At 42.6% G+C, this 57,671-nt stretch carries 56 protein-coding genes, 1 tRNA gene, 2 other RNA genes, 1 CRISPR repeat array and 1 other annotated feature (1 of these 61 running past the window's edge); of the genes, 45 read left to right on the top strand and 14 right to left on the bottom strand.

Annotation, left to right across the window (positions count from 1 at the left end):
* The 6 genes from P6N53_RS16135 to P6N53_RS16110 all read left to right on the top strand — a co-directional run.
* Window positions 1-247, top strand: partial view of a DegV family protein gene (locus P6N53_RS16135; protein ID WP_304545011.1) — the final stretch only. It extends 587 nt beyond the left edge of the window; only the last 247 of its 834 coding nucleotides appear in the window; its start codon lies beyond the left edge, outside the window; the stop codon is at window positions 245-247.
* A gap of 102 nt (window positions 248-349) precedes the next feature.
* Window positions 350-1,603 (top strand): MFS transporter, encoded by a 1,254-nt coding sequence (locus P6N53_RS16130; protein ID WP_304545009.1) that lies wholly within the window; start codon window positions 350-352, stop codon window positions 1,601-1,603.
* 82 nt (window positions 1,604-1,685) lie between these two features.
* Window positions 1,686-2,039 (top strand): CGGC domain-containing protein, encoded by a 354-nt coding sequence (locus P6N53_RS16125; RefSeq protein WP_304545007.1) that lies wholly within the window; start codon window positions 1,686-1,688, stop codon window positions 2,037-2,039.
* Between the two features lie 149 nt (window positions 2,040-2,188).
* Entirely contained in the window at window positions 2,189-2,470 is a 282-nt protein-coding gene (locus P6N53_RS16120) for a DUF503 domain-containing protein (RefSeq protein ID WP_304545005.1), read from the top strand.
* A 62-nt stretch (window positions 2,471-2,532) separates the two neighbouring features.
* Window positions 2,533-2,682 (top strand): hypothetical protein, encoded by a 150-nt coding sequence (locus P6N53_RS16115; RefSeq protein ID WP_304545003.1) that lies wholly within the window; start codon window positions 2,533-2,535, stop codon window positions 2,680-2,682.
* 21 nt (window positions 2,683-2,703) lie between these two features.
* Window positions 2,704-3,810 (top strand): DUF362 domain-containing protein, encoded by a 1,107-nt coding sequence (locus tag P6N53_RS16110; RefSeq protein WP_304545001.1) that lies wholly within the window; start codon window positions 2,704-2,706, stop codon window positions 3,808-3,810.
* Window positions 3,811-3,851: 41 nt separating this feature from the next.
* Here the strand turns inward: P6N53_RS16110 and P6N53_RS16105 are convergent, their stop codons facing one another.
* Window positions 3,852-4,043, bottom strand: coding sequence for a hypothetical protein (locus P6N53_RS16105; RefSeq protein WP_304545000.1), 192 nt, complete (start codon window positions 4,041-4,043; stop codon window positions 3,852-3,854).
* Window positions 4,044-4,264: 221 nt separating this feature from the next.
* On the opposite strand from P6N53_RS16105, the gene P6N53_RS16100 reads away from it, so the two are divergent.
* The 7 genes from P6N53_RS16100 (at window position 4,265) to P6N53_RS16070 (ending at window position 12,128) form a co-directional block, all read left to right on the top strand.
* The gene (locus P6N53_RS16100; protein WP_304544998.1) at window positions 4,265-5,416 is read left to right on the top strand and encodes a double-cubane-cluster-containing anaerobic reductase; all 1,152 of its coding nucleotides are present in this window, start codon (window positions 4,265-4,267) and stop codon (window positions 5,414-5,416) included.
* Window positions 5,417-5,421: 5 nt separating this feature from the next.
* Window positions 5,422-6,192 (top strand): acyl-CoA dehydratase activase, encoded by a 771-nt coding sequence (locus tag P6N53_RS16095; protein ID WP_304544996.1) that lies wholly within the window; start codon window positions 5,422-5,424, stop codon window positions 6,190-6,192.
* 197 nt (window positions 6,193-6,389) lie between these two features.
* Window positions 6,390-7,685: an asparagine--tRNA ligase gene (gene asnS, locus P6N53_RS16090; RefSeq protein WP_304545031.1), complete on the top strand. Its 1,296-nt coding sequence runs from the start codon at window positions 6,390-6,392 to the stop codon at window positions 7,683-7,685.
* Window positions 7,686-7,793: 108 nt separating this feature from the next.
* On the top strand, window positions 7,794-8,210 hold the full coding sequence (locus tag P6N53_RS16085) for a 4Fe-4S dicluster domain-containing protein (protein WP_304544994.1): 417 nt from the start codon (window positions 7,794-7,796) through the stop codon (window positions 8,208-8,210).
* Window positions 8,200-9,933 carry an aldehyde ferredoxin oxidoreductase C-terminal domain-containing protein gene (locus P6N53_RS16080; RefSeq protein ID WP_304544992.1) on the top strand — a complete coding sequence of 578 codons (1,734 nt, stop codon included), beginning with the start codon at window positions 8,200-8,202 and terminating at the stop codon, window positions 9,931-9,933. Before P6N53_RS16085 ends, P6N53_RS16080 begins: the two co-directional genes overlap by 11 nt.
* A gap of 162 nt (window positions 9,934-10,095) precedes the next feature.
* A complete protein-coding gene (locus tag P6N53_RS16075; protein WP_304544990.1) occupies window positions 10,096-11,391 on the top strand; it encodes a putative DNA modification/repair radical SAM protein in 1,296 nt (431 codons plus the stop codon).
* Window positions 11,392-11,393: 2 nt separating this feature from the next.
* Entirely contained in the window at window positions 11,394-12,128 is a 735-nt protein-coding gene (locus P6N53_RS16070) for a TIGR03915 family putative DNA repair protein (RefSeq protein ID WP_304544988.1), read from the top strand.
* Window positions 12,129-12,197: 69 nt separating this feature from the next.
* On the opposite strand, the gene P6N53_RS16065 is transcribed toward P6N53_RS16070, so the two are convergent.
* Entirely contained in the window at window positions 12,198-12,419 is a 222-nt protein-coding gene (locus P6N53_RS16065) for a hypothetical protein (RefSeq protein WP_304544986.1), read from the bottom strand.
* Window positions 12,420-12,754: 335 nt separating this feature from the next.
* Here P6N53_RS16065 and rnpB point away from each other — a divergent pair.
* The 3 genes from rnpB (at window position 12,755) to P6N53_RS16050 (ending at window position 14,795) form a co-directional block, all read left to right on the top strand.
* Window positions 12,755-13,087, top strand: an RNA gene (rnpB, locus tag P6N53_RS16060) — RNase P RNA component class B.
* 107 nt (window positions 13,088-13,194) lie between these two features.
* A tRNA-Ala gene (locus tag P6N53_RS16055) sits at window positions 13,195-13,270 on the top strand.
* 436 nt (window positions 13,271-13,706) lie between these two features.
* Window positions 13,707-14,795 carry a copper amine oxidase N-terminal domain-containing protein gene (locus tag P6N53_RS16050; RefSeq protein WP_304544984.1) on the top strand — a complete coding sequence of 363 codons (1,089 nt, stop codon included), beginning with the start codon at window positions 13,707-13,709 and terminating at the stop codon, window positions 14,793-14,795.
* A gap of 163 nt (window positions 14,796-14,958) precedes the next feature.
* Here P6N53_RS16050 and P6N53_RS16045 read toward each other — a convergent pair whose 3' ends face one another.
* The 4 genes from P6N53_RS16045 to P6N53_RS16030 form a co-directional block, all read right to left on the bottom strand.
* The gene (locus tag P6N53_RS16045) at window positions 14,959-15,288 is read right to left on the bottom strand and encodes a hypothetical protein (RefSeq protein WP_304544982.1); all 330 of its coding nucleotides are present in this window, start codon (window positions 15,286-15,288) and stop codon (window positions 14,959-14,961) included.
* A 251-nt stretch (window positions 15,289-15,539) separates the two neighbouring features.
* Window positions 15,540-16,304, bottom strand: coding sequence for a thermonuclease family protein (locus P6N53_RS16040; RefSeq protein ID WP_304544981.1), 765 nt, complete (start codon window positions 16,302-16,304; stop codon window positions 15,540-15,542).
* Window positions 16,305-16,367: 63 nt separating this feature from the next.
* Window positions 16,368-16,712 (bottom strand): DUF4405 domain-containing protein, encoded by a 345-nt coding sequence (locus P6N53_RS16035; protein WP_304544979.1) that lies wholly within the window; start codon window positions 16,710-16,712, stop codon window positions 16,368-16,370.
* Window positions 16,691-16,972 (bottom strand): hypothetical protein, encoded by a 282-nt coding sequence (locus tag P6N53_RS16030; RefSeq protein WP_304544977.1) that lies wholly within the window; start codon window positions 16,970-16,972, stop codon window positions 16,691-16,693. Before P6N53_RS16030 ends, P6N53_RS16035 begins: the two co-directional genes overlap by 22 nt.
* 223 nt (window positions 16,973-17,195) lie before the next feature.
* On the opposite strand from P6N53_RS16030, the gene ssrS reads away from it, so the two are divergent.
* The 6 genes from ssrS (at window position 17,196) to P6N53_RS16000 (ending at window position 21,195) form a co-directional block, all read left to right on the top strand.
* A non-coding RNA gene (gene ssrS, locus P6N53_RS16025) (6S RNA) lies at window positions 17,196-17,373 on the top strand.
* 108 nt (window positions 17,374-17,481) lie between these two features.
* Window positions 17,482-18,405, top strand: coding sequence for a DUF362 domain-containing protein (locus P6N53_RS16020; RefSeq protein WP_304544975.1), 924 nt, complete (start codon window positions 17,482-17,484; stop codon window positions 18,403-18,405).
* Window positions 18,406-18,458: 53 nt separating this feature from the next.
* Window positions 18,459-18,980 (top strand): BON domain-containing protein, encoded by a 522-nt coding sequence (locus P6N53_RS16015; protein WP_304544973.1) that lies wholly within the window; start codon window positions 18,459-18,461, stop codon window positions 18,978-18,980.
* A 135-nt stretch (window positions 18,981-19,115) separates the two neighbouring features.
* Window positions 19,116-19,535, top strand: a complete 420-nt coding sequence (locus P6N53_RS16010; protein WP_304544971.1) for a Fur family transcriptional regulator — start codon at window positions 19,116-19,118, stop codon at window positions 19,533-19,535.
* A gap of 51 nt (window positions 19,536-19,586) precedes the next feature.
* A complete protein-coding gene (locus P6N53_RS16005; protein WP_304544969.1) occupies window positions 19,587-20,330 on the top strand; it encodes a metal ABC transporter ATP-binding protein in 744 nt (247 codons plus the stop codon).
* 13 nt (window positions 20,331-20,343) lie between these two features.
* Entirely contained in the window at window positions 20,344-21,195 is an 852-nt protein-coding gene (locus tag P6N53_RS16000; protein ID WP_304544967.1) for a metal ABC transporter permease, read from the top strand.
* 113 nt (window positions 21,196-21,308) lie between these two features.
* Here the strand turns inward: P6N53_RS16000 and P6N53_RS15995 are convergent, their stop codons facing one another.
* Window positions 21,309-21,530, bottom strand: coding sequence for a hypothetical protein (locus P6N53_RS15995; RefSeq protein ID WP_304544965.1), 222 nt, complete (start codon window positions 21,528-21,530; stop codon window positions 21,309-21,311).
* 131 nt (window positions 21,531-21,661) lie between these two features.
* Between P6N53_RS15995 and atoS the strand changes: the two genes are divergently transcribed.
* The 4 genes from atoS to P6N53_RS15975 all read left to right on the top strand — a co-directional run bounded on the left by atoS (window position 21,662) and on the right by P6N53_RS15975 (window position 26,864).
* Window positions 21,662-23,500, top strand: coding sequence for a two-component system sensor histidine kinase AtoS (atoS, locus tag P6N53_RS15990; RefSeq protein ID WP_304544963.1), 1,839 nt, complete (start codon window positions 21,662-21,664; stop codon window positions 23,498-23,500).
* Window positions 23,501-23,528: 28 nt separating this feature from the next.
* Complete coding sequence (locus tag P6N53_RS15985; RefSeq protein WP_304544961.1) at window positions 23,529-24,890, top strand: sigma-54-dependent transcriptional regulator; 1,362 nt, start codon at window positions 23,529-23,531, stop codon at window positions 24,888-24,890.
* A gap of 247 nt (window positions 24,891-25,137) precedes the next feature.
* Window positions 25,138-26,064, top strand: a complete 927-nt coding sequence (locus P6N53_RS15980; protein WP_304544959.1) for a sulfite exporter TauE/SafE family protein — start codon at window positions 25,138-25,140, stop codon at window positions 26,062-26,064.
* Window positions 26,061-26,864, top strand: a complete 804-nt coding sequence (locus P6N53_RS15975; protein WP_304544957.1) for a TIGR02186 family protein — start codon at window positions 26,061-26,063, stop codon at window positions 26,862-26,864. The genes P6N53_RS15980 and P6N53_RS15975 overlap by 4 nt, the downstream gene beginning before the upstream one ends.
* Window positions 26,865-26,938: 74 nt before the next feature.
* Here P6N53_RS15975 and P6N53_RS15970 read toward each other — a convergent pair whose 3' ends face one another.
* On the bottom strand, window positions 26,939-28,264 hold the full coding sequence (locus tag P6N53_RS15970) for an acetyl-CoA hydrolase/transferase family protein (RefSeq protein ID WP_308447275.1): 1,326 nt from the start codon (window positions 28,262-28,264) through the stop codon (window positions 26,939-26,941).
* 388 nt (window positions 28,265-28,652) lie between these two features.
* Between P6N53_RS15970 and P6N53_RS15965 the strand changes: the two genes are divergently transcribed.
* Complete coding sequence (locus P6N53_RS15965; RefSeq protein WP_304544954.1) at window positions 28,653-28,811, top strand: MFS transporter; 159 nt, start codon at window positions 28,653-28,655, stop codon at window positions 28,809-28,811.
* A gap of 24 nt (window positions 28,812-28,835) precedes the next feature.
* Window positions 28,836-29,861 (top strand): sulfite exporter TauE/SafE family protein, encoded by a 1,026-nt coding sequence (locus P6N53_RS15960; RefSeq protein WP_304544952.1) that lies wholly within the window; start codon window positions 28,836-28,838, stop codon window positions 29,859-29,861.
* 46 nt (window positions 29,862-29,907) lie between these two features.
* On the opposite strand, the gene uraA is transcribed toward P6N53_RS15960, so the two are convergent.
* The 3 genes from uraA to P6N53_RS15945 form a co-directional block, all read right to left on the bottom strand.
* Window positions 29,908-31,182 carry a uracil permease gene (gene uraA / locus P6N53_RS15955; protein WP_304544950.1) on the bottom strand — a complete coding sequence of 425 codons (1,275 nt, stop codon included), beginning with the start codon at window positions 31,180-31,182 and terminating at the stop codon, window positions 29,908-29,910.
* 167 nt (window positions 31,183-31,349) lie between these two features.
* Window positions 31,350-31,988, bottom strand: a complete 639-nt coding sequence (upp, locus tag P6N53_RS15950) for a uracil phosphoribosyltransferase (protein WP_304544948.1) — start codon at window positions 31,986-31,988, stop codon at window positions 31,350-31,352.
* A 169-nt stretch (window positions 31,989-32,157) separates the two neighbouring features.
* Window positions 32,158-32,415, bottom strand: a complete 258-nt coding sequence (locus tag P6N53_RS15945; RefSeq protein WP_304544946.1) for a thioredoxin domain-containing protein — start codon at window positions 32,413-32,415, stop codon at window positions 32,158-32,160.
* 182 nt (window positions 32,416-32,597) lie between these two features.
* Between P6N53_RS15945 and P6N53_RS15940 the strand changes: the two genes are divergently transcribed.
* The gene (locus tag P6N53_RS15940; protein ID WP_304544944.1) at window positions 32,598-33,080 is read left to right on the top strand and encodes a cell division protein SepF; all 483 of its coding nucleotides are present in this window, start codon (window positions 32,598-32,600) and stop codon (window positions 33,078-33,080) included.
* Window positions 33,081-33,102: 22 nt separating this feature from the next.
* On the opposite strand, the gene P6N53_RS15935 is transcribed toward P6N53_RS15940, so the two are convergent.
* On the bottom strand, window positions 33,103-33,861 hold the full coding sequence (locus P6N53_RS15935; protein WP_304544942.1) for a tRNA lysidine(34) synthetase: 759 nt from the start codon (window positions 33,859-33,861) through the stop codon (window positions 33,103-33,105).
* Between the two features lie 136 nt (window positions 33,862-33,997).
* Here P6N53_RS15935 and P6N53_RS15930 point away from each other — a divergent pair, with 136 nt between their 5' ends.
* A complete protein-coding gene (locus P6N53_RS15930) occupies window positions 33,998-34,156 on the top strand; it encodes a small, acid-soluble spore protein, alpha/beta type (protein ID WP_304544940.1) in 159 nt (52 codons plus the stop codon).
* A gap of 118 nt (window positions 34,157-34,274) precedes the next feature.
* On the opposite strand, the gene P6N53_RS15925 is transcribed toward P6N53_RS15930, so the two are convergent.
* Window positions 34,275-35,855 carry a sodium:solute symporter family protein gene (locus tag P6N53_RS15925; RefSeq protein WP_304544938.1) on the bottom strand — a complete coding sequence of 527 codons (1,581 nt, stop codon included), beginning with the start codon at window positions 35,853-35,855 and terminating at the stop codon, window positions 34,275-34,277.
* A 37-nt stretch (window positions 35,856-35,892) separates the two neighbouring features.
* Window positions 35,893-36,000 carry a symporter small accessory protein gene (locus P6N53_RS18785; RefSeq protein WP_373323065.1) on the bottom strand — a complete coding sequence of 36 codons (108 nt, stop codon included), beginning with the start codon at window positions 35,998-36,000 and terminating at the stop codon, window positions 35,893-35,895.
* Window positions 36,001-36,152: 152 nt separating this feature from the next.
* Window positions 36,153-36,401 (bottom strand) — a binding site (T-box leader).
* Between the two features lie 298 nt (window positions 36,402-36,699).
* Here P6N53_RS18785 and P6N53_RS15920 point away from each other — a divergent pair.
* The 15 genes from P6N53_RS15920 to P6N53_RS15850 all read left to right on the top strand — a co-directional run.
* On the top strand, window positions 36,700-36,837 hold the full coding sequence (locus P6N53_RS15920) for a hypothetical protein (RefSeq protein ID WP_304544936.1): 138 nt from the start codon (window positions 36,700-36,702) through the stop codon (window positions 36,835-36,837).
* Between the two features lie 544 nt (window positions 36,838-37,381).
* On the top strand, window positions 37,382-37,939 hold the full coding sequence (locus P6N53_RS15915; protein ID WP_304544934.1) for a 4Fe-4S dicluster domain-containing protein: 558 nt from the start codon (window positions 37,382-37,384) through the stop codon (window positions 37,937-37,939).
* Window positions 37,940-37,992: 53 nt separating this feature from the next.
* Window positions 37,993-38,841 carry a CoB--CoM heterodisulfide reductase iron-sulfur subunit B family protein gene (locus tag P6N53_RS15910; RefSeq protein ID WP_304544932.1) on the top strand — a complete coding sequence of 283 codons (849 nt, stop codon included), beginning with the start codon at window positions 37,993-37,995 and terminating at the stop codon, window positions 38,839-38,841.
* A gap of 28 nt (window positions 38,842-38,869) precedes the next feature.
* The gene (locus P6N53_RS15905; RefSeq protein WP_304544930.1) at window positions 38,870-43,321 is read left to right on the top strand and encodes an FAD-dependent oxidoreductase; all 4,452 of its coding nucleotides are present in this window, start codon (window positions 38,870-38,872) and stop codon (window positions 43,319-43,321) included.
* 15 nt (window positions 43,322-43,336) lie between these two features.
* Entirely contained in the window at window positions 43,337-46,360 is a 3,024-nt protein-coding gene (locus tag P6N53_RS15900) for a CoB--CoM heterodisulfide reductase iron-sulfur subunit A family protein (protein WP_304544928.1), read from the top strand.
* Window positions 46,361-46,381: 21 nt separating this feature from the next.
* Window positions 46,382-46,828 carry a hydrogenase iron-sulfur subunit gene (locus P6N53_RS15895; protein WP_304544926.1) on the top strand — a complete coding sequence of 149 codons (447 nt, stop codon included), beginning with the start codon at window positions 46,382-46,384 and terminating at the stop codon, window positions 46,826-46,828.
* 18 nt (window positions 46,829-46,846) lie between these two features.
* Window positions 46,847-47,962 (top strand): 4Fe-4S dicluster domain-containing protein, encoded by a 1,116-nt coding sequence (locus tag P6N53_RS15890; protein WP_304544924.1) that lies wholly within the window; start codon window positions 46,847-46,849, stop codon window positions 47,960-47,962.
* 211 nt (window positions 47,963-48,173) lie between these two features.
* The gene (gene cas3, locus P6N53_RS15885) at window positions 48,174-50,375 is read left to right on the top strand and encodes a CRISPR-associated helicase Cas3' (RefSeq protein WP_304544921.1); all 2,202 of its coding nucleotides are present in this window, start codon (window positions 48,174-48,176) and stop codon (window positions 50,373-50,375) included.
* A gap of 19 nt (window positions 50,376-50,394) precedes the next feature.
* Window positions 50,395-51,051, top strand: coding sequence for a type I-C CRISPR-associated protein Cas5c (cas5c, locus tag P6N53_RS15880; RefSeq protein WP_304544919.1), 657 nt, complete (start codon window positions 50,395-50,397; stop codon window positions 51,049-51,051).
* A 3-nt stretch (window positions 51,052-51,054) separates the two neighbouring features.
* On the top strand, window positions 51,055-52,854 hold the full coding sequence (gene cas8c / locus P6N53_RS15875; protein ID WP_304544917.1) for a type I-C CRISPR-associated protein Cas8c/Csd1: 1,800 nt from the start codon (window positions 51,055-51,057) through the stop codon (window positions 52,852-52,854).
* Between the two features lie 3 nt (window positions 52,855-52,857).
* On the top strand, window positions 52,858-53,724 hold the full coding sequence (gene cas7c / locus P6N53_RS15870; protein WP_304544915.1) for a type I-C CRISPR-associated protein Cas7/Csd2: 867 nt from the start codon (window positions 52,858-52,860) through the stop codon (window positions 53,722-53,724).
* Window positions 53,725-53,727: 3 nt separating this feature from the next.
* Window positions 53,728-54,426: a CRISPR-associated protein Cas4 gene (gene cas4, locus P6N53_RS15865; protein ID WP_304544913.1), complete on the top strand. Its 699-nt coding sequence runs from the start codon at window positions 53,728-53,730 to the stop codon at window positions 54,424-54,426.
* Window positions 54,426-55,457: a type I-C CRISPR-associated endonuclease Cas1c gene (cas1c, locus tag P6N53_RS15860; protein ID WP_304544911.1), complete on the top strand. Its 1,032-nt coding sequence runs from the start codon at window positions 54,426-54,428 to the stop codon at window positions 55,455-55,457. Before cas4 ends, cas1c begins: the two co-directional genes overlap by 1 nt.
* A gap of 15 nt (window positions 55,458-55,472) precedes the next feature.
* Entirely contained in the window at window positions 55,473-55,763 is a 291-nt protein-coding gene (cas2, locus tag P6N53_RS15855) for a CRISPR-associated endonuclease Cas2 (RefSeq protein ID WP_304544909.1), read from the top strand.
* 168 nt (window positions 55,764-55,931) lie between these two features.
* A CRISPR array of direct repeats spans window positions 55,932-57,230; the repeat unit is 32 nt; unit sequence GTCGCCCCTTGCACGGGGGCGTGGATTGAAAC.
* A gap of 115 nt (window positions 57,231-57,345) precedes the next feature.
* A partial coding sequence (locus P6N53_RS15850; RefSeq protein WP_304544907.1) for a transposase occupies window positions 57,346-57,671 on the top strand: 326 nt, incomplete at its 3' end.

Below are 57,671 nucleotides of genomic sequence, written 5' to 3'. Positions count from 1 at the left end.
CCCTTATGAGAAAATTAGGGGTAGGGATAAAGGGTTAGAACGTATGGTTCAAATAGTAGAACAGCAGACAAAGGGAGCTAAAATAAACTGTGCTATTATAAATGGCGGTGACCCAGAAGCTGGTGAAGCATTATATAAAAAAGTAATCAATAGATTAGAATGTCAAGAGGTTTGGCAAGGGGATATCGGATCGGTTATTGGTTCCCATGTGGGTCCGGTAAGTGGTATCATTTATTATTCTTTATAATATTTTTTAATAATTATAATGAAAGCAGCCCAGGGGCTGTTTTCTATTTGTAAACGTGGTAAACTAATTTAGTTGTTTTTCCTGGATACCGGAGGTTATAAAATGGGTAGCTTTGTAGCAAAATCATGGCAAAGGGTATTAGGATCACCGGCTTTAGCTGCTCTTAGGCATCGAAATTTTAGACTATTTTACTTTGGACAAATCGTATCCCTGATTGGATTTTGGATGCAAAATGTAGCCTTAGCGTGGGTTGTCTTGGAATTAACCAACTCTCCCTTTTTGCTGGGGGTGGTTACCTTTGTTCAATTTGTTCCTAACCTGTTGTTTTCACTAGTTGCAGGTGTAATTACTGATAGATGGCCTAGAAGGTCAATTGTTATAGGAACCCAAGTTTCCTTTATGTTACTTGCACTGGTCTTAACCCTGTTGAGTTTCAATGGTCTTCTCAATTACTGGCATATTATTGCCCTAAGTCTATTGATGGGGATATTTCATGCCATTGATATTCCGGCCCGGCAGTCCTTCCTTGTAGAGATGGTAGGGAGGGAAGATTTATCCAATGCCATTGCCTTAAACTCGTCCATGTTTAATTCTGCCAGGATCATTGGTCCTGCCTTGGGAGGAATAATCTTAGCCCACTATGGAGCATCAACTTGTTTTCTCATAAATACCGCTAGTTTCTTCTTTGTCATAGTTGGTCTTATGTTAATGAAACTTGAGAAGATTAAACGGGTTATAGATAGTAAGAATATAATCGATCAAATTAAGACTGGAATAAAATATATTTTATCTACACCTGGGGTATATATTCCCATGGGACTTCTAGCATCCCTTAGTATATCAGCCATGAATTTTGGAGTATTGATTCCTGTGTTTGCCAGGGATATATTATTTCAAGGTCCAGAAGGTTTTGGTGGCTTGGTTTCTGCTTTAGGGGCGGGTTCTTTGGCTGGGGCAATAGGTTTAGTTATCCTATCGGGAAAACAGTACCAATTAAAATTTCTTTGGTCTGGTGCGGTGGGTTTAGCAGTTTTTGAATTGTTTTTGGGGTTTACCAACTGGTATTGGCTGGCTGCCTTATTTCTAATAGGAGCCGGGTGGAGTATGGTTACCGTCTCCGCCTCTGTAAACAGCATCATACAAGCCCAAGTTCCTGACAACTTGAGGGGCAGGGTTATGAGTGTATATTCATTATCCTTTATCGGGTTGTCTTCCCTTGGAGGAATGCTGGCAGGGGCAGTGGCCAAATTATTTGGAGCCTCCTTAGCCTTCACGGTGAGTGGGACCTTAGCCCTGACAGCTACTCTAGTTATGGCCAGAAAGTGGCACCTATTAAAGGCACAGCAGGAAGTTTAGGGACGTGGTTTAACTTAAAACCAGAAGGTATTTTAAAGTTAGTAGAGAATACCTCCCTATAATTATTATATGGAGGTGTCATATGAAAAGGGTTGCTATTTTTACATGTAAAAAAATTAGAGACATTAGTTGTGTTGCCTGTTTGAAGTGCTTTAAAGCTGCGGAACAAAAGGATGGGGAATTCGCTCGCTATGATGATGAGGTGAAAATTGTGGCCATGACTAACTGTGGCGACTGTCCTGGGTTGATTATGCCAAGGGCTCAATTATTAACCGAGCAAGCAGATTACCTGGAGCGGGATATTGATGCTGTACATCTGGGTACCTGTATGGTAAAAGCTGTTCAAACTGCTGCCTGTCCCATTGATTTGGATGGCATTAAGAAAAAGTTAGAAAGCAAATTCAAAGAGGTTGTAATCGGTACTCACAATTACTAATAATATCACCTATAATAAATCAGGAGACCCTATCACTTAGTGTTAGGGTTTTTGCTTTTCCAAGGTTATAGTTTATAATCTTATTGTATTATCATTTATGCCAATGAAATTGGAATTTCATAAAGTTTACACACGAGGAGTGTTTAATATTGATCGTGGGACTAATGACGGTAGAGCTGTTTATTGGAGGCTCCAACACACTAAAGGATAAAAGGAGGGTGTTAAAAAGCATCATTGATAGGGTGCGTAGCAGATTTAATGTTTCCATAGCTGAAGTTGGCAACCAGGATCTCTGGCAAAGGGCAACCCTAGGGGTGGCAGTGGTAAGTAATGAAACCGCCCATGTAAACCAGATGCTAAATACCGTTATTAAGTCAATTGAAGCCAATGGAGAGGCCGAGTTAATTGATTTTTCCACTGAAATATTATAGATGTTGCAAATCTACCATAAATGAGATATTCTAGCAGGCGAAGGTAATGGGAGGGACATTGCATGACCAAGGTGGAGGAACTGGTCAAACAGATTGAGGAACTGCCTTTAAAACAACAAAAAGTTCTTTTTGATCTTCTTGCGGACAATCTGGATACCCTTGGTTGGTTTAAACTAAACGATATTGTTTTTTTCGGGGATGAAGACGATTAAATATACAAGGAGGGAACCATTTTGGCTTCAAAGGTATACTTTGCCGACACAAGGGCCAGTGTAAAACAAAACCTCATTGACAAATTACAAAAACTATATTTAGTATCAGGTATCAAAGATATCGTAACCCCCAAGGACTTGGTGGCAGTCAAGGTTCATTTTGGAGAGAGGGGCAATACTGCCTATATAAGGCCCCAATTTGTCAGGAGGCTAGTGGATAAAATTAAGGAGCGGGGGGGAAAACCATTTTTAACGGATGCTAATACACTATATGTGGGCAGTCGTTCAAATGCCGTTGATCACCTGCAAACTGCCATTGAAAACGGCTGGGGCTACTCTGTTGTCAATGCACCGCTGGTTATAGCTGACGGCTTGACGGGAAAAGAATATACCAATGTAGAAATAAATCTTAAACACTTTAAAGAAGTAAAAATAGGGGCCGGTGTGCTTCATGCGGATGCTTTTATCGCCATAAGCCACCTTAAAGGGCATGAACTGACCGGGTATGGCGGGTCATTAAAGAATATAGGTATGGGTTTAGGTTCTAGAAGTGGTAAACAAATGATGCATTCGGATGTCCGTCCATCCATTGATCTAGAAAAGTGTACAGGTTGCAGTAAATGCCATAAATGGTGCCCTGGTGAGGCAATAGCTGCCGGTGAAGGAAATAAATCTTTTATATTAGAGGAACATTGTATAGGCTGTGGTGAATGTACAGTCAGCTGTCCCTTTGGTGCCATTGCGGTTAACTGGAAAACCGAGCCAGACGTTATTCAAGAAAAGATTGCTGAGTATACCTTTGGCGTTTTGAAACAGTTTTCCGGCAAGTGCGGCTTTATAACCTTTGTAAATAACATTTCCCCTGAATGTGATTGCTGTGGTTGGAATGATGCTCCCATTGTGAGGGACATTGGCATACTGGCCTCTTTGGACCCTGTGGCCCTGGATCAGGCCTGTATTGATTTAATCAACCAAGAACACGGGTTGCCTGGATCACGTCTTGAGGGGCAACCAGGTGGCTCGGACAAATTTAAAGCACTGTGGCCCCATGTTAATTGTCAGCGCGGACTTGAGTACGCGGAAACCATTGGGCTGGGCACTAGGGAATATGAATTGATAAAAATATAAAATGTAAGAGGGACACCCTAGGGTGTCCCTTGAAAATTTGTTTAAAACTCAGTATCGTAATTTTCACTTATATATTTTCTTGCCTCTTCCTCGGATTTAAAACCAGAAACCCGATGAGTATCCAATACATTTTGCCAGGTTTCCACTACGTCTTCTAAAGAACTACCGGCTGGGCATATCTGGCATTGGTAATTCAGGTGACCTTTCAACCGATAACAAACAATATCAAACAACGCGCAGCCCCCCTCTCAGAAAATTATACCATAGGGAAGGGTTATTGTAATGTAATGGTTTTAGATAAATACATTATTTTACTTTCCTTCCACAAGGTATCTATAAAATAAGTTATATTATTCCTGAACAATATGAAAATACGTGATAAATCATATAAAGGAAATTTTGATTTTAACCCATAAATATATTATTAAGAATAAAATATTTGGGGGTATCTATTTTGCGACCAGAAAGCATGAAAATATTTGACGAGCTACGTAATCTAAATGTTCTTACAGTACAAAATGCTAAGCTGCAGGGAGAGAAGGTGGTAGGCTGTTACTGTACCTTTACACCCCAGGAGTTAATACTGGCTGCCGGTGCCCACGCAGTAACCCTATGTGGCACACGTCAGGAGCCGGTGGCTGCCGCAGAGAGGGATCTTCCCCGTAACCTTTGCCCGCTTATTAAGTCAAGCTACGGTTTTGCCATCACTGGAAAATGCCCTTACTTTGAGGCAGCAGATTTGTTGGTGGCAGAAACCACCTGTGATGGAAAGAAAAAGATGTATGAGTTAATGGGGAAAATTAAACCAATGCATGTAATGAATTTACCCCACAATAAATCAGAGGAAGCTATGGAAGCCTGGACCAGGGAAATGAGCCTGTTAAAGGATTGGTTAGCTGATAAATTTGGTGTAGAAATTACCGAAGAGGATATTCGCAAAGCAATTAAGCTCATGAACCGGGAAAGGGATGCCATGCGGAGGTTACATGAAGTAACCAAGGCAAAGCCTGCCCCTATTACCGGGGTGGATTTACTTGTGTCTGTTTGGACCAAAGGTTTTAATGTAAATAAGGAAGATGGCATTAAGCTGGTTGAGGACCTAATTGCAGAAACTGAGGAGCTGGCTGCCAAGGGTATTAGCCCATTTGCCTCCAATGCTCCACGGATTTTACTAACAGGCTGTCCGGTTGGCTTTGGGTCAGAAAAAGTAGTCAAGCTATTAGAGGAAAGTGGGGCATCTGTGGTTGCCTTTGAAAATTGCTCTGGTTATAAGGCCCTTGATAGATTGGTGGATGAAGATGAAAGTAAGGATGTCATGGTGGCCCTGGCAGAGAAATACCTCAACATTCCCTGCTCCTGTATGTCCCCCAACGAGGGAAGGCTTGAGCTTATTGGGAAATTAGCCAAAGAATATCAGGCTGATGGGGTTGTAGATTTAACCTGGCAGGCTTGTCACACCTATAATGTTGAGGCATTCTTTATCCGTGACTTTGTACAAAGCCAGTTAAATTTGCCCTATATCCACCTGGAAACCGATTATTCAGAATCTGACGTCGAGCAATTGAGGGTAAGGGTTCAGGCTTTCCTTGAATTAATTCAGGAGTGATCTAAATGCAAATAACTGCCGGTATAGATGTGGGGTCCGTGGCCACTAAAGTTGTAATGCTGGTAGGGGAAGAGATTAAATATCTCATCAAGCCAACTGGCTGGAGTCCCCGGGATGCCGGTGTGAAAGCTTACGATGAACTTCTTGAACAGGTTGGCTGCAGTCCAAAGGATGTCAATTGTCGGGTGGGAACTGGTTATGGCCGGGTTTCCCTTAGCTTCATTGACAAGGCGGTGACAGAAATTCACTGTCATGCTCGAGGTGCTGCATACTTGATAGGTAAAGGTGGCCTGGTGGTTGATATTGGTGGGCAGGATAGTAAAGCCATACTTATCAATCAAAAGGGCAAGGTCCTGGATTTTACAATGAATGATAAATGCGCCGCGGGAACAGGTCGATTCCTTCAGGTTATAGCCACAGCCCTGGGGGTAGATGTCAGCGAACTGGCAGATTTGGCCGTAGGTCGCAATCCCCTTGAAATAAATAGCATGTGTACGGTTTTTGCAGAATCAGAAGTGATCAGCCTGTTGGCAAAGGGAGAAGACAAAAGGGATATTATTGCCGGGATCCACCGCTCAGTGGCCCGGCGTGTTTGGAGTATGGCCAGCAGATTTGGCCCGGTGGAACAAGTAATTTTCACTGGGGGAGTGGCCCAGAACAAGGACATGCAGGATAAATTAACCCAGGCTTCAGGCTGTCCGGTGGTTGTCCCCGAATTCAGTCAGGTTGCAGGTGCCCTTGGAGCTGCCCTATATGCAAGGGATATAATAAGCTGATCAAGCAACAGCCATGAAATCCAAAATGTCTAAGAACTGTCCTCTGACTTAAAGGCAAAGCAGGGGGCAGTTCTTTACATATTTAGGGATTGATAATAGGTTTTTCTTAATAAGGCTAATAATTGTATAGATTTGGATGACTGGAGAATGATAATATAGATTTGGAATAAATGAACAAAGTGAGACTTGGGGTGAATATGTTGTTGCAGGGAACTTTGATTAGACACTTGGGGAAACATGTGGGAGAAGAAGTAACTGTACAGGGATGGCTGTACAATAAGCGCTCATCTGGGAAAATTCAATTTTTAATAATGAGGGATGGTACCGGAATAGTACAAGGGGTGCTGGTAAAAAAGGAAGCTCCCGAATTGTTTGAAATGGCTAAAAATTTTACTCAGGAATCTGCCCTAAGGGTGAAGGGAGTCGTGAGGGAGGAGTCCCGTTCAGTGGGAGGTTACGAACTTACTGTCACTGGCTTGGAGATTATAAGTCTGGCTGAGGAATATCCCATTTCACACAAGGAACATGGGGTTGATTTTCTAATGGACAGGCGTCATCTTTGGATGCGTACCCCACGGCAAAACGCTATTTTGCGGATTAGGGCAGAGATTGAACAGGCAGCTAGGGATTTCTTTCATGAAAACGATTTTACCCTGGTGGACAGCCCGATTATTACACCTGCTGCCTGCGAGGGGACTACTACCCTGTTTGAACTGGATTACCACGGTGAAAAAGCATTCCTTTCCCAGAGCGGCCAGCTTTATAACGAAGCATCGGCCATGGCGGTGGGAAGAATGTATTGCTTTGGACCAACCTTCCGGGCAGAAAAATCTAAGACCCGCCGTCACCTAATGGAATTTTGGATGATTGAAGCTGAAGCAGCCTTCTTTGACCATGAGGACAATATGAAGCTGCAGGAGGAATTATTGTACTTTATTGTTCAGAGAGCCCTTGAACGGAGAAGAAAGGATTTAGAGTACATCGGTAGGGATGTAAGTAAATTGGAGGCCATCAAACTGCCTTTCCCACGGCTAAGCTACACAGAAGCAGTTGAACTGCTAAAAAGTAAAGGTGAAGACTTTACCTGGGGTGATGATTTCGGAGCTCCCCATGAAACAATTATCTCCGAAGAGTTTGATGCCCCTGTATTTATACATAGATTTCCCACAGAAATAAAAGCCTTTTACATGAAACCAGACCCGGAGAACCCTAAGGTAGTACTGGGGGCTGACGTACTTGCACCGGAGGGTTACGGGGAAATCATCGGCGGTGGTCAGCGTCTGGATGACCTAAAGCTGTTAGAACAGAGAATAGAAGAGCATAAATTGCCCAAAGAAGCCTTTGAGTGGTATCTTGATTTGCGCCGCTATGGCAGTGTACCCCACTCAGGATTTGGCCTCGGTCTGGAGAGAACAGTGGCCTGGCTATGCAAACTGGAACATGTAAGGGAAACCATACCTTATCCCCGGATGCTATATAGAGTATATCCTTAAATCTCTGGCAGGTCCTGGTGCAAAGTTAAGCCAGGGCCATTATATTTATAATTTCTCCATAAGCTTAATTATAGTCTGAACTGATTTCTGGAGTTAAGGAGGATTAAAGTGGCTAAAATCCTTAATGCCAAATATATGGCTAAGTGTATTGGCTGTTATTCCTGTATGCTTGCCTGTGCTCGAACAATAAGGCGAAGTTTTTCTTTAAGTAAGTCTGCCATCAAAATCCATACGGCTGGTGGCTTGCAAAGCCGTTTCCTGGCAGATATCTGTAGGGGTTGTATTGAACCAGCCTGTGCCCGGGCCTGTCACACCGGTGCTTTATTGCCCAGAAATGGTGGGGGAGTGAAGTTTATTCCTGATAAGTGTATAGGCTGCCAGGATTGTGTTGAGGCATGTATTGTAAAAACAATTAACTTTGATCATGAGAGTAATAAACCATTAATATGCATTCAATGCGGGACTTGTACAAGGTTCTGCCCTCACCAGGTAATAACCATGGAGGTGAGCGGAAATGAAATCTAATGATTATATCAGGGTGTTAAATATTGACCTTACCGAGAATCGCATTGAGGTTCAGAACAGAGAAGATTTGATGCCCTATCTAGGTGGAGTCGGGGTGGCAACCAAGCTGTTTTCTGAATTGGTAAAACCAGAAAGGGATCCCCTTGATCCTGAGCAGCCAATAGTACTAGCCAATGGACCATTATCCACCATCTTTCCTGTGGTGACCAAAGTTGTAGCCATGTTTCGCTCCCCCCTTACGGGTGAGTGGGGAGAGAGTTATGCTGGTATGAGGCTGGCTCTGGCCATGAGGATGAGTGGCTTTCAGGCTATAGTAATAAAGGGAAGGGCCGGCAGGCCAACTTATCTTTCAATAGGCCACCAGGGGGTTAGGTTTAAGGATGCCTCGGCCCTATGGGGATTAACGGTCTCGGAAACAGGCAGCATATTACGAAATTTAGAGTCCGGCAGGGGTCACAGGAGCTGTATAAGGATTGGTCCTGCAGGGGAAAAGGGCGTTGCCTTTGCTAACGTCAATGTAGATACATACAGGCACTTTGGCCGCTTAGGTATTGGAGCCGCTTTCGGGGCTAAAAATCTTAAGGCTATTGTTATCCACGGTGAGCAGGAAGAGAGTATCAAGGATTTTGCCAAATACAATAAAATATATAAAGAGATTTACAACAAGGCTGTTAGCACCGATATTATGGATAAATATCATGGATTGGGTACAGCCATAAATGTAAATGGCTTAAATAATTTAAAAGGTTTACCCACCAGAAATCTGCAGCAAAGCTCCTTTGAGAATGCCCAGGCAATCAGTGGGGAAGCCTTTGCGGAGGAAAGTCTGGTAAGGAAAATGGCCTGTGCCGGTTGCCCTGTGGGGTGCATTCACATTGGCTTACATCGTAGAGAATTTGGACCTGGCTATGATTACGAATCCAAATCCCTCTCCTATGATCATGAGTTAATTTTTGCCCTGGGTTCTTTCCTAGGAATGTCCTCTCAAAGTAAAATATACGAACTCATTGATGCGGTGGAAGAACTGGGAATGGATGCTATCAGCGCCGGGGTATTGTTGGGTTGGGTTACTGAGGCCTTCCAACAGGGAAAGGTTACTGAAGAACAGCTGGGTGTTCGCCCTGAGTTTGACCAAGTGGAACCCTATTTGGAAATTCTGCAGGGAATGGTCAAGCAATCCAATGGGTTCTACCAAACCTTAGCAAAGGGTACCTTTGCAGCAGCAGCAAAATACGGCGGTCAGGAATATGCCATGACCCTGGCAAAAAATGAAATTGCCGGTTATCACACAGGCTACGCTAACATTCTGGGACAGGCCATTGGGGCAAGGCACAGTCATCTTGACAATGCAGGTTATTCAGTGGATCAAAAGCTTAAGGATAAATCACTGGCTGAGAAAGTGGAGGCATTGGTAAAGGAGGAGAAATGGAGAAATGTTTTAAACTGCCTTACCATATGCCTTTTTGCCAGGGAAATTTACCAAATAGAAACAGTAATTGCTGCCCTTGATTCCATTGGCATCGGGGTAACTAAAGAGGAATTAAACAAGCTTGGCGAGGAAATCTTTAATTTAAAACATCAAACAAGACTTAAATTAGGATTTGAAGTGGATAAGCTAGAGTTTCCCGAGCGTTTTTTCAAAACCACAAGCCTCACTGGAAAACTCAACAGAGAAGATATACACTTGATGCTGGAGGAGTATAAAGCTAAGGTAAACACATAATTATAAATTTAAAGAAGCCCCAAACTCTCCATTGAAAAGTGGAGAGTTTTATCATAGGCACTATATAGCAGCGAACACTTGTTTGTAGTTGGGCAGGCTGGTATAATATAATAAAATCTGGTAGTAAAAGTTACTTTATGAAGAAAGACTTGGGGTTGTGCTATGGATCTGAAAGAAAAGCTAAACGTACTATCGGCTGCAGCAAAATACGATGTTTCCTGTTCCTCCAGTGGAAGCAATAGAAAAGGCTCAAAGGGGGGGCTTGGCAATGCGGCAGCCTGTGGCATATGCCATAGTTGGTCTGACGATGGGAGATGTATCTCACTTCTTAAAATATTACTGACAAACATCTGTATATTCGATTGTGCTTACTGTGTTAACAGGCTGACCAATGATCTTCCCAGGGCTGCCTTCACCCCTGAAGAAGTGGCTGACTTAACAATAAATTTCTACCGGCGTAATTATATAGAAGGACTCTTTTTAAGCTCTGCTATCATGAGAAATCCCAACTATACAATGGAATTATTATTGACTGCGGTGAAGAAGTTAAGAAATGAGTATAGGTTTAACGGCTATATTCACCTTAAAGCTATACCTGGAGCAGATTGGAGATTAATAGCTGAAGCCGGCACCCTAGTAGATCGGATGAGTGTAAATATTGAGCTGCCTTCCAGCGAAGGGCTTAAGCTGTTAGCACCCCAAAAGAACAAAGACGCAATTATTAAGCCCATGGGCTTAATAGGAACACATATTGCTGAGGCCCAGGAGGAAAGAAAAATTTCCCATAAGGCACCTAGTTTTGTCCCTGCGGGACAGAGCACCCAGCTGATCATTGGGGCCACCCCAGACTCGGATTTAAAAATTGTAAAACTATCAGAAAACCTCTATAAAAGCTTTAACCTAAAAAGGGTATATTACTCAGCCTATGTTCCAGTTTCGACTAACCCCAAACTGCCTACCCTGGCCAACCCTCCACTCCAAAGGGAGCATAGATTATATCAGGCTGATTGGCTTATGAGGTTCTACGGTTTTGCAGCTGATGAAATATTAGACTCCAAAACTCCAAATTTGCACCTTGACTTAGATCCTAAATCCCATTGGGCCTTACGCAATCTGCAGTTTTTTCCCGTTGAAGTAAACAAGGCAGATTTTAGAACTATACTTCGCATACCTGGTATAGGTGTAAAATCCGCCCAGAAGATAATCTCAGCCCGAAGATTTCATTCCCTGGATTTTGATGACCTGAAAAAAATAGGCGTAGTGATGAAAAGGGCCAGGTATTTTATAACCTGCCGGGGTAAATATTTTGGAGAAGTACCCTTTAGGGAAGATACAATTTCACAGCGTTTACTGCCTAAACCAAAGCCAGCCCAGACATGGACACAGCTTTCTCTGTTTACTGAATGGGATAATCCTCCGGTTGAAGAACTCAAGGCCACAATTACAGGGGAGCTATAATTATGATCACGTATGTATATGATGATTCCTTTGAAGGATTAATGACCTGTATTTATGAGGCTTACTACAGAAGAGAGGAACCGGAGGCTATTGTTTCTAAAGATGACTTGCAGGAGGACTTATTCAGTATAACAGTACCCATACCAACTGATATAGATAAGGCAAAGAGAGTAATGACCTCCATTGAAAGCAAAATCTCCCCCTCAGTTTTAAGACAAATTTTCTATGTTTTTCTATCGGCAAGGCCAGACAAAGGCATATTGATATACAAGTATCTTAAAATGGGCTGGGCAATGGGTGGGAATATTAGTGGACACCTTTCAGAAAATACGGTCAGGACTATTCATAGGATCTGGCAGCAGGTAGGTGCAGAAAGGCACCGAATGCTTGGACTCCTTCGCTTTAGCCTTTTGCCAAATAACATTTACTATGGTCCCATGGAACCGGATAATAACATCCTGTCCCTTATAGCACCACATTTTGTTCGGCGACTGGGGAACCAAAACTGGATTATACATGATTTAAAAAGAGGGTTAGCAGCCCTATATAATCAGAGGGAATGGATAATTACTACTATGGAGAAAAATGAAGCAATATTACAAGAAAAGGATAATTTTTATCAGGAGCTATGGAAGGAGTACTTTAAAAGTACCGCCATCCAGGGAAGGAAAAATCCGAAACTGCAGAAACAGTTTATGCCTACCCGTTATTGGAAATATCTAATAGAAAAACACTAACCCATGGTACATAGTAATAAAAAAGCCGGATTACACAAATATTTTATTGTGCAACCCGGTTTTATTATTTTATTCTTGTTCTAGGATTTCTTCTTCACGATCAATATGGAAATGGTTATGATGAATCTTCACTCTATGTTTAGTCCCACACTCTTGACAGGACAGAACTTCACCGTCTTTAAACCTCATTTCACCTACATGCTTTTTACAACAGATAACCTCGATTCCGATCAGGGAGCCGTCACTTCGCTGGTTTACCCTATAACCAGAGTTGGCCTTTTGATTTTCCATGATAATCATCCCCCTTATTGGTTACTTTATAATTTCTTCGCCATATTAACAGAAATTCCTGCCTTTCTACGATGTTGAATTGAGTTTTGGTTGAAAGTCAGAAAATTATACATAAAATTTCCAACTTAACCAAAAAAATTAAAGTTCCTCCAAAGTCTAAATAAGTATTGTAGGTTAAATCTATGCTGAAATTATATCTTTTAAGCCAAAAAGTAATGGGATATAATAAAATTTGGAAAAAACTATTTGTTCTTGAAAGATTAGTCACTTGATTTATTCCTAAAATAGAGTATAATTTATAAATGCCGCGGTTAACAGCCGTGGCGAAGTCAAAGTACAGCGAGTAGTCGCTGCCCTCTAAAGGGCAGAGGAAAGTCGAGACACGCACACCTGCTGGTCAACAGCAGGTGTAAAAAGGTGCCCGGTGTAAGCCGGGGCAGGGCGACCTGACGACGGTGAAAGTGACTCCCTGAGTCATTAGTAGCCCTAAAGTGCCACAGAAACTAGGTCACCGGGCGACCGGTGAGTGCAAGGGTAAACTCCATCTGCGTGCAACCCAAATAGGCGGGGACAATCGTCACCCGCGGGTAGGGGCACCTCGCAATGCGAGGAAGGAGAATATATCTCCTTAGATAGATGACTACTAAAACAGAATCTCGCTTACGGCTGTATCTTTGGCTGTCTATAAAATATTTGTTCATAGGAAAACTATGGACTTGCATACTTCAAAAAACTATGCTACAATAAATTTCGTTGGAAAGACAACAGCAAATATGGGGGTATAGCTCAGCTGGGAGAGCGCTTGAATGGCATTCAAGAGGTCAGCGGTTCGATCCCGCTTATCTCCACCACTAAGAAGACTTCAGAGAAATCTCTGAAGTCTTTATACTGTTGAAAAAGGTACAAATGGGTTTTAATAATCCCGAGCAGCGACATTCGGAGCAGTGGAAACAGCGCTTCGCGAAGCTGAGGATGCGAAAATGGGTGCCCGGACATGGACGTCCGGGCAAGCCTGAGGTAAACACGATGTTTACTCGAAGGCGGCCCATTTTCGCCCGAAGCAAGGGATTAGCGCTGTCCACTGCGGAGAGAGGAGTCGTGAGGGATTATTAAAACCCGAATATAGGTAGTTTCTTGACAATCCGAAGACTTCAGAGATTTCTCTGAAGTCTTTTTGCCATTCTTTAGCTTATACTATGTTTGATTTATTTACCTATGAAGGAAATAACATGGGATTTATTGAATATGTAGTATAAAAGTTAGTCCTAGTCTTAAGGAGGGAATATTTTGAAGAGATTGTTAAAAATACTGTGTCTCTTGGTGTTACTTTCTTTTACTTTAACATCATCCGCAGCGGCATATTCCATAAATAGCATATCTAGGATTGTAAATATTAGTAATAATAATCAATACTATTCTGTTGGAGAAATAAGATTCAGCGAAGATAAGGATTTCAATAATGATTTTAAAAATGGGGATATCTTTACAATATCTCTTCCCCAAGGTGTTAGCTGGAACCCTGAAACAGTTGTTAATGCCACCTATGCTGATGTAAAACTAGTTTCCGACAGAGTGCTGGAGATAAAAATGAAAAACTGTACTGACGGAGTTACTGACACTATAGTTTTGACTGGCCTTCAGATTAAAGTCGGCAAGGATTTTACAGGAGACATTAAGCTGGAAATTGACGGAAAAGATTCAGGTATTACCAGTTCAATAAGTAGTTCGACAGATAATTCGATAAAAACCAACGTACAGAAATATGAAAATGAAATAGTGACTGTTTTAAAGGTCTTTGACCAATTCTCTGCCTTGATTGCCAGGGAAAACGGGGAACAGTATATAGTAGAAACCGATGTTCCTTTAGGTCTTTGGAGTCTTCAAAAGAAGCCAGTTATCATTCTCTCTCCCGGTTCTTTTTTTGCCGGGCCTGGTGCGTACCTTCAGGTGCCCAGTGGGAACAAAAGTCTCATTATAGATGTAATCCAATTAAATAGCAAAGTGACCAATCCAGAACATATTAAATCCAATAAATTGAGGGTGTTTGTTAATGGAAGCTTACTTTCTTTTGATACAGAGCCAATTATTGATGTTGGGGTAACGCTGGTTCCATTTAGAAAAATTATGGAGACTCTTGGAGTAGAGGTGTCCTACGATGAGCAGCTTAATATGATTAAAGCTAAAAAAGAGAATATAAACCTTGAATTAAAAATAGGAGACTATACTGCGAAGGTCAATGATAAGCCGGTTAGTTTGCAGGTTCCAGCTCAAATTATTAAAGATCGCGCATTAGTTCCCCTAAGATTTATATCTGAGTCAATGGGAGCAAATGTAGAGTATAATGAGCTGGAGAAAATAATATCTATAACCTATTAATTAAAACAAATCTTACACAAGTGCATTATACAAGGCCCTTAGAACAGTTTTCCTAGCATCTGCCTAAGGGCCGTGTATAAAATGTGTATAAGTCTGTGGATAACTGAAAATTGGTGTGGATAATTGCTGAAACATGTAACAAAGCCGCCCTTAAAATGGCGGCTTATTCGATCATCCCAACATTCTTACCTACCAAGGTTAATAACTCATTTTTCCAAGTAATCAAACGATGCTTCTTAACACCCATTAAATTACATATCTCATTATTTGAGATTCTCTTTCCCCAGAATTTTAGCCTCAAAAACTCACTTTTTTCTGGGGTGGTACAGAACTGATTAAAGGCTGTTTCCATCTGCAGCAGCCAGGCTTTAACCTCATCTGGTGCAGCGTCACCCAACTCAATTACTTTCTTCTTTACTTCAGGGTACGCAACAACTTCCATTTGAATTAATTTATTTATTGCAATTTTTGGAATATTATCTTGGTGAGTCAATGTTTATAACCTCGGTAACCATATTGCTTCTTGGAAAATATATCATATATCGATATAATGCGACAATAGCTTTTGTGAAAATATAATGTATTAAATATAAATTATGAAAGGCTGCCCATATATGGGCAGCCAATAGAGATGAAAATAAATTTCTGGAGGTATAATGAATTGTAGCAAAACCTCTTACATAATTCCACATAAAATTACTGGGTTAGTTACATTAATTTGCAAAGGAAAGGATAAATAAAAAGCTATTTTTTACTGGCCCTAAAACCAGCTGTCTGAGCCTCCTCTTCACTAAAAAACCATGCTTCTGGATTTGTTTGCTCATAATACTGCCCGCCAGGAACGTGATAAATTTTCTCCCCTTTAGAATTGATGTTACCCTTGATAGTTTCTCCTTTAGGCCCGGTCTCAGTTTCTTTGTTTTGCTGAGGTTCTTGTTGTCCGGACAGTCCCCACAAACCCCTTTTTGCCTCTCTGGCCTCCCTTTGATAAAGGGTAAACTGATCAACATATTTTACGTTTGGAGGAATGGTTAGAAGCTGGGCGTAGCCATTTAAAAGCAAGTGTGCGTTAAACAGCTTCTTTCTAATTTCTCCATCAGTAATTTCAATAGGTTCCTCCAGCCAAATATAGGCTAGCAGACGGCCGTATCTGTCCCTTTCTCCAGCATCTAATTCTAGGAAGACTGTTTTATCGCTCAATTCTTTTTTCGTAAAGTTGGATGCTTCTCTACCGTAGGGCTCCACAGGATGATTAGGCTTTACTGTTTCAGGGGTATCTACACCTATCAGCCGGACTCTTTCGGTAGTTCCTTTTAAAATCACATCTAATGTATCTCCATCAACAATTTTAGTTATTTTAACCTGTGTAAGGGATAGGTTGCTTTTGGTTTCGCTTTGAGAGGTATTTTGATTTTGATTAGGGGGAATATCTTGCCCCTTAGTGATACTACAACCTGACAGGAGTATTGCCAGAGAAAAAATAACTAACGAAAGAGTAAATCTCACCATTATCACCCAATATCCTTATGTAGATTTGATTGTAGTTAGTTAAAATATATAACCGGATAAAACCTAGTTTTTTATTTTTTGTTTAATATCATCCTTGAGTAAAGTGCGCCCGGTCTTTTTATACCAATCCCAATGTTCAATAAAATGATATGTTGCCAAAATTGCAAGTCCTAAACCACCCCATCTATGGAGGAATTTAAATAAAATTCTAATGGCGGTTCCCTTAGGGAGAACTCCAGCCCATAACAGTACTCCGCTTATACCACTGGCAGTAAGCAACCCTATTAGAGCAGTATCTATCATAAAATATTTTGTTGTTTTATTTAAGGTTTTAGTTGGTTTATCCATGGACTTATTATTTACTTTGGTATAAAAATTATCCTGGGTTATTTTCGGCCAATTATCCAAAGTATTAACTTATCCCAAAGGGGTACCGTTAATACCTTTGATAATAGTATGCCTGAGACCAGGACGGTAAGCATCAGCTTCCAATTATAAAACAAGAAAAATCCCGAAAAACCTAAGAATAAGAGTACAGCCATTTTAAGAAAAAAACGAACATTAGATCGCTGATAGATTGATGAGGTCCTACCATTTTCTGAGAAACCTTTTAACATCACTAACCCAACTAACAAAAAGTAAATAATTGAAATTATTAGGTTTAGCATCAAACTCCTCCAATCTAAACAATTTAATACATTATACCTTAATTTATAAATGACTGGCCCTAAATAATAAATTTTTAAAAATTGGCGCAATTATCCTATCTTGTTTTTATATATGATATTGCTTAATCACTCTTTTTTTGATATCATACTTTTGAAGCTTGTGAAATAATGCATTATAAAAGCTGATAATAAAGAAAAAATCAGTGGGTCTAGTTGCCCGCTGCAAATCCTGCTTTGTGCGTTGCTTGTTGATTTTTAAACCACAGTGTGTTTTTGGGAGCCACTGCTTAGATTGCAGATATCAGGCCGTCATGGAACGGAAGGTAGAAACAGTTTAGCTGACACCCACCTGCGAGCAGCGGGTATTAAAAACACCAAGTGGACGGCTAAGTGGGTTACTTTTAGGACCTGGGGTATTTCTCCAGGTCTTTATTTTTTATTTAATAATCTCTCCTTTAGCATAGATTTAATTCTCTGGGGCCAATCTAAGAATAATCAGGAGGGATAAGATGCGTAAGAGAAAAGTTGAACGTTCGGTTGTAGCCATTACCAGGGATCCTATGGAAGGCCGTGCTGTTTGCCAGGCTTTGGATATGCTGCCCATTAATCAAATTATTAAGTCCGGTGATACGGTTGTCATTACACCAAACTGGGTTAATACAAGGCCCCCACAGTCAGGAACAGTTGTGGGACCTGAAACCTTAAGGGAACTAATAAGGTACATAAAGGGGAGAAATCCTGGCAGATTAATAGTTGCTTGTGGGTCCGGGGGTGATCCAACTCCGAAAGTGCTTGAGCAAACAGGCTATAAACAAATACTAGACCAGGAGCAGGTTGAATTTATCGATACAAACTACGGACCTTACGAAGAGTTAAGTTTAAATCATCAATATCCACCTTCAACTCCGGTAAATAAAATATTGTTTGAGGCGGACGTATTGGTTTCATTCACGCAAATTAAGCACCATGAAGAAGCCACTGTTTCACTGGGTATCAAGAATATCGCCTTATCCTGGCCGCCGGCAGAAATCCATGGCTGGCCTAAAACCCAAAGGGGTATACACGAGAGACTTCACGGCTTTATCGCTGCCATGGGTGAGAAAATCCCCATTGACTTAACTATATTAAGTGGAGATAAGGCTATGATTGGGACTGGCCCATCCAAAGGAAAAGCAGTCAATTCTGATATAGTGATAGCCGGAACCGATCCTGTGTCCACAGACGTTGTGGGGGCAAGATTGCTGGGCTTTATGCCCCAGGCTGTTAACTACCTTTACGAATTGATTCTCAGAGGTGCAGGAGAAGGAGATCTAAAGAAAGTGGAACTGAAGGGCATACCCCTTTACGGGGCTGAAAAGGCCTTTAGTCAGTCTGCCTATGGTTTTCCAATAGTGGTGGACGAAGGTCGCCTTAAACCACTTCAACTTAAATAGTGGCTACAAAAAAGGGAATAATACAACTAATTTAGCTAAAAGGAGTTGTTTTGATGTCTAAATTCAGTGATAAAGAAATTCAAGGCCAGGTGCAAGCTCTAATAGACAAAACAAATGGCTTAAAGGATTATGGTATCAAGGCCCAGGTGCAGAATGGAGAAGTGCATCTGATGGGATTGGTAGATACACTTCATGAAAGACGCCAACTTCATGAGCTAATTTCTCGGGTGCCAGGCATTAAAACTATTGAAAATGGAGTATCAATAAGTACTGACGGACAAATAAATGATGGTGAAGTGACGGCGGAAGTTTATGAGGAATTAGAAAACAATGATGTGAATTTGAAACATATTGGCGCTGAAGCCCATGGAGGTACTATATATCTGCGGGGTCGGGCAGAGAGCACCGAGGAGATCCAAAATGCCTTGGAGGCTGCCACCAGGGCCAGGGGTGTCAGGGACGTGATAAATCAGGTTACTGTAAGGGAAGAGGACGAGCTGTCCCTTAAAGATCTATTCCATAGTCAGGTCAATAATGACAGGGAAAATCCTGACGCAAAGGATGGTTTATATTAATCATAAAAAAGTGGGGAATAAATTTTCCTCACTTTTTTTGCAGGGATCTTTCATTTAGTGGTAAATAAGAAGTATACTTAATTAGGAAAGGTTCGAATAGAATCTTAGTAAGTCTTCTTATATGGAGGTAAGACATTGAAAGAGACCATCTTCTTTATAAAACAATTACAAGAAAAAGGGCTTAAGATAACTCCCCAGAGGCAAGAAATAATCCGTGTTTTTTTAGAGAGTAAAAACAATCATCTCAGTGCTGAAGATGTTCATAATCAGATAGCCGAAAAGTTTCCCAGTATGAGTTTGGACACAGTGTATAGGAATCTGAGTGTTATGCAACAGCTAGGGATTTTAACAGAGCTTAATTTTGGTGAGAGAAAAAATCTTTTTGAAATTAATTCTTCCCAGCACCATCATCACTTGGTTTGTACTAAATGCGGAGTTTCTGAAGAAATTGATTTTTGCCCCTTGGAGTTCCTTGATGCCGATAAGGTTAAGAACTTTAAGGTTAAAAAACATAGTTTTGAGATTTTTGGAATATGTGCAAACTGTATGGAGTAGGGAATTACTTTGATATGACTAAATAAAAAAGATTGGATTGGGAGCCAATTGATGAGTAAGCAAGCTTTAATTGAACTGAGAAGTCTATTTTTCACTTATGGGTGTCACCCAGTACTGGATAACGTAAATCTGGAAATTAATCATGGCGAATCGGTTGGATTGCTAGGTCCCAACGGTTCGGGAAAAACTACTTTGTTAAAATTAATACTGGGTCAGTTAAGACCCCATTCCGGCACTGTAAAAGTATTTGGAGTTGAAGCCCACAGACTAAGGGAGAGATACAGAATAGGGTATGTAGCTCAAAGGGCCACACATTTTAATACTGAATTTCCTGCAACAGTTAGGGAAGTAGTGGCTTCGGGCCGAGTGCCAAGGCGAGGTTTGTTCAGGTTGCTCACTTCCCAGGACTACCAAAGGGTTGACCAGGCATTAGATATGGTCGGGTTATCTAGTATGTGCAACCAACCTGTAGGAACATTATCGGGGGGCCAGCAGCAGAGAGTATTTATTGCCAGGGCCATGGTTTCTGAACCGGAGATATTAATTATGGATGAACCTACTGTTGGTATTGACTCAGCAGCCCAGGCCTCCTTTTATGAATTGCTTAAAAAATTAAATATCAAGGAGAACATAACCCTTCTAATAGTATCCCATGAAATGGAGGGACTTTCTTCAGTGATAAGTCGACAGGTGTGTCTCGACAAAAATCTCTGCTCATGCAATTGCCATTCGTATCCTGCAAAAAAAATGCAGGTTAGTTGTAGCAAACGATTGGCATTTCAATATGCTAAATAATGGGAGTTGACCAATGGAGATTTTTCAATACGAATTTATGCACCGTGCCTTCCTGGCGGGGATTATTATCGGCTTGATTTGTCCCGTGGTGGGACTTTTTGTGGCATTGAGAAGAATGTCAATGATATCCGATGCCTTGTCCCATGTTTGTCTTGCCGGTGTTGCAGCAGGTTTATTTAGCGGCAGTAACCCAATTATTACTGCTTCAGCCTTTGCCATAGCAGGCGCTTTGACAATAGAGAAGCTAAGGGAAAAGTTTAAGACCTACTCGGAAATATCCATTGCTATCACCCTTTCCACAGGGGTAGCCCTGGGTGCTATTTTATTGGATTTAGGAAAAGGCTATAATGCTAACTTTATGAGCTATCTCTTCGGCAGTATAGTTGCTATTAACACCACTGACGTAATAATAATAGCAATTTCAGGGTTGCTTATTTTGGGCCTTATTTTTCTCTTAAAGAAGGAACTGTTTTTTATTTCCTTCGATGAAGAGGGAGCAAGCCTAGCAGGGTTGCCGGTAAAGGCCATAACCATAGCTTTTACGGTGCTAACGGCTTTAACCATAGCGGTTGCCATTAGGGTTGTGGGAATCCTCCTAGTTTCTTCGTTAATTGTTTTACCTGTAGCAGCATCCATGAGAATAGCCAAAAGCTTTCGAGGCGCATTGCTCATATCTGTGATCATGGCTGAAGTGGCTGTTATTATAGGGCTTTTTGCTTCGTTTTATATTAACCTGGCCCCAGGCGGAGCAATTGTTATGACATCGGTTATTCTTCTGTTGGGGACACTTGCCCTATGTCAGAGGCAGTACAATCCTGTCAAGGTTACTGAAAAGATAGCTCAAAGGGAAGACAGCAGCATCTAATTTGGTAAAAATAAAGAACCTGAATCACTTTGTGCCAGAAGCGATTTAGGTTCTTTTTCTAAACATCTCTAAAAATTATGATAACACAGCCCCCACTGGTGGGGGCCGGAGAGTTAATCCCTATTTATATTGTGCTTCATATCCCTAAGACCGGTCTTATTGGATATGCCCATTTTAACACTCTTTTGGGTTCCATGCTGGTGTACACTATTTAATTGTGCCTTCTGTGATTTTATTTCACGGGCTTGAGGATGACCAACTGGCCGGTGCAGGTAATGCTGCAGCTCAGGCAGCTCGTGCTTTTCACCTCTGTTTTGCTCGTTAGAATTGGACAAATCTTCACCTCCCCATTATTTATTTTGTTAGTGTACCCAATTACCATAGATTAAAATAAATTTCAAGTTGGCTCATATGAGCGGGTCGTGCTAAGATAAAAACATATCAACTAATAAACAGGGATGAAGATATGCTAAGAAAATTCAAAAATCAGCTAATGGTTCTGATAGGAGTTCTTTTATTACTCCCAGTATTAATAATTGGAGCCATGTTGTATATGATAAATCATACCAAACCGGTGGTGCTGGACGAACAAAGGGAAGATTTGACCATAGCAGTGAATGAGTTGGCCCAGGCTGTACCGGCAGACGTTTCTTTTTTATTGAACAAGCAGCACATTGCCAACGCCACCCGTACCGAGCAAATCAAAGCCCTTAATCGTGAACTAGCGGGTGCAGTAATGAAGGTATTCCAAAAACATCCTGGCATGGAGCTGGGTTATTATTCTCCCGACGTTAAGGCTGTGCTAGTTCAAATGGGACAGGACAGCCATCTGCCCTATATGGATTTTAAAGACATCATCCTTGATGTTTCGGAGGACACCCAGTGGTCAGAGCAGGCCCTGTGGAAAGATGCCTTTGATAAAGTGATTTGGAGCAAGGAACCCCTGGAGATAGTCCTAGGTTCCCCCGGTAAGCCTAGGCTTGTCATCCTAAAGCCAATGATGCAGGGGAATAATGTGGAGGCGGTAATCTGGGCTGCCGAACCCCTGGGAGGGATCAATAGAGAGATATTGCAGGCTGAAGGCTTTGCCTATACAGTTATATTTTTTGGCTTTATGCTGGGGCTGTGCAGTACGTTTTTCTTGCTGAAAAACTACCTAGATACAGTGGCCCACATTAAGGTTGGTTTGCAAAAACTTCAGTATGATCTAACATATGTAATTCCCCCATCTATGGGTGAACTAGGGGAGGTTTCTAAGGCTATTAATGACCTGGCATCCAGATTGGTGAGCGCCCAGAACTATAACGCCATTATTATGAACAGTATTGATGCGGCTATTGTGGCGGTAGATCTTCAGGGGAAAATAGTAAGTGTTAGCTCTTCGGCCAGAAAAATATTTCAATTACCGGAAAATGCCCTGGATCTGCAGTTTTCAGAAGTATTTGCCCCTCACACAGAAATGAACCAATTACTCACTAAATGTTTAGAGGGAGAGGAAATAAAATATATAACCATAAAACTGCCGGGTATTCCGGAGCAGGTTCTAATGGCCGGTACTTCAACCCTATTCGATGCCAGGAGTAAAGTGGTTGGTGCAGTACTTAGCTGCCGTGATGTAACTGCACAAATGCGTTTGGAAGAGCAGGTAAGAAGGCAGGAACGATTGGCTTCTCTTGGTAGACTGGTGACCGGAGTAGCTCACGAGATAAAGAATCCATTAACCTCAATTAGCGGCTATATACAGTTTTGGCAAAAGAATAAAGCCCCTACGGAAAAATCATTGAATATTATCTACCGGGAGGTAAAAAGGCTTGATTCCATAGTAAATAAATTGCTGTTTTTTACCAAACCAACTAATACAGTTTTAAACAAGTCCAATATCAATAATTTTGTGGGCAAAATATTGGGTTTTTTCTCAGAAACCCATGCTGATAATATTAAATTTGTCTTTAAGTCTGAAGAAGGACTGCCGGAGGTAAATATAGATGCTGATCAATTGGATCAGGTGTTAATGAATGTTATCTTTAATGCAGTTCAATCAATGCCTAATGGTGGAGAGGTAGTAGTAGGTACACGGTTGTCAACGGAAGCTAATATGGTGTGCATAGATATTGCGGACAACGGCTGTGGTGTGTCTGAACAATATCTAGATAAACTATTTGATCCCTTCTTTACCACCAGGGCCAAGGGAACTGGCCTGGGGCTGACCATAGCCCATGAAATTATTCTAGCCCATGGTGGAAGGATAGATATAGAAAGTAAAGAAAATAAGGGTACCAGGGTATCTATTTACTTGCCCATATAACTGCCAAACCCGGACGGAGGTGAAACCTATGAATGACAAGATAGTATTGGTTGTAGATGATGAGGAAAGTGTCAGACAGTTCCTTTATGATGTGCTAACAGATGAAGGGTACCGGGTTGAAACTGCGGCAAACGGCAATGAATGTCTAGAAAAGATTACTATGGTTAGACCAGACGTTTTAGTAACGGATATAAGAATGCCTGAAAAGGACGGTTTTTCCCTTTTAGACAGGATCAAGGAATTAGGTCTAAGTACGCCGGTTATTTTGATGACTGCCTTTGGTACCACAGAGGTTGCCATCAGGGCTATGAAATTAGGAGCCTTTGATTATATAATTAAACCATTTAACCTGGATGAGTTTTTAAACATGATCCGCAGAGCCTCTGCCCAGAAAGATACTGTGGCAGCCTTTCAACCGGGTGAAAAGCTGCAAATTAAAGGCCAGGTAAATATAATCGGCAACTCACCTGCCATGCAGGGAGTATATAAGGATATAGGTAGGGTGGCCGATAGCAATGCCACTGTATTAATCCAAGGGGAAAGCGGGACGGGAAAAGATCTAGTGGCCAGAGCAATTCATTTTAATAGCTGTCGAGGGAATAAGCCATTTATTAAAGTGAATTGCACAAATCTCCCTGATAGTTTGCTGGAGAGTGAATTGTTTGGATATGAGAAAGGAGCCTTTACAGGTGCAGGAAACCAGAAAAAGGGCAAATTTGAGCTAGCCCATCAGGGAACCATATTCTTTGACGAAATTGGAGAAATCAGCCTCTCCACCCAAGCTAAGCTGTTAAGGGCCATTCAGGAAAAGGAATTTGATCGGGTTGGGGGAACTAGTACAATTAAGGTAGATGTCAGAATTTTGGCCGCCACTAATAGGAAGCTGGAGCAGAGTGTCAAAGAAGGGGAGTTTCGAGGGGACCTTTTCTTTAGGCTAAATGTGGTTAATATATATATCCCTCCCCTTAGGGAAAGGAAAGAGGATATTGAAGCCCTAGTGGCCTTCTTCCTAGCCAAGTACAATAATGAGTTTAATAGGCAAGTCAAGGGTTTTTCTCCCGAAGCTACCAAGCTGCTAATGAATTATGCTTGGCCGGGCAATGTGCGGGAATTGGAAAACCTGTGTGAAAGGGCCATTATTATGGCTAGGGGTAACATTATTGTACCTGAGGATTTAGAATTATCCAGCGGCAATAAAATACAGTCGTTAAGTAGCTCTAATCCAAGTGAGCAAAATTTGCCCCTTAAGCAGATAGTTGCAGATGTGGAGAGACAAGTTATTCTCAAAGCCCTAGAAGAAAACAATTGGTGCCGAACCACTGCGGCCAAGGTATTAGGTATTAATAGGAGATCCCTGTACTCTAAAATAAAGGAACTGGGGCTGGAGTAATGGGCAAAATTTGCCCATTTATGTGGGTGTTTTTTGCTCAAATTGTCACCACAGATTAATAGCAAGCCTATTTAAAATAAGAGCCTCCCGGCTCTTATTTGTCTTTTAGCAGATATAAATCTTCTTTTTCCTAATGTTTTCAAGTTGTTTACTACCTGCTAATTATTAATAAAAGGAATGGCATTATTCTTGCTATGTAACCTTAGTAGGTAAAAAACTAATTGATTAGGTAATGGGAGAGGAAAGTATGGAAAACCTAATTTTTTCAGGCTCAATAACTTTTATGATCCTAGGAATGCTGGTGGGATTTCTTATTAACATAGTTGGCAATACAGGAGCACTGGCAGTGATGCCTTTATTAATTATATTTTTAGGCTTTCCGCCAGAAGCGGCCTTACCCATTGCCCTTGGTCATTTGGCGGCGGTGGGAGTACCGGGCTTGGTTTTGCACTGGCAAACGGGAAATGTTGATCTTAAACTAATAGCTTTGGTAGTAATTGGGGTAGCACCTGGCATATGGTTAGGCAAAGGTCTTAGCACTAGTAGTTTCTATCATGTTTGGGGACTTTATCTGGTACTTGTGCCCTACCTAATATTAATGCTGGCGGCAGTAATCCATCGGTATCGTCCCTTTGCAATATTGCCAAAGCCAAATAATAGATACAGAAAAATGGTTTTAAAGTTTATAAAGAAAATCCCTGGTAGGATTTATTCCGATACCTCAGGTACCAATATACCGATAATTGTTCCTTTAATAACCGGAGTTTTACTTGGACTTACAGGTAAAATATTGGGTCCCCTGGCAACCATAATTATTGCACCAATATTAATTGTTATTTTAAATATCCCTGTGATTGTTGCAATGGGCACTGCGGTAACAGTTAATTTCATAGCCTCACTGTCAATTGCAGTTACCAGTGGGCTAGTGTCCATTCCGCTAAATTTACAAATATTGCTTTGGACTTTCCTTGGCTCATCTTTAGTCCTATTATTAGTATCTAGCATTTGGAGGAAGCATAGCCCTTATCCAATCCCTGTGGCCACTGTTTTAGTATTGATTACCTCCATAACACTATGGGCTGTGACCAGCAGTCAGCCAAACCTGGATTTCATCATGCAGCATTTTAGCTTGCCTGGAAATGTTCTTGGATGGCTTGGAGGTGTTAAAAGTTGAAAACTGTAATGCTGTTATGCTTTTGCCTGGCAGTGTTCCTTTACCCAGTTTCAGCCATGGCCAACGACATAACCTGCCAGTTGTCAACTACCCAGCTCGATGTGGGACTGAATATAGCTAAAGAGAGAATTAAAATTTCCGGTGAGTCATCTGTGGGTGCACCAGTTTTTATTATAATACAAGGGCCTAATAGACCTGCCCTGGTGAGTATGTATAAGAATAAAGGTTTATTAAAGCTTTCAGAAGCAGAAGTGATGAATTTACCCGGATTCTTTCATATATTAAGCTCAGTGCCTATAGAACAAATTGAGCCGAGTCATTTAGCAGCTATGAATGTTTACCCTGATTATCAAAAATTGCGTTCAATGGCATGGGTGAGAATGAGGCAGGACATAGGCAACATTTCTCATGAAGCCCAAAAGGATTATATAGGATTGGCCATTAAAACTAAGGAAGAAAAGAATTTGTTCGCTCTTCATCAGGAAGTGGTGAACAGAAGTGGTGAAAATTATTGGGTTGAGGTACCACTGGTTGCGGGAATGCCTATTGGAGAACTGTCTGTAAAGACTTTTTCAATAGTGGATGAACGGGTGGTTGCATCAGAGCCTCAGATAATTACTCTGAAACCATCATCATATTTATTTTTCGGATCAAAGGAACTGTCAATTTCAGCCTTTGTCGTTATAGTAGCCTTTATGGTACCGATAATGCTCTTATCCATTGCTGCAATAGTGGATATGGTGGAACAGCGCAGGGAGAGAGAGAGAAGAACTAAGCTTCTTAAGCAAATTTGGCAATAAAAATGCAAAGGCCGGGTTTAAGAACACGCGACCTTTGCAAATTTATGATAGATTAAATAAGTATAAGTTTTATGTTACCGGGTGAGGCCAAACTTTTTTGCCGCCTCAGTAAGACCATCTCGGTGATCCGGGTGAGCGATGGCAGTGAGTGCCTCGGCCCTTTGACGATAGGTTTTGCCCCTAAGCTTGGCAATGCCATATTCGGTTACTACATAATCAACATCATTTCGACTTAGGCTAACCACCGACCCGCTTTCCAGCATAGGGACAATTTTGGAGCGACCTTTGTGGGTTGAGTGCAGTACGACTATACTCTTGCCCTCTGAAGAATTCATAGCTCCCCGGGCAAAGTCAACTTGTTCTCCGGTGCCGGAATAAAGCTTAGGACCTATTGGCTCAGAAGCACACTGTCCAAGTAAATCGATTTCATCCACTGAATTTATGGCAACCATTTTTTCATTCTTAGCTATGTTCATGGGGTTATTAGTATAAGAAACGGCATGCATTTCAAACAGAGGGTTGTTATGCATAAATCTATAGAGCCTTTTGGTGCCAACGGCTGAGCTGCAGATGATTTTTCCTGCATGAATGTTTTTCCTGCGATTAGTAATGGCCCCGCACTCAACAAGATCTACAATGGTATCTGTAATAAAATGACTGTGTACTCCCAAGCCCTTTTTCACACCTAAGCATTGGGCGGCAGCGTTAGCAATGAAGCCAAGGCCAAGTTGTATGGTTGAACCATCATCAACCAGTTCACAAACATAATCGCCGATGGTGAGATCTGTCTTAGTAGTAACAGGTTTTTGTATTTCTAATAGGGGTGTATTATCCTCCACAAGCATGTCAGCTTGGGATATGTGAATATAGCTATAGCCCATGGTACGTGGCATGTTTGGATTTACCACCAGGATGACCTTCTTGGCACAGCCTGCTGCAGCAATTGTATAATCAACGGATACCCCGAAGCTAAAGTAACCATGTTCATCCATGGGAGAAACCATGCCCATGAATACATCCACATCAAGTTCCTGGATAAACTTGGGATACTCGTATAGGTAACCAGGCATGACCCCCGCCCGACCTTCTTTTACACCTCTCTTGACTACACTGCTGGTTAACCAAGAAACATGGCGAAACTGGCGCTCCATCCCGGGTTTTAAGTATGTCGCTTCCCGTAGCGGTAACATTTGGTGTATTCTTACGTCCTTTAAATCATTTTTCCTGTCAGCCAGTGCATCCATCAAAACTTCAGGTTCTGCAGCACCAGGAGGAACAATAATATTATCTCCGGACTTGATAATTGATACTGCTTCTAGCGGTGAAACGAGCTTTTCATTGTATGCGTTACGCAATTTGTCAGAGTCCTCAAATAGCGGACCAGCCTTAAACCAGACCAAAAAAATCACCCCGAATCTTTGTTTCCTTAAGTGAATTATATCACTTTGCAAGGGTCAATGGAAGGGCGTTTTGTCATAAGTTATAGATTAGTTTATTAGGTTATTTTATTAAAATATCTACAACATTAGGTTATTTAGTGCTAAAAACAATTTGGTATTTATTTAAAATACCAGGAAAAACCTTGAAAACATTAGCTTCTTATGCTAGCATGGCAGTGACAAATATAATCATCTAAATTTAGTTTTCCGAAATTATGCAAACACAAGGACAAAGTGAAATAAATCACAATTTGTCACTACAAAAACTATGCTCGGATGGGTTAAACAAGCCAATGGTGAATACTTTTGTCACTACGCTACTGGTTTTTGAAGGCGGAGGTGGGCTAAGATGGTTGATACATTAAATGAGTATATTGTTGCCATATATAGTCTGCATAAAGCAAAATATGGCTTAATTGTTGTGGCCCTGACGTCGGTTGTAGGCATATCTGTGGGCATATTTACTGAGGTAATACTAAGGTCTTTAGGAATAAGTGGAGAGCGATGAAGACTGCCAAGGAGGGGTTTGTCCTTGTTACACCTACCCATTGCCAATGCAGATGTTAGTGCCTTAGCTCTTCTATTACTGGGCTTTTTTGTTGGTGTTCTTGGGGGATTCTTCGGCATAGGAGGAGCCTTTATGGTGACTCCTGCTTTAAATATTTTTGGTTTTCCAATGGCTTTTGCCATTGGAACCGATATCGCCCATATTTTTGGCAAATCAATAGTAGCAACCTTTAAACATGCCTTTTTAAGACACGTAGATTTTAAGATGGGCCTTATCATGGGTCTCTTGGGCATGTACGGTGTTTCACTTGGTAAGCAATCGGTTCTTTACCTGGAAAAAATAGGTCAAATAGGACCCACAGTGAGGATGGTTTACATTGTTGTGCTTTTTTCTGTAGGACTATTCATGATCAGAGATTACTATTATTATTCTAAACTTAACGAAGAACAGAAGAAGGAAGCAGAAAGGACAACTCATAAAATGGCAAGATGGGTACAAAGGTTAAATCTCCCTCCCTTTATTACCTTTGAGACCTCAAAGGTCAGAGTTTCTCTCTGGGTAATTATATTCCTAGGGGTGTTTACTGGGTATATTTCAGGCTTTCTTGGTGTTGGGGGCGGATTTATTAGGGTGCCTGTAATGATATATTTACTGGGATTGCCAACCGTTATAGCAGTGGGCACCGATCTCTTTGCTATATTAATATCAAATTCCTGGGGTGCATATATTTATGCTGTCTCTGGCAAGGTTGAAATCATAGGGGCATTGGTTATGCTGGTTGGTGCTTCAGTAGGTATACAAATCGGGGCGGTGGCCACCGCCTATGTAAAGGGAATGAAGATAAGACTATACTTTGGTGTGACTTTGCTCCTAGCGGGGTCTGCTGTGGTTTTGAAGCAGTTGCAAATGGTTACTTTGGCCGGCTATTTAATGTTTAGCTCTGCCGCCATACTTAGCTGTATGATTATCTTCATGCTAATCTCTGCAGTTAACAGGGAGGTGTGGCAAAGGAATAAGCTTAAGGGAAATGAACTACTTAATAAGCCATAAAAAAGCAGCCTCCCGTGCACTAAGGGAGGCTGCTTCTGGTTTTAACTTAATGTCCGCTGGACTCGTTGCTCAACTTCGCATTTTCCAGTACACGGAATACGATGCTCAAAATGATGGCTACCACAGTTGCCAGTCCCATTCCACTTAAATTTACTACGCCAAGCTGGATATGGGCACCGCTAACGCCGATAACCATGACCACGGAGGTAAGGATAAGGTTTGAAGCTTTGCTGTAATCCACTTTAGCCTCTACCAGCATGCGAATACCCGAGGCGGCGATAACACCAAAGAGCAGTAAGGATACACCGCCCATTACAGCACTGGGTATGGTTTGAATTGCTGCTGAGAGTTTGCCCACGAAGGACAGGATAATGGCAAAGAGGGCGGCGCCACCAATTACCCAGGTACTATAAACCTTGGTGATTGCTAATACGCCAATATTTTCGCCGTAGGTTGTGTTTGGTGTAGAACCAAAGAAACCGGAAAACATGGTGGACAAACCATTGCCTAATAGGGACCTGTGTAAACCGGGATCCTTAGCCAGATCCCTACCGACGATATTGCTGGTTACAAACAGGTGACCCACGTGTTCTGCTATAACTACCAGGGCGGCGGGTAAAATTATTATTATGGCATTAATATTAAAGGTTGGCTTATAAATTGTAGGCATTGCCAACCAGGCAGCCTCAGCAATGGGAGCTGTATTCACTAAGCCCATGAAGATTGATAGAACATAACCGGAAATAACACCAATTAGAATAGGGATGATAGCCAAAAAGCCACGAAAGATAACTGAACCTAATAATGTAACAGCAAGTGTAAATAGGGAAACGGTAATTACCTTGGGATCTGCCACGTATACAGTGTCAGGAGGGGCTGCTAAACCAGCCATTTGTGCGGCAACTGGTGCCAATTCTAAACCGATTACTGCAACAATGGCACCCATAGCAGCGGGGGGGAAGACCACATCAATCCATTTTGTTCCCACAGCACCAATAATGAGGGCAACGATACAGAAGACAATACCTACTACAATAAATCCACCTAGAGCAGCACTGTAATCATAGGTACTTAATACTGCAAAGACCGGGGAAAGGAAAGCAAAGCTAGAACCAAGATAAGCTGGAATCCGTCCTTTACAAATGAAAAGATAAAACAGTGTACCAATACCGTTAAATAAAAGAATGGTAGCCGGGTCAACCTGAAAGAGGATGGGAACCAATACCGTTGCACCAAACATTGCAAATAAATGCTGGAGGCTAAGGGGCACAGTTTGTAACAGGGGTAACTTTTCTTCAACCTGGATTTCTCTTTTTACCACGTTTTCTTCCTCCCTTAAACAATTAAGAATAAATATAAAAAGCTCCTTACAGAGTCTGTAAGAAGCGTACTTTTAGAGCAGGATAAAGACAATCCTGACCAATTGCTTCCTTGTTAGTATCTCTGTACTAAATTAAAGGTGCCAAAATTTCATTAAATCTATGCTATTTATATTAAAAATAAACGATCTCCTGCGTCGCCGCAGCCGGGGCTGATATAGCCGATTTCATTAAGAATTGGATCAACAACTGCCGTTACAACCTTTACATCGGGAAATTTATTATTAATCTGAGCTAGGCCTTCTTTAACTGAAAAGGCACAGACTAGTTTTATTTTTGAAGCCTCAAAGCCAGCCTCAATTAAAACCTCAAGGGCTTTAACGGAGCTGTTACCGGTGGCCAGCATGGGATCAAGAACTAAAATCTGTTCAAAATCTGAAGTGTTTTTGGGAAGGCTGTTAGTATAGAGCTTTGCCTCTAAGGTCTCATGGTCACGGGACATACCTATATGAGCAACCCTAGCCTTAGGCAGAAAGGTCAGGAAACTTTCTACAAGACCCAAACCTGCCCTTAATATCGGAACCAGAAGAATCTTGTCATCCTTAAGGGTAGTAGCTGCAGCTTCCACCTGCATAGGAGTGGTGACACGGATTTCTGCACAGGGAGCATCCTTGAGGGTTTCTACAGCCAATAAATAGCCCAAACGGGTAATGGCGGCACGGAAGGTAACAATATCACTTTCTTTATTGCGTAATAATTGGAGTTGTTCTTCAGCCAAAGGATGGCGAAGGATTGAAACTGATTGCATTAAGTTAACTGCCTCCTTCAAATTCCGGCACCGCTACCACCGGGGATAGGATAACCAGATGATTTCCAAATAATCAATATTCGTCATAAATCGTCAAATACCTTCTGGTGTAGGCAAAAAAAGGTTCCATAGTGATATAAAAAGAAATGCAGGCTAAACCTGCATTTCTCTAAGTAAGTTCCAATGGTTCTTCCAGTAGCAAATGTTCCCATTTGTTAGGTTTGTAGCCTACTACAATATGGCCATTAACAACAATGGTAGGACAATCCAGCCCACCTGTCTTGTTTATTAATTCTCCCCTGGCACCTGAATCCTGGGTACTCTTTTCTTCAAAGTTTATACCCTTACCTTCGAGAAACTTTCTGGCCTCATCACAGCCACTTTTATTCCAAGGAGATACAAAAAGTGTTACATTATAATCACCCATAGTTTAACCCCCCTTTAGCACTCAGTATTTAGTTTACCCCATAATGGGAAAAAAATCTCACTTGTAAATAGGTCTTTGGTCCTATAGCAAAATAGCAAAATTTTCCGCATAATACAAAATATAATTGTATTTTTATAAACCTTGTCACATTGCTTACTAGGAGCCCGAAAGGAGAGTTTATTTTGTCTAAGGGAATGATGGATAAATTCCTTAATTTTATTGGATTCGAAGAAGTAGATGAAGAAGCAAAAGAAAAGGCTCCTGAACTGCCTGGAAAGAGGGAAACCACTAGCAGAAGCAAAGCTAATCCCCGCGCAGAATTGACAGCAGTGCCTGCCACTGCTCGTCAAACTAAAATAGTATCCACTCAACCCAGGTCATTTGGGGATGTACAGGTGGTGGCAGATCATTTAAAGGGTGGACAGCCGGTTATAGTAAATCTGTCACTGGTTCAAGGAGAAGAGGCCCAGCGTATTTTAGATTACGCCAGTGGCGTATCCTTTGCGTTAAACGGTTCGGCTAAGAAGGTTAGTGCAGAAATATTCCTTTTTGTTCCTAGTGGAGTTGATATTGTGGGAGCAGGGGATTTGAGGACATTTACTCAAGCTGTTGAACCTGTGGAGGAAAAGGTTAATTCCCGATGGTTCAAGACTGAAAGTGCGTAAGAAGGTAGATGGCCGGTGGAGTCTAACTCCACCGGCCATTTTTATTTTCCATCCTAGGCCATAAATTTTTTGCATCGAAATTATGCAAGGAGGTAAGGAACTTCTGACGGATATCTGGATACTGCTGTGCCAGATCTGCCACCAGATTTTTAATTTCTTCTCGCTTAGTCTTTTTGTTTGCAGGACAAGGGTTCTCAATAACGGGTATTTCTGCCATGGTTAGGAGGTTTATTATTTGTTCCTCGGTTGTATAGACAAAGGGACGTATTAGGGTTAAATCTATCCTATCAAGATAGGTTTTTGGTGAAAAGGTTTTTATATTTCCATTAAATATCATGCTCATAAAGAAGGTTTCCATGACATCATCCAAATGATGTGCCAGGGCAACTTTATTAAACCCAAGCTCCTTAACCTCATTATGAAGGGCACCCCTTCGCAAATTGGCGCAGAGGGAGCAGGGATTTTTCTCTTTTCGAATATCAAAAATAATCGTAGCTATATCTGTTTTCTTTATTGTCAGGGGGACTTCTAATCTACGGCAATACTCCTTTAATGGTGCTAGATCAGAACCAAGTCCCATATCCAAGTGGACCGCCTGCAACTCAAAGGGGATCTTATTAAGATATCTACGCCGGTACATATTTAGACAGTATAAAAGGGAGTTGCTGTCCTTGCCGCCGGAAATGCCTACCACTACTTTATCGCCGGGATCGATTAATTTAAAGTTGGTGATAGCCTTTGTTACCTGTACTAACATGGTTTTTGTCAAATTATTATTCATGCTCTGTTTTCTCCTATGAAATGATGTCTTTACAATAATAAATTATTTAGGTTTATTGTGCAAAAGTCCAGTGCTACTTTTTTCCGGGTATATTTAAGTGTTTATCAAACCATTTTAATCATAAGGGGGGAATAACATGGCTAAGTTTATGAGCGATGCCCTGAAATATGATCTGGCCCGTGAAATGGGTGCAGCTGAACGTATCCAAGGCAATGATTACGGGAATCTAACCTCAAGGGAGTGTGGAAACTTCGTCAAGCTGGCGATACAGAGGGCGGAACAGAGCATGTTGTAACTTCCCTGATCTGCCGATCCACAATAGTGGATCGGTTTTTTTGTTTCATAAAAAAGGAAAAACCCTAGTACATTTGGTTCTAGGATTTTTCCTTTTTTAATCTTATCATGCCAGCGTATTATTTATGTGCGGTTGCCTTTGGAACTAATATAGATTCCCTTGCCTGTGAAGTCACCAGGCTCACCGCCACCAGTGTTATGGCGGAAAGGGGTAGGCTGATAACAATAGGGTCTACAACTACCCAGGGGAAACCAACCAGTGTGGGCTTACCAAACATCAAGTTGCTGAGACCCAGGGCAGTTGCCTCTTTGGCATGAACGAAGGCCATCAGCATAATGCTTGAAGATAGACCCACTACCATACTGGCTATGGCACCTGTCTTAGTTGCTCTGGGCCAGAATAGGGCTGCTGTATAAGCGGGCAAAAATGTGGCGGCACAAACACCAAAGAAAATAGCGGTGGCCACAGCAATAATACTGCCGGGCAGTTTGAGAGATAAAACAACCGAACCGGCAAGGGCCACAAGAATTGCCATACGATTACTATTGATGCTGCTCTGATTATATAGGTCATGGCATAGGGAAGTACCTATGGCGTGGAACTGGCTGCTAAGGGTGGACATGGCAGCTGCGATTAAAGTAAACATAAACAAGTAGGCAAACCAAGCGGGCATGGCCATACCGACGTATAAAGGGATAATGTTATCAATATTAGGCCTATTGGTAACTGCATCCACAACTGCAGCAATTGAAATTTTACCCAGGGTCTGATGGAAATAAACATTTGTTAAGGAACCAACCACAAAGGCCACACCTGTCATAAATAGAATAAACACGCCGCCAATTAGAACTGCTTGGTTAAGTTGCTTTGGACCTTTAACTGTAAGAAAACGCACTACTAGCTGGGGCTGGGCTAGAACACCAATGCCAACACCCATAACCAGAGTTGATACTACCACCCACCAGAATTCCGAGCCCATGGTAGGCATTGAGGTCCAGCCCACATGTCCTTGGGCGGCTAAGCCTTCTGGTACTAGGGCAGTGAGGTCTGATAGTGCTTGATGGGCCGTTGTAACACCGCCAAGCTTGCTGTAGGTAACTACCAATAATACGATCATGCCAATAAACATAATTGAGCCTTGGAAGGCATCATTATAAAAGACTCCCTTTAACCCGCCAAACATAACATAGGCGGCAACTATTACTGCGAAGGTAATGATGGCTACGGTATAGTCTATCTTTAGCAGCTGCTCTATAACGCGTCCGGCCCCAATCATTACTGCAGCAGCATAGAGGGGCATGCCACCGATGATTACCAGGGCGCTAAACTTTCTGATAAAGGTAGAGTTGTACTTTAAAGATAGCAATTCGGGAAAGGTGCGGGCTCCTAATTCCTTGCCTACTGCCAAGGTCCTTTTTCCATAGACGACGAAGGCGATAAAGATCCCAACGAAAATATTACAGAAGGTAAGCCACAGCAAGCTCATGCCAAACATGCCGGCAGAACCACCAAAGCCAACGATTGCCGAGGTGCTAATAAATGTTGAGCCATAGGCCATGGCCATAAGAAAGGGGTGTGTTTCCCCGCCGGCGATCATATAGTCATTGGCTGACTTTGTCCGCCGATAGGCAAGTAAGGCTAGAAAAACTGTGATTCCTAAGTAAATTGCTAACACAGATAACAAAACGGCAGGTTTCATGGATAAATACCTCCTAATTCAGGATAATATAATAAGCCTAAATATCTTTGTTCCAATTTTTAACCCCATATATTACACACAAAATACTAGACGCAAGGGAAAGTACATAGGCTAATAGAATTTGAGGGTCGGGAATTCCTAACATGAAACTACCTCCTTTCGAGAAAAATAAAAAACCCCATCCCTTACAGGGACGGAGTTGATCCGCGGTACCACCCAATTTGGCTATAAAAAAGCCCACTCATAGATACGGGAAAATCAATTCCAGACCGGTAAAATAAAAAAAGCATCTCATCCCTGAGGGACGAAATGCATGATTTCGCGGTACCACCCTAATTGCTTAAAGCCGCTTTACCGGTACGGGACTCGACTGTCCGATACCTTTCCCTTGTAACGGGGGGAGTTCCCGGCTGCACCTACTAAGAATTTCAACGCAGCATCTCCGGAGCGAACTTCGCTCATCCATACCCTAAAAGAGCTTCCAGTCAAGGCTCCTTTTCCCTGGAGGGCTGGGACCGACCTACTTTTCTCCATCTTCGACATTAAAATATAATAATTAATAAATAAGTTAACAGAAGAAACAGCACAAGTCAATAGTTTTCTAAAAAAATTACTTAAAATTGCAGTGCATACATGTACGAAAAACTGACACACCTAATATGTGGCTTAGTAAATGGACTTCAATGATGCCATGAAAAATAAAGATAACTAATGTTAAATCAAGTAATTAATACCTATTTAAAGAACAAGAATTGCTACAACCCAGGCTTGTGAAAAAAGGTGCTTTACCTGAAATGTTAAATGGGCTACACTTTACGTATACAGGATACAGGAGGGATGCCAGATGATAGGAAGAGAATATGAACAGTATCTTCAGTCGGCTGCCACTGAAAGCCAGCAGAGCTTTAATATTGGTTTCTGGTTGCTTGTAACTGGTGTGGGCTTTGTTATCCCTTTGGCGGCATATGTAATAAAGGGGTAAAAGCAAAATTATTGTTGCTATTAGCTTCATTAAAATATAGGTATAAGTAGAGAACCAGACTGTGCTTACAGGCTGGTTCTTTTTTAGGTTATTTAAAAATTTTGAATACATTATTTATTTTAACTGGTGACTAAACTCTGCTGAGCTGATTTAGTAAGGTGGTGTGTCTGGTTCTCTTTTGCTTAGAAATACTTTTGTCTGAATGCTGACATAAAAGGATTTCGCCAGCGAAATTAGTTTTAGCGAAATACAAGGGGGTATTAAAGCAAAAGCGAAAAAAAGTTTTAATATTTAGATAGTCTGCAAAAAACAAAAAAACCTTATAAATCAAGGGCTGCGAGGTTTATGGAAAATTTTTAATTAAGCCAAATAAAGTAAAAGCGAGAAACAAATAGATTGTCAGCGAAGGGAAGTAAAAAATGAACTAGAACCCAAAATTTGGCCAAATTTTGGGTCTAGTCCATACTCGCGAAGGTTTGTTCAAAATATAGCATATGATAAACTAAACTAAAGTAAAATCGTAATATTTAAAGGGGGTGGACCTGTGTATATTATAACCGATGGTGGTCCGAAGGCGCTAGACCTAAATTTCACAAAAGAAATAAAGAAACGCAGCGGTCAGGAAATCGAAAGCTGTTATCAGTGCCAAAAGTGTGCCTCCGGATGTCCAATTGCTGAATACGGAGAAATGGATACAAACCAAGTTCTTCGGATGATCCAGTTTGGTTTGAAGGATGAGCTATTAAAAAGTAAAGCCATTTGGGTATGTGTGGGCTGTGAAACCTGTGGTGCCCGCTGTCCCAATGGAATACGTATTGCTTCAGTAATGGATGCCCTGAGAGAAATGGCCATTGAAGAAGGAGTTGCACCGGGCGAAAAAGATATTAAACTTTTCCACGACTGCTTCTTAAATTCTGCAAAATCCTACGGAAGAGTTCATGAAGGCACCATGCTTATGCGCTATAAGCTAAAGAGTGGCCATTTGATGGATGACGTGGGTGTTGGTATTAAAATGTTCCTTAAAGGGAAGCTAGCCCTGTTCCCCCACAGTGTTCCCAGTAAAGTAGAAGTAAAGCGTATCTTTGACTGGGCCAAGAAATAGTTGCAGGGTAAATCCTTAGGTTTACAAGGACTGCGGAAGAGAGGGGATAATAGATGAAATTGGCCTACTATCCGGGTTGCTCCCTGGAGGCTACCGCCAAGGAATATGATAGCTCAGTTAGAGCTGTTTGCGGTGCACTGGATGTGGACCTGGTGGAAATACCTGACTGGACCTGCTGCGGTGCTACCTCAGCCCACGCAACCAATCATCGACTTTCTGTGGGATTGCCTGCCCTAACGGTTAAACAGATTCAGCAAATGAATATGGATTGTGTGGTACCCTGTTCAGCCTGTTTTAACCGCTTAAAGAGTGCAGAGTATGAAATGATACATAATGCTGATGTCAGACAGGAATTAGAAAAAATCTTAAACTTCAAGTTCGATGGCAAGCCCAGAGTATATGATTTGTTAGCGGCGATGGTTGATGTAATTGGACTGCCAACAATTAGTAAGAAAGTACAAAAGCCCTTAAAGGGTTTAAAAATTGCCTGCTATTATGGTTGCCTGTCAGTGCGTCCGGGAGAGATAACAGGCATTGATAGCACCGAGAATCCTATGCAGATGGATAAATTAATAAAGGCATTGGGTGCTACCCCGGTAACCTGGTCCTATAAGGTTGATTGCTGCGGGGCAGGTCACTCGGTGTCTAAGTCAGCTATGGTTACCAACTTATCTGGAAAGATCCTGGCCAAGGCCCGTGAGGCAGGTGCTGACGCGGTAGTTAACTCTTGCCCCCTTTGCCAGACAAACTTAGAAATGCGTCGTCCCCAGGGTGAAGATATACCAGTATTCTTCTTTACAGAATTAATGGGATTAGCCTTTGGGATTCCGGAGGTACGCAACTGGTGCAGCAAGCACCTGGTGGATTCCAGCAAATTGCTTGATTCCGTGCTGGCCGGGTAACTTCGTAAAGGGATGGAGGTTAACGTAGATGAGCAACGTCCAAACCGATAAAAAAATGACCGGAGCAGTCATGGTGGTGGGTGGCGGTATATCTGGTATGCAATCCGCTCTGGACTTGGCTGAGTCTGGTTTTAAGGTTTATCTATTGGATGAAAAGCCTGCAATTGGGGGCACCATGGCGCGGTTGGATAAAACCTTTCCAACTAACGACTGTGCAATGTGTATTATGTCCCCTAAGCTGGTTGACACCGGACGCCATAAGAATATTGAAATTATTACCGGCGCCAAGGTGAAGGAAGTAACTGGCGATCCGGGAAACTTCAAGGTAAAAGTGGCTCAAAAGGCCCGTTACGTTGATATTAAAAAATGTACCGGCTGTGGTGACTGTGCCAGTGCCTGTCCGGTGGAACTACCTAACGAATTTAACGGCGAAATAGATACCCGCAAAGCAACATATAAGCTCTATGCCCAGGCTACACCCAACGCCTTTGCCATAGACAAGCGTGGAGTTGCCCCCTGTAAGGCTACCTGCCCGGCAGGAATTAACGTACAGGGTTATGTTCAGTTAATTAAATCAGGTAAGTTCATTGATGCCTGGAAAATGATTTATCAGGAAATGCCATTTCCGGCCATTTGTGGTCGTATTTGTGCACACCCCTGCCAAACTGCTTGCAACCGTGCTAAGGTTGACGAACCTATTCAAATAGCAACCCTGAAGAGATTAGCCGCTGATACGGCTTATCAACAGGACATTAACCAATTGCCCCTGCCGGAGAAAGATGCTGACAGGCAAGAAAAGGTTGCAGTTATAGGCTCCGGTCCTGCCGGTCTGTCCACTGCCCACTTCCTGGCCCTCAAAGGCTATAAAGTGACGATCTTTGAAGCCTTACCTGTAACAGGTGGTATGATGCGGGTAGGTATTCCTGAGTATCGCCTACCTAAAAAGTGGGTTGATTTTGAAATTGACCTTATTCAGAGATTAGGCGTTGAAATTAAGGTAAATACTGCCCTAGGCAAGGATATTACCATTGATGGACTGTTTAAAGATGGCTATAAAGCCATTTTCCTCGGTGTTGGATGCCAAAAGGGCACCAGTATGAGAACACCTGGCGAAGATATGGAAGGTGTTATTTCTGCCGTTGACATGCTCCGCAGGATTGGCCTCGGGGAGAAGGTAGATGTAGGTAAGAAGGTGCTGGTGGTTGGTGGTGGCAACGTGGCCATGGATGCTGCCAGGAGTGCTCGTCGCGCCGGGGCAGAGGTGCATGTTCTGTATCGCCGTACCCGTGGTGAGATGCCTGCCGCACCGGAGGAAGTGGAAGAAGCCATTGAAGAGGGAGTAAAGTTCCACTTTAAGACCCTGATAAAGGAAATCAAAGGTAAAAAGGGCCGGATAACAGGTATCTCCTCAATAGAAGTTGTCAGAATGGAAAAGGATGCCAAGGGCAAAGCCGTTCCTGTATATGGAGATACCATCACAGCGTGGACCAATGTAGATACAATAATTTCCGCTATCGGTCAGGCCGCCGACTTATCCTTTGTGGGAGATAAGCCCCTGGCCAACGAGTGGGGCAGCCGCATTGTGGCAGACCCCGAAACCTTAGCCACCAACGTACCCGGTATTTTCACCGGTGGTGACGTATTTACCGGGCCGGCTCTACTAATTGATGCAGTGGGAGCGGGCAAGAGGGCCGCTGAAAGCATACATCGCTACATACAAGGCGAAGATATGAAGGCTGGCCGTGAATTTGCTATTCCCAAGGAAAAGATATCCCCTATCCCTCGTAAGGCCGAGTCCTACCCTGTAACACCCAAGGTTAAACAGAGTCACGCACCGGCTGAGAGAAGGGCAACCAATACAGAGGAAGTATGTTTAGGATTTACTCCCGAGCAAGCCCAGGCAGAAGCAGAACGTTGTCTAAACTGCGCTATTTGTTCTGAATGCATGCAATGTGTTGACGCCTGCTTGCCTAAAGCCATTGACCACAGTATGCAGGATAAGGAACTGGAAATCGAAGTTGGTGCCATGGTAATGAACCCTGGCTTCAAACCCTACGATCCAGAAGACTTAAAATTATATGGCTACGGTACACTGCCCAATGTAGTGACCAGTATCCAGTTTGAACGGATTCTATCCGCCAGCGGCCCTTACGCCGGACACATGGTTCGACCCTCGGATCATAAAGAACCGACCAAGATTGCCTGGATCCAGTGTGTTGGTTCGCGGAACGAAAGAATTGGCAAGGGTTACTGCTCTTCGGTATGCTGCATGTATGCCATCAAGCAGGCAGTAATTGCCAAGGAGCACAGCCATGATCCTTTGGAGGCAAAACTATTCTATATGGATATGCGTACTCCGGGTAAGGATTTTGAACGTTACCTGACCCGGGCCAAGGATGAACAGGGAATTAAATTTGTTCGTTCTCGTATCTTTGGAGTAGATCCTGCTAAGGACGGCAGTGACGATATTTTCATGCGCTATGCCGACGAAGACGGTACTATTTATGAGGAAACCTTCGATATGGTGGTCCTGTCCATTGGTCTTTCTGCCCCCGAAGGAGCCAAGGAACTTGGTGAGGCAGCAAATATTCAACTAGATAAATACGGTTTTTGCCGTGCCGATGAATATGCTCCTGGCTGCAGTTCTAGACCCGGTATCTTCGTAAGTGGTGCCTTCGGTGAGCCGAAGGATATTCCTGAAACAGCCGTTGATGCCAGTGCAGCAGCAGCCATGGTTTCCCGATTATTGGCTCCGGCCCGTGGTACTATGACTACCGTACAGGAGTTTCCGCCGGAGAAAGATGTAAATAATAAACTTCCTAGGGTTGGGGTATTTGTTTGTAACTGCGGCATTAACATAGGGAGTGTTGTAAAAGTTCCAGAAGTTGCTGAATTTGCTAAAACACTACCGGGTGTAGTTCATACGGAGGAATTCCTATTCAGTTGCTCCCAAGATAACATTATCAGAATTAAAGATCGTATCGCTGAGCACGATTTAAACCGGGTTGTTGTTGCTTCTTGTACCCCCCGGACCCATGCTCCACTCTTCCAGAGCAGTATGAAGGAAGCCGGACTCAACATGTATCTTTATGAACATGCCAATATTCGTGAACAGTCTTCCTGGGTTCACAGGGATAACCCGGTAGAAGCCACCGAAAAGGCTAAGGAACTTGTTAAGATGGCCGTTGCCAAAGTGCGTCTATTAAAGCCGGTGCAAACTGCCTTTATTGATGTGAATCAAAGAACTCTGGTTGTTGGTGGTGGGGCCGCAGGGATGACCAACGCCCTTTCCTTAGCAGAGCAGGGCTATGCAGTAACCCTTGTAGAAAAGACCGATGGCCTTGGCGGCAGGGCAACGGAAATGCGTTACAGCTTGAAGGGAGAAGACATTCCAGCCTTCATAGCCAAGCTCAAATCAGATGTGGAGAATAATCCTCTGGTGGATGTTGTATTAAATGCCCAGGTGGAGGATGTAGCAGGATATTTGGGCAACTACCGTACCATTCTGGCTAAGGATGATGGCAGCAAGCTGGAAGTTGAGCATGGAGCAGTAATTATTGCTACCGGTGCAGATCCCATGGAACCCACAGAGTACCTTTATGGCAGCAATGGGGCAGTTATTACCCAAAGTGCCTTGGAGCAACAGCTTGCCGATAAGGGCTTGGGTGGCGCTAAGACAGTGGTAATGATAAACTGCGTAGGCTCAAGGGAACCAGAAAAACCCTATTGCAGCAGGGTATGTTGTACCCATGCCATCAAGAATGCCCTAAAGATTAAAGAACTTGACCCTGATGCCAATGTAGTTATCCTCTATCGTGACATTAGAACCTATGGCTTCAAGGAGGAATATTACACTGAGGCCCGTCGCAAGGGAGTAATCTTTATCAGATATAGTGCTGACGAAAAGCCTATAGTAGTAGGCAACGGCAGCAAGGTTACTGTAAGGGTAACAGACCATGTATTAAAACAACCTATTAAAATAGATGCTGATATCCTGGCCCTGGCTAACGGTATTCAGCCACGTCCAGATACTGAGAAATTGAGCCAATTATTTAAAGTACCATTAAATGCTGACGGATTCTTCTTGGAGGCCCATATGAAGCTTAGACCGGTTGATTTTGCTGCCGATGGTTTATACCTCTGTGGTCTAGCCCATGGTCCGAAGAACCTATCTGAAACTATTGCCCAGGCCAACGCCGCTTCTATACGTGCCGTTACCCTTCTTTCTAAGGGTAGGTTAGAGTCGTTGGGTATTACAGCTGAATTGGATGAAGATCTTTGCAAGGGATGCGGAATATGCGTTAGCGCATGTGCTTACGGTGCCAGGGTGTACGACGAGCGCAGCGGAAAAGCTCTGGTAAGGGAAGTATTATGTCAGGGTTGTGGAGCCTGCGTAGCGGCTTGCCCGAGTGGTGCCACACAGCAAAAGGGCTTCGAAAAAGAACAATTACTAGCCATGATGGATGCGGCTCTGGGATAGGAGGTTGAAGGACCTATGACGGATAAAAAGCAAATCGGCGCGGTACTGGTTGTGGGCGGCGGCATCTCCGGGATGCAGTCCGCCCTGGACCTGGCCGAGTCCGGCTACCGGGTTTATCTGGTGGAGAAAAAGCCCGCCATCGGTGGTACCATGGCCCGGCTGGATAAAACCTTTCCCACCAACGACTGTGCCATGTGCACAATGTCCCCCAAGCTGGTTGACGTGGGTCGTCACCTAAATATAGAAATCATTACCGGGGCCGAGCTTATTGGCCTGGAAGGGGAACCAGGCAATTTTAAGGCTAAAGTTTTGCAGCAGGCCCGCTGTGTAAGCCTGGAAAAGTGCATCGGCTGCGGTGCTTGTGCAGAAGAGTGCCCGGTAAAGGTTGATGATGATTTTGATGATGGTTTGGGCAAACGTAAAGCTATCTACAAGCTTTATGCCCAGGCCACACCGAATGCTTATGCTGTTGATAAGGCTAAGTGTTTGAAACTTAAAAACCCTAAGGCCTGCGGTAAGTGCATAAAGGCTTGCCCAGCAGAAGCTATCGATCATTCCATGCCAGATACCACCCTAGAACTTGAGGTTGGAGCTGTGGTACTAAGCCCAGGCTTTGATCCCATGGACGGAGATTTAAGGGGCGAGTTTGGTTGGGGTATCTACCAAAACGTTTTGACCAGCCTCCAGTTTGAGCGGTTACTTTCTGCCAGTGGCCCAACCATGGGACACCTGGCCCGCCCTTCAGATCATGTTGAACCTAAGAAGATTGCCTTTGTCCAGTGTGTTGGTTCAAGGGATGCTGCTAAAGGTAACCACTATTGCTCCGCGGTCTGCTGCATGTATGCTACAAAACATGCCATTATCGCCCAGGAACATGAGCCGGGTTTGGAGACCAAGGTCTTCTACATGGATGTCAGGGCCTATGGTAAGGATTTTGAAAAGTACTATGAGCGGGCCAAAATTCAGCACGGTGTTAAATATCAAAAGGCTATGATTTCCTCAGTGAAGGAAGATCCCAATACTAAAAACCTACTAGTTAAATATCGCAATCCCGACGGAAGTTTTTCTGAAGAAGAATTTGATATGCTTATTCTGTCGGTGGGACTAAAGCCCTCAGCCGGCAATGCTAACCTAGCAAAGGCCTGCAATATCGAGCTGGATAGCTACGGCTTCTGTAAGACTGTAGAGTTTGCGCCGGGTCAGACCACCCGTGACGGTGTATTTGCCGGGGGTGCCTTCTGTGCCCCTAAGGATATTCCAGAAACAGTAGTGGACGCCAGTGCTGCGGCAGCCAATGCCTCCAATTTCCTTAGTGCAGTTCGTGGTAGCATGAGCAAAATTAAGGAATATCCAGAGGAAAGGGATATAAGTCAGGAAGATCCCCGAGTAGGTGTATTTGTCTGCAACTGCGGTATCAACATTGGCAGTGTTGTCAGGGTGCCTGAGGTGGCCGAGTATGCCAAGACAATTCCGGGAGTAGTTTATACCGAGGAGTTTCTCTTTAGCTGCTCCCAGGATAGTATCGAAAAGATTAAAGCTTCCATAAACGAGCATAAGCTGAACAGGGTTGTGGTGGCATCTTGTACACCAAGAACCCACGCTCCATTATTTATGAGTAGCCTTAAAGAGGCGGGCATTAACCAATACCTCTTTGAACAGGCCAACATTAGGGAGCATTCCTCCTGGGTACACAGGGATAACCCCGATGCAGCCACCGAAAAGGCCAAGGATCTTGTAAAAATGGCTGTGGCCAAGGTTAAGCTGCTGAAGCCGGTTTACACCTCCTTTATGGATATAAACCGTCAGGCCCTTGTAATAGGTGGCGGCATAGCTGGTATGACTAATGCCCTTAACTTGGCAGGTCAGGGTTTTAAGGTTTATCTGGTAGAACGCACAGGAAAATTGGGTGGCCAGGCTTTGGATGTCAAGTATACCATGAAAGGTAATAACCCATCAGAACTGGTTGACAAACTCATTGCTGATGTAAACAGCAACCCAAATATAGAACTATATCTTGAATCAACCATCAAGGATGTTGCTGGATACCTGGGTAACTACAAGACAACACTGGCAGTTCCATCAGGTGATAAGAAAATTGAGCACGGTGTAGTTATTGTGGCCACAGGTGCCGAGCCTGCTGAAACTAAAGAATTCCTATATGGCCGGCATGGAGCAGTTCTAACCCAGCGGGAGCTAGAACAAAAACTGGCTGGACCAGGCGTTGGAAACGCCAATAACATTGTCATGATTCAGTGTGTAGGTTCTAGAAATGAGGAAAGACCCTACTGCAGCCGGATTTGTTGTTACAATGCTGTTAAAAATGCCCTTAAGATAAAAGAGCAAAATCCTGGGGCCAACGTATTTATCCTATACCGGGACATCAGAACCTATGGTTTTTACGAAACCTACTATGCTGAAGCCAGAAAACAGGGAGTTGTCTTCGTTAGGTATACCCTGGAAGATCAGCCTGTGGTGGAAGCTAAGGGAGATAAGCTGAAGGTAACTGTAAAGGATCCAATATTGAATAAGACCCTCGAGTTAGATACAGACCTATTGGTCTTAAGTACCGGTATTATTCCGGCACAAGGTACAGATGCTTTAAGCCAGACCTTCAAAGTTTCCCTAAACGCCGACGGTTATTTCCTGGAAGCACATATGAAACTTCGTCCGGTGGACTTTGCCGCCGATGGCTTATATCTATGTGGCTTGGCCCACTCACCCAAGTTAATTGAGGAATCCATTGCCCAGGCTAATGCGGCAGCTGTTAGGGCTGTTACCATGCTGTCTAAGGATAAGCTGGAATCCCTTGGCAACGTGGCCATGGTAAATCCCAAGTGGTGTAAGGGCTGTGGACTTTGCGTAGAGGCCTGCTCCTACGGTGCCAGGGTTATGAATGAATTGACTAACGTAGCTGATGTGCTGGATGTACTTTGCCAGGGCTGTGGTGCCTGTGTGGCTGCCTGCCCCAGCGGTGCTTCCCAGCAAAAGGGTTTTGAAAAACAGCAAATCTTGGCCATGTTGGATGCATGTAACAACTAGGCTGAAAAGGAGGGTAAAGTAATGAGCGTTCCCGAGCAAAAAATTCAAACTGAGTTCGAACCTAAGATTATTGCTATCGTGTGTAACTGGTGTACCTATACCGGTGCGGATTTAGCAGGTACAGCCCGCATCCAATACCCCCCAAACGTTCGAATTATCAGGGTTATGTGTAGTGGAGCGGTAGATCCCCTGTATATGATTAAACCAATTCTAGACGGTGGAGATGCAGTACTAGTTGGTGGCTGACACGAAGGTGACTGCCACTATGGTAGTGGCAATTACAAGGCCCGCAGAAAAGTGGCCATCGCCAGAAACGTGCTCCAACAGTTAGGAATACCAGAGGAGCGGTTATGGTTAAGATTTATCAGTGCTTCCCAGGGTGCATATTTTGGTGAAGTAATTACCGAAATGACGAACAAACTGAAAAATTTAGGACCTAACCCGCTGCGTAAGAACTGGGAAATCTAAGGTGGGAGGCGTTTTAAAATGAAAACTTATACTATAAAAGCAAGTGGCGATACCTTGAGTGCCGTCCAGGGATTTTTAAAATCCCTTATGACTTCCGGTGTGGTGGGTGCCGTTCTGGCCCCCCAGGAAGTAGCAGCAAAAACCAATGTGGTTCCCACCCTGATCAGGGACCCGGAAATGCTTGGTGCTGTTGATCCCTTTGCCCCGGTAAATGGACTAAATGTGGCCAGATTGGTGGCCAATCTTTCTAGAAATCTACCTGAAAAGGTGGCTGTGGTGCTCCGCTCCTGTGAGGTTCGGGCATTATTTGAACTAACTAAGCTACAACAGGCTAAAATGGATAACCTGGTAGTTATCGGGGTTGATTGCAACGGTACCTTTGCTGCCAAGGATTATGCCCAAATGGTAAAAGAAAATAAAATTGACGCCAAGGCATGGGCTGCTAAAGCTGCTGACGGCAGCAACCCCACAGGCATGACCATGCGTCGGGCCTGCGGCATCTGTGCCTACCCCGAGGCCAGCAAAGCCGATATTATTTTAGGCTGGCTGGGCATGGGCGGTAATCTGCTGGTATCAGCCAAGGATGAGCTAGATCTGTCTGGTGTTGCCGGTCTAGATTCTGCAAGCGTGCCGGATACCAGAACAAAAATTATCGATAAAATTGCAGCAGAAAAGGGAACGGCTAAAACTGCTGCCATTGCCGAATTCAAAAAATCCTTTGACAGTATGGACAAACTTGCTGAAGTACTGGCCACCTGTATTAAGTGCCAAAACTGCCGTCAGGCTTGCCCAATCTGCTTCTGCCGTGAATGTGTATCCGCCGGGCCTATCTTTGACCACAACGGCGATAAATACATGGAATATGCCAGAAGGAAGGGTGCCATCGAGCTGCCCACCGACACCACACTATTCCACCTGACCAGGGTAAACCACATGGGTCTGTCCTGCGTTGGCTGTGGCCAATGCGAAAACGCCTGCCCCATGGATATTCCTGTGGGACTCATATTCCAAGCCCTGGCCCAGCCCAACCAGGACCGCTTTGAGTACGAGCCAGGCCGATCCCTGGATGAAGCAATACCCATCACAGTATATAAGGAACATGAGTTGGAAGAACTTAATACTGGTAAGCACTAAGAAGGTAAAACCTGTATGATTAAAAGCTAAGCAGCTTAGTAATTTAATAGAGCCACAAGGAGAGAGATTCTTTATTTAAAATAAAAATCTCTCTTTTTGTTATAAAATATATCTCGAAATATGTCGTTAATTATTCTAAAAAATATGTAGGGAAATGTTACAAGAAGAAAGAAATGGGTAAATTATTTGACATTTTTGAGGGGTGCTTGGTATGAAATTTTATGCCCATTCGGATCTTGAGAAGGGGAAAGAGCAGTGGCATATTTTAAAGGATCATCTTGAAGATACTGGTATGCTGGCTGCAAATTTTGCCCGTTCCTTTGGGGCTGACAATTTTGCATACGTGGCCGGGCTAATGCATGATTTGGGCAAATACTCATTTGAGTTTCAAAAGCGAATTAATGGACAAAACATAAATGTAGATCATTCTACATCCGGGGCGGCGGAGGCCAATAAGAGATACGGACGACTTGCTGTGCCCCTAGCCTATGTTATAGCAGGACATCACTGTGGTCTGCCGGATTGGGGCACCTCGGAAGAGGAGTCTTCCCTAAAGGCAAGGCTAGAGAAAAAGGTCTATGATTATCAGGCCTACTCCCGCGAAATAATCCTTCCCCCACCTAATACATTGAAATTCCCCACCCTTGTACCAATTGTAGGAAAAGGATTTAGTGCACAGTTTTTTATAAGATTCCTTTATTCCTGTATAGTTGATGCAGACTTTTTAGATACAGAACGAGCTTTAAACTCAGAAAAATCTAATCTAAGGGAGAGAAAATACTGTTTAAAGGAATTGTCAAATAAACTTGAGCAATATATTGAGCGCCTTTGCAATGGAGCACAGGATACTTTTGTCAACCGGAAAAGAAAGAACATATTACTTAACTGCAATGAGAAGGCAAATGAATTACCGGGACTTTTTACCCTAACTGTTCCTACCGGTGGGGGTAAAACCTTATCATCCTTAAGCTTTGCCTTAAAACATGCTGTTAAATATGGTAAAGAAAGGGTTATATACGTAATTCCCTATACAAGTATTATTGAACAAAATGCAGCTGTTTTTAGGAAAATATTAGGAGATGAAAACGTCCTGGAGCATCACAGTAATTTTTCTTACCCACAGGATAATTATCGAGAAGAGAGAGCTGAGTCAGCAACTGATATTATGCAAATAATAAAACTCGCTACCGAGAACTGGGATATGCCAATCATTGCTACTACCAATGTGCAATTTTTTGAATCGCTTTTTGCTGCTAGAAGCTCCCGCTGCAGGAAATTACATAATTTAGTAAATAGTGTTATCGTAATTGACGAGGCGCAAATGTTACCAAGTGAGTTTCTAAAACCATGCCTCAGCTCAATTATGGAATTAATAACTAATTATAAATCCACCATTGTATTATGCACTGCCACACAACCGAACATTAGTAAATTAATACCTGAAGGGGTAAAAACCATTGAGATAATCGACGATCCGGCAGAACTTTACCAAGATTTCAAGAGAGTAAGTGTAAAAAACTTGGGTACTATTTCGGATGATGAGCTAGAAGAACAATTAGCTTTACAGGAGCAGGTGTTGTGTATTGTAAATTCTAAGAAACATGCACGTTTGCTTTATGAAAGAATTAATGGTGAGGGGGCGTATCATCTTAGCACCAGGATGTGTCCTGCCCACAGAACTGACATTTTAGAACAAGTAAAGGGGCGGCTTAAAGCAGGAATAACTTGCAGGGTTGTTTCTACCCAATTAATTGAAGCAGGGGTTGACATCGATTTTCCTGTAGTATACCGGAGTATGGCTGGTATTGATTCCATTGCCCAGTCAGCTGGCCGTTGTAATCGGGAAGGTCTGAGACCAGAAGGTAAAGTGTATGTATTTATGCCAGGTGAAAAACATGGTATTCCAAGGGGCTGGCTCAACCGAACCGCTACCCTGGGCAAGAGGATAATTGAAAATCATGAGGACCCTCTTGGATTAGAAGGTGTAAAAGAGTATTTTAGTTCACTGTATGATATTGATGACAGTCAGTTGGATAAAAATAACATACTTAAGGAGATAAGGGAACTAGAAGCCTATTGGAGTTTTCAATTTAGAGCTATTGAAGAAAAGTTTAAATTGATACAGGACAATACTTGTTCAATTATAATCCCCTGGGATGATAACTGTCTAAAAATATTAAAGGATGCTAGAAGTAGTCCTTTTCCCGGTTCGTACCTTAGAAGCTTACAAAGGTATAGTGTTCAAGTGTTTGAAAAGGAATTTATCGAACTAAATGAACTTGGCATATTAGAAAGTATTAACGGCAGGCTATTTGTTTTGAAGGAGGAGATGTTAGAAGGACATTACAGTAAGGAAACGGGCCTTATACCAAAAACCGAGAGTATGTTACTAAATGATACGTTAATTATTTAGTTGAAAGGAGGAAGACATCATGGGTTATGGAATCCGGCTGATGGTTTGGGGAGAGTTTGCTTGTTTTACCAGGCCGGAAATGAAGGTGGAAAGGGTTAGCTATGACGTTATAACCCCTTCTGCTGCCAGGGGCATTTTAGAGGCCATACATTGGAAGCCTGCCTTTAGATGGGTTGTAGACAGAATTCATGTTCTTAATGAAATCAAGTTTGATAATGTGCGTCGAAACGAGGTTAGCAGTAAAATTCCCTCAGGTAATGTTAGAACTGCTATGAAGGGAGAGCCGGTACTGCTTTGCCAATATGCTTCAGAAGACCGCCAGCAAAGGGCAACCTTACTACTGAGAAATGTAGCCTATGTAATAGAGGCTCATTTTGAGATGACCATTAAAGCGGGGTTGGCCGATACGCCTGAGAAGCACTATGCCATCGCCATGAGAAGGGCTAGACAAGGACAGTGCTTTCAACAACCTTACTTTGGGTGTCGGGAATTTGCCGCTAAATTTAGGTTAATAGAAGATGATGAACCAATACCTCACTCCTTTCACAGAGGTGAGAAGGATCTTGGATGGATGTTATTGGATATAGATCATGCTGACGGTATGACCCCGCTTTTCTTTAGGGCAAACATGAAGGACGGTTTAATAGATGTGCCAAAGATAGAAAGCGGGGTGTAGGAATTGATTATTAATGCCCTTTACAATTATTATGACACCCTGCAGTTGGATCCGAATTCCGGTATTAGTCAGCCAGGTTATAGTAAGGCGAAAGTTAGTTATTGTTTACTATTATCTATGGCTGGACAACTTTTAGAGGTTATTGATTTAAGGGTAGACGGACGGAACAAATTGGTACCCAGGGAAATTGAGGTGCCTGAACAAGCAAAAAGAACATCCGGTGTAGCGGCAAATTTCATGTGTGACAATAGTACTTATGTATTAGGATTGGGAGAAAACAGCAAGAAAGAAAAGCAACAACGGATCAAGGAATGTTTTCAGGACTTTTTACAATTGCATGAGAATATTCTCAAAGATGTAACTGACGAACCTGCCAAAGCCCTGTTGCATTTTCTGCGTGGTTGGAATGTTGATTCTGCTCTAAATCATCCAGCTATTAATACACATCTAGAAGGACTAACAGAGGGAAGCAACCTTGTATTTAAAGTAGAGGGTTTTAAAGGATACATTCACGAAAGAGAAGCAGTAAGGGATGCCTGGAGCAGTCATAAAAAATCAAATGAATCAGAAGTTATTATGCAGTGCCTGGTTACCGGCAAAAAAGCAAGAATATCGAGGCTGCACCCCAGCATTAAGGGGGTGACAGGGGCACAATCCAGTGGGGCATCTTTGATTTCCTTTAATCTAGATTCTTTTACCTCTTACGGAAAATCACAAAGCTTTAATGCACCTGTGGCAGAGGACGTTACATTTAAGTATACCACTGCATTGAATTACCTTTTAAACAGTCCCAAGCATAGGATTAGAATTGCTGATGCAACTGTAGTTTTTTGGGCAGAACAATCTACCAATGGTTTAGAGGAAGATATATTAAGTATGCTATTTTTTCCACCATCGGAGTCTAGCCCTGATGAGGATAAAAAACTTCAAAAGGATTCTGAAGTTATTAGGGATCCGCAGACAGTCAGGCTGTTACATGATATTTTTATAAAAATCAAAAATGGACAACCCATTTCCGGTGGTTTAACAGGTATTAATGAAAATACAAAATTTTATATTCTAGGCTTATCTCCAAATGCCAGCCGACTAGCTGTTAGGTTTTGGCATGTGGATAATTTCGGTGTTTTCCTAGAGAGAATAGGCCAGCATTATAAGGATTTAGCTATCGAAAAGAGATTCGATAAGGAACCAGATTATATTTCCACATGGATGCTATTGAAAGAAACAGCACCCTTAAAAGATGTAAAAAGGATTGCTCCGCTTCTAGGGGGCGTTTTAATGCGTTCTATGTTAACTGGCTCTCCTTATCCCAAATCGCTTTTCAACTCGATAATATCAAGAATTAGAGCGGATCAGGAAGTTAATTATATAAGGGCTTCAGTGATTAAAGCATGTCTTGCTAGAGAGCAACGTTACTACAATAAGGGGAGTGGGGTGGATTTTAGTATGTCTTTAAATAAAGAGAACCGTAACATAGGCTATATGTTAGGAAGACTTTTTTCTTTGCTAGAAAAAGCTCAAGAGGATGCTAATCCGGGTATTAACGCTACCATAAGGGACAGATACTTTGGATCTGCTTCGGCTTCACCGGGTTCAGTTTTTCCGATACTGTTAAGACTTGCCCAACATCATATTGCTAAAGCAGAATATGGAAAATTTACTGATAAACGCATAGAAGAAGTTATTTCCTATATTGATAGTTTTCCGGCCCATCTTAATCTGGAAGAACAGGGGCAATTTGTACTTGGCTATTACCAACAGCGTCAAGATTTATTTAAAAAGATAGAGAAAAAGGAGTGTTAATTAATGTCTGAAAACGTTAAAAACAGATACGAATTTGTCTTGTTTTTTGATATTGAAAATGGCAACCCAAACGGTGACCCCGATGCAGGAAATATGCCCCGTATAGATGCTGAAACAGGATTAGGGCTGGTGACTGATGTTTGCCTTAAGAGAAAAATAAGAAACTATGTTGATATAGCAAAAAATCAGGCAGAGGGCTTCGATATTTACGTTCGTGAAGGAGCGGTACTAAATACCCAACATCGAAAAGCCTATTCCTCAGCTGGTATCAAGCCAGAACCAAAAAAACTTCCTAAAAATGAAGATGATGCATCTAGAGTAAAAAACTTTATGTGTAAGAATTTTTACGATATCAGGGCCTTTGGTGCTGTAATGACAACCGAGGTTAATTGCGGACAGGTGCGTGGACCTGTACAAATTAATTTTGCGCGTAGTATAGATCCCATTGTTCAGCAAGAGGTTACCATTACTAGAATGGCAGTAACTTCAGAAAAGGATGCAGAAAAGAAAGACAGAGAAATGGGACGAAAACATATTGTTCCATATGCATTATATAGAGCAGAAGGTTTTGTGTCTGCCAATCTTGCTGAAAAAACCGGCTTCTCTATAGGAGATTTAAATTTGTTGTGGGAGTCACTGCAAAATATGTTCGATCATGATAGATCGGCAGCCAGAGGCAAGATGTCTTCAAGGAATTTGTTTATCTTTGAACATGAGACATTACTAGGCAATTCACCGGCGCATAAATTATTTGACTTAATTAGTGTTACAAGAAAAGATTTAACCAAGCCGCCAAGAGCTTATTCAGATTATCTAGTTACAGTGAATAAGACTAAGTTGCCTGATGGAGTTAAACTGATTGAAAGGTGATATATGGAAAAACAATATGAGGAAGAAGATTTTTTGGCCTTGTCTGGGATCCAACACTTTGCCTATTGCGAAAGACAATGGGGGATTATCCATATAGAAAATCAATGGGTAGAGAATGTGCGCACAGTTGAAGGAAAAATCCTTCATGAAAGGGTAGACGATCCATATTTTTCTGAAACACGAAACAATGTCAAGATTGTAAGGTCGGTACCTATTAAATCCCATACCCTAGGCTTATACGGAGTAGCAGATGTAGTTGAGCTTCATTTAAATTCAGCGGCAGTAGCTGAATTGGCTGAAGAAGAATCACTCATTAGATACAGCATTGTTGAATATAAGAGGGGAAAACCAAAGTCGGATGATAGGGATGAAGTCCAACTATGTGCCCAGGCAATTTGTCTGGAGGAAATGCTCTCCATTAATATAGATTTTGGATATCTATATTATGGTCAGACAAAACACAGACACAGGGTTGAGTTTGACAATTGTCTGAGAAAGCGGGTTAGAGAGCTAACAGAGAAAATGCATAGTCTATACCTAAAGGGAGAAACCCCACAAGCTAAATATAGTAAGCAATGTAAAAACTGCTCTTTGATAAATGTGTGTGTCCCAGAAGTTGCAAAGTACAATAAAAGAACTAATAAATATCTGAAAGGCTTGATTGATGATATAAAAAATGACTGGTCAGGGGAGCCATTGTAATGAGGAAAATGCTAAATGTGCTATATGTAACTAACCCGGAGGCCTATCTGGCTAAAGATGGCGAAAACCTGGTGGTAAGGGTTCAAGAGGAAGAGGTATTTCGTACCCCTATCCATTACCTGGAAGGTATTGTTACCTTTGGATATATGGGTGCTAGTCCGGCCTTTATGGGAATGTGTGTTGAAAAGGGAATAACCATATCCTTTTTAAACCCTTATGGTCGGCATCAGGCAACCTTTCATGGAGCACCAAAAGGAAATGTCCTCCTAAGAAGACAACAATATCGCTTAGCAGACAGTGAAATTGAATCAGCTAAGCTAGCTTCAATGTTTATCCTGGGTAAACTTGCCAACAGTAGAACGGTTCTGAGGCGATATATCAGCGATCATGGGAGTAAATTTCAAACCAGTGAAGTTGAACAGGCATGTAAATTGATTAGTCGTAATGCACTCCGCTTGACTCAAAAGGTATCATTAAATGAAGTTAGAGGTGTTGAAGGAGAATCAGCACAAAAGTACTTCTCTGTATTAAACCAGTTAATCCTTTGCCAAAAAGAACAATTTTATATGGCAGGAAGAAATCGTAGACCACCCCTTGACAATGTAAACGCCTTATTATCATTTTTGTACAGTCTACTTCTTCATGAAACAAGGTCGGCATTGGAAACGGTAGGTCTTGATCCATATGTTGGATTCTTACATCGGGATCGTCCTGGAAGGACCAGCTTGGCCTTAGATCTGATGGAGGAATTTAGACCCTATTTGGCCGACAGATTAGCACTTAGTCTTATCAATAGAAGGCAGGTTACTGGGAATGACTTTATAAAGAAAGAATCAGGTGGAGTTATTATGAAAGAATCTGCTCGAAAAGCTGTAATTGATGCCTGGCAAAAAAGAAAAAGGGAAGAGATAACACACCCTTTTTTGGAAGAGAAAATACATGTCGGACTGCTGCCATATTCCCAAGCCTTGTTACTTGCTAGACATTTAAGGGGAGATCTATATAAATACCCGCCATTTCTCTGGAAATAAAGGAGTTTGAATATCATGATGGTTTTAATAACCTATGACGTAAATACTGAGACTGAAGGAGGTAAGAAAAGATTGCGTCGAGTGGCAAAACAATGTGTAGATCACGGTCAAAGGGTTCAAAATTCAGTATTTGAATGTTTACTTGACCCTGCCCAGTTTGCTGCGTTGAGAAATAAATTAGAAGATATCATTGACAAAGATAAAGATAGTCTCAGATATTATTACCTTGGCAGCAATTGGAAGAGGAAGATTGAACATGTTGGAGCTAAAGGTGTCTTTAACCCTGAAGGAACTATAATTATTTAAAGTGCGAACCATAAGTTAACAAGAAATTCATGGACTATCGCAGGGTACGGTATATGGTAGTTTGAACTGAATGTCTTGAACAAAGCCAATCTTAAATTTGTCTTTGTACCTAGGTTCGCGGAAATCACGTTTTTAAGCCTTTTACGATCAGCTCTAACATTGAGCGCCGTCGCCCCTTGCACGGGGGCGTGGATTGAAACAGCCATTGTCTTAATATTTTTCTTCTGCCAACTACGTCGCCCCTTGCACGGGGGCGTGGATTGAAACTTTTTTTCTGCGGGTTGGGTGCCTATCCGATTGCAGTCGCCCCTTGCACGGGGGCGTGGATTGAAACAATTTTTTGCATGTCTTCTTGGCGCATGTAATAAGGGTCGCCCCTTGCACGGGGGCGTGGATTGAAACGATAATGGTGTTCGTTTATATAAGGTTGGCAAAAAGTCGCCCCTTGCACGGGGGCGTGGATTGAAACTTATTCAGCAGGGCAGGATTAATTACAAAAAATCAGTCGCCCCTTGCACGGGGGCGTGGATTGAAACAAACTCATTCCATGTTAAGTTTAATGCGTCCAACGTCGCCCCTTGCACGGGGGCGTGGATTGAAACTCTATAAACTCTGTAGACCTTAATCGATACTACGTCGCCCCTTGCACGGGGGCGTGGATTGAAACAAAAATGATGCCTTTAACATCGGAGGTAGTTTTTTGTCGCCCCTTGCACGGGGGCGTGGATTGAAACATTGAATGGCACGTGACCTGGTGGGAATCTACCGTCGCCCCTTGCACGGGGGCGTGGATTGAAACATAGAGCCTTTGAAGTGGCGGAAGCCACGCCGAGGTCGCCCCTTGCACGGGGGCGTGGATTGAAACTATTTAATACCGAGATGGTGAGGGCCATCATGGATGTCGCCCCTTGCACGGGGGCGTGGATTGAAACAACTCTGCCCTCATCAAACCACTGGGCCTCACAAATGTCGCCCCTTGCACGGGGGCGTGGATTGAAACTCAATCAGCGACTTAACAACCTTCTTAGTATTTTGTCGCCCCTTGCACGGGGGCGTGGATTGAAACTGATATTGCTACGCAAGTTATTTCGAACGGGTCATGTCGCCCCTTGCACGGGGGCGTGGATTGAAACACGTTTAAGTTTAAATAATGTGCCCCTCTCGTTGCGTCGCCCCTTGCACGGGGGCGTGGATTGAAACACGGTCTGTAGGCATATGCTTAGCCGGAGATTTTACGTCGCCCCTTGCACGGGGGCGTGGATTGAAACCTCTTGATAAAACTCAGGACCATCGTCACCGTCATGTCGCCCCTTGCACGGGGGCGTGGATTGAAACAAACTGAAATCTCTTGTAGACTTTCTGAATAACGTCGCCCCTTGCACGGGGGCGTGGATTGAAACATGAATGTCCATCAACATTTGCCCATACTGTGAATGTCGCCCCTTGCACGGGGGCGTGGATTGAAACCGTTGTATGGTGGCATATATCCAGCTTGACTTGCGTCGCCCCTATTTAGCCCCTAAATGAGATTGGAGTCCTGTCCCACAATAATGTAAAATAATATTGACGGAGGGGATAGGACATGAAAAGTAAAAGATATCCTAAAGAGTTCAAGGATCAAGTAATAAAAGATGCCTTGGAAATCAACGATGTAGGACAAGTAGCTAAACGCTACGAGGTTCACCCCAAAACCCTATACCGTTGGATTAGCGAATCAAAACATAAAGCATGGCAGCAAACAAGCAGTGAGTCCAAGAAAACATCTGTTTATATACCTTCACATAAAGAATATAAACAACTGGAAAAAGAAAATGACAAGCTAAAAAATATCCTTGGTGAAAAAGACCTCGAAATTGCAATCCTGAGGGATTTATTAAAAAAGAAAAACCCCGGCTTTCAGACAGAATA

Origin of the sequence: Desulforamulus aquiferis, from assembly GCF_030577015.1 — a bacterium.
Lineage (GTDB): Bacteria > Bacillota > Desulfotomaculia > Desulfotomaculales > Desulfotomaculaceae > Desulfotomaculum > Desulfotomaculum aquiferis.
This window is presented reverse-complemented; position numbering and strand designations above follow the sequence as displayed.

Bases quoted from the DNA above. Each gene is read 5' to 3' on its own strand.
- P6N53_RS16130 (WP_304545009.1), top strand. From the start codon at position 350: ATGGGTAGCTTTGTAGCAAAATCATGGCAAAGGGTATTAGGATCACCG.
- P6N53_RS16125 (WP_304545007.1), top strand. From the start codon at position 1,686: ATGAAAAGGGTTGCTATTTTTACATGTAAAAAAATTAGAGACATTAGT.
- P6N53_RS16115 (WP_304545003.1), top strand. From the start codon at position 2,533: ATGACCAAGGTGGAGGAACTGGTCAAACAGATTGAGGAACTGCCTTTA.
- P6N53_RS16095 (WP_304544996.1), top strand. From the start codon at position 5,422: ATGCAAATAACTGCCGGTATAGATGTGGGGTCCGTGGCCACTAAAGTT.
- asnS (WP_304545031.1), top strand. From the start codon at position 6,390: ATGTTGTTGCAGGGAACTTTGATTAGACACTTGGGGAAACATGTGGGA.
- P6N53_RS16080 (WP_304544992.1), top strand. From the start codon at position 8,200: ATGAAATCTAATGATTATATCAGGGTGTTAAATATTGACCTTACCGAG.
- P6N53_RS16075 (WP_304544990.1), top strand. From the start codon at position 10,096: ATGGATCTGAAAGAAAAGCTAAACGTACTATCGGCTGCAGCAAAATAC.
- P6N53_RS16070 (WP_304544988.1), top strand. From the start codon at position 11,394: ATGATCACGTATGTATATGATGATTCCTTTGAAGGATTAATGACCTGT.
- P6N53_RS16065 (WP_304544986.1), bottom strand. From the start codon at position 12,419: ATGGAAAATCAAAAGGCCAACTCTGGTTATAGGGTAAACCAGCGAAGT.
- P6N53_RS16040 (WP_304544981.1), bottom strand. From the start codon at position 16,304: ATGGTGAGATTTACTCTTTCGTTAGTTATTTTTTCTCTGGCAATACTC.
- P6N53_RS16030 (WP_304544977.1), bottom strand. From the start codon at position 16,972: ATGCTAAACCTAATAATTTCAATTATTTACTTTTTGTTAGTTGGGTTA.
- P6N53_RS16020 (WP_304544975.1), top strand. From the start codon at position 17,482: ATGCGTAAGAGAAAAGTTGAACGTTCGGTTGTAGCCATTACCAGGGAT.
- P6N53_RS16015 (WP_304544973.1), top strand. From the start codon at position 18,459: ATGTCTAAATTCAGTGATAAAGAAATTCAAGGCCAGGTGCAAGCTCTA.
- P6N53_RS16005 (WP_304544969.1), top strand. From the start codon at position 19,587: ATGAGTAAGCAAGCTTTAATTGAACTGAGAAGTCTATTTTTCACTTAT.
- P6N53_RS16000 (WP_304544967.1), top strand. From the start codon at position 20,344: ATGGAGATTTTTCAATACGAATTTATGCACCGTGCCTTCCTGGCGGGG.
- atoS (WP_304544963.1), top strand. From the start codon at position 21,662: ATGCTAAGAAAATTCAAAAATCAGCTAATGGTTCTGATAGGAGTTCTT.
- P6N53_RS15985 (WP_304544961.1), top strand. From the start codon at position 23,529: ATGAATGACAAGATAGTATTGGTTGTAGATGATGAGGAAAGTGTCAGA.
- P6N53_RS15980 (WP_304544959.1), top strand. From the start codon at position 25,138: ATGGAAAACCTAATTTTTTCAGGCTCAATAACTTTTATGATCCTAGGA.
- P6N53_RS15965 (WP_304544954.1), top strand. From the start codon at position 28,653: ATGGTTGATACATTAAATGAGTATATTGTTGCCATATATAGTCTGCAT.
- upp (WP_304544948.1), bottom strand. From the start codon at position 31,988: ATGCAATCAGTTTCAATCCTTCGCCATCCTTTGGCTGAAGAACAACTC.
- P6N53_RS15945 (WP_304544946.1), bottom strand. From the start codon at position 32,415: ATGGGTGATTATAATGTAACACTTTTTGTATCTCCTTGGAATAAAAGT.
- P6N53_RS15935 (WP_304544942.1), bottom strand. From the start codon at position 33,861: ATGAATAATAATTTGACAAAAACCATGTTAGTACAGGTAACAAAGGCT.
- P6N53_RS15930 (WP_304544940.1), top strand. From the start codon at position 33,998: ATGGCTAAGTTTATGAGCGATGCCCTGAAATATGATCTGGCCCGTGAA.
- P6N53_RS15925 (WP_304544938.1), bottom strand. From the start codon at position 35,855: ATGAAACCTGCCGTTTTGTTATCTGTGTTAGCAATTTACTTAGGAATC.
- P6N53_RS18785 (WP_373323065.1), bottom strand. From the start codon at position 36,000: ATGTTAGGAATTCCCGACCCTCAAATTCTATTAGCCTATGTACTTTCC.
- P6N53_RS15920 (WP_304544936.1), top strand. From the start codon at position 36,700: ATGATAGGAAGAGAATATGAACAGTATCTTCAGTCGGCTGCCACTGAA.
- P6N53_RS15910 (WP_304544932.1), top strand. From the start codon at position 37,993: ATGAAATTGGCCTACTATCCGGGTTGCTCCCTGGAGGCTACCGCCAAG.
- P6N53_RS15905 (WP_304544930.1), top strand. From the start codon at position 38,870: ATGAGCAACGTCCAAACCGATAAAAAAATGACCGGAGCAGTCATGGTG.
- P6N53_RS15900 (WP_304544928.1), top strand. From the start codon at position 43,337: ATGACGGATAAAAAGCAAATCGGCGCGGTACTGGTTGTGGGCGGCGGC.
- P6N53_RS15890 (WP_304544924.1), top strand. From the start codon at position 46,847: ATGAAAACTTATACTATAAAAGCAAGTGGCGATACCTTGAGTGCCGTC.
- cas3 (WP_304544921.1), top strand. From the start codon at position 48,174: ATGAAATTTTATGCCCATTCGGATCTTGAGAAGGGGAAAGAGCAGTGG.
- cas5c (WP_304544919.1), top strand. From the start codon at position 50,395: ATGGGTTATGGAATCCGGCTGATGGTTTGGGGAGAGTTTGCTTGTTTT.
- cas7c (WP_304544915.1), top strand. From the start codon at position 52,858: ATGTCTGAAAACGTTAAAAACAGATACGAATTTGTCTTGTTTTTTGAT.
- cas4 (WP_304544913.1), top strand. From the start codon at position 53,728: ATGGAAAAACAATATGAGGAAGAAGATTTTTTGGCCTTGTCTGGGATC.
- cas1c (WP_304544911.1), top strand. From the start codon at position 54,426: ATGAGGAAAATGCTAAATGTGCTATATGTAACTAACCCGGAGGCCTAT.
- cas2 (WP_304544909.1), top strand. From the start codon at position 55,473: ATGATGGTTTTAATAACCTATGACGTAAATACTGAGACTGAAGGAGGT.